Source organism: Aeromonas piscicola (assembly GCF_000820005.1).
Taxonomy (GTDB): domain Bacteria; phylum Pseudomonadota; class Gammaproteobacteria; order Enterobacterales; family Aeromonadaceae; genus Aeromonas; species Aeromonas piscicola.
The window spans coordinates 1-55,632 of the sequence record NZ_CDBL01000073.1 but is presented as its reverse complement, the minus strand read 5'-3'; the positions used below and the strand labels follow the sequence as shown (position 1 = coordinate 55,632).

Below are 55,632 nucleotides of genomic sequence, written 5' to 3'. Positions count from 1 at the left end.
GAGGCGAGCAAGTAAGCAAAGCGGCAAATAAGGCGATCGGGCCAGCGGTTGAGATAGCGACCGGCGCACAGCCCCAGCAAAATGCCGAAAAAGCCTGAGAGCAACCAGGCGCCCGCCAGCAGCAGGAAGGAGGCGGCAAAACGGCTGCCGACCACCTGAGCCACAGGCGCGTTGTAGAGCATGGAGTAACCGAGATCCCCCTGCAGCACCTGGGTAAACCAGTGCCAGTAGCGCAGCCACAACGGCTGATCCAGCCCCCAGCGAGCGGCAATACGGGCATACTGTTCCGGAGGCACATGGAGCAGATCGTTGCCGATATAGGCCTTGATGGGATCAATGGGGGAGTAGCTGAGCAGCACAAAGGTGGCGACAGAGACCAGACACAAGAGCCCTGCCAGACGCAGCAGGGCTTTTAGCAACAGATAACCGGAATGACTCAAGGACGAACTTAACGGCACGTCCACCGCCAATCCTGCAGGTTGTTGAGCAGGGACCAGCTACCGTGAATTTCCGGTGCCCCCTTGCCAAGGTCGATACAGCGGTTGGCCAGATACGTGTGCTGCACATTGAGCAGCCAAGCCCAAGCGGCATCCCCCTGCACCCCGGCGCCGCTCTTGCCATCCCACTCCACCTGCTGCCAGAACGGCACGGCCGTCTGCCAGTTGGGGGCATCCAGCGCCTGCTTGAGGTGGCCATCCACCACAGGGTTGCTGTAGTAGCCCGGGTTGTAGAACTCCACCCCACCCGAACCACTCTGGTAGTGGTGATAGAGCTCCATGGGATCCAGACTCCCCCACCCCATCAGCACCGGATTGGCGTGCATCTCGCGCTCCACCTGCTCCCAGCTGCCGGACTTGAGGCTCACCTCCAGACCGATGGGTTTGAGCATGGCGCGCACCGCTTCCGCCAGATCCCGGCGAGTGCTGTCGCCACTGGTGTACCAGAGAGTAAAGGCGGCGCGCAGGGAGCCCTTGTGGCGAATGCCGTCACTGCCCATCTTCCAGCCCGCCTCGTCGAGCAGGGCGTTGGCATGGGCGGCATCCCCATCCTTGAAGGCGGTGGCTTTGTTTAGCCATGGCAAGCCTTCCACCGCGCTGTAAGCGGGGATGGCGTGCCCTTCCAGCAGCTGATCGGCCAGCAGCTTGCGATCGATGGCGTAGTTGATGGCGCGGCGCACCGCCACATCCGAGGTCACGTCGTTGCCGACGGGATAACCCTTGGCATCCTTGCCGTCCGCAGGGGGGATCGGGAAGACGATGCCGCGGTTCTCCACGCTCGGCCGTACCCACAGCTTGAGCGAGGCAGGCACGGTGGGCGCCAGCGACGGGGGAATGCGCACCAGATCGAGCTGGCTGCTCTGGGCGGCGGCATAGGCGCTCTCTTCATCGATAAAGACAAACACCAGCCGTTTGAAATCATTGTTGCCACCGGCGTAATAGGGGTTCGCTTCCACCACCAGTTGCTGACCGGGCAGGAAGCTCACCAGCCGGTAAGGGCCGGCACCGACAGGCTTTTGAGCGTACGTCTTGGCGTTGTAATCGTGCTTTGACACTATCCCCAAGGATCCCAGCACATTGACGAAGGTGCTCTGGGGGGCGCTCAAGACGATGGCGACCTCGGTGGGCGAGACCACTTTGGCCGAGACAAAGTTGCCCATGTCGATCTTGCCGCCGCCCTTGGCTGCGCTGTTGTAGGTAAATGCCACATCCTCGGCGGTGAGCGGCGCGCCATTGGAGAATTTCAGGCCGGGCTTGAGGGTAATGAGCCACCCCTTGCCATCCTTGTTCGGTGTCACCGCTTGGGTGAGCAGATCCTGCCAGCTGAGGTCCGCGTTTTGCTTGAGCAGCGGGCTGTGCAGCAGCAGGTAACTGCCGTGACTCCAACCAAGCAAGGGGTCAAACCCTTCGGTGGGTTCGGCGCCGATGGCGAGCTTGAGCTCGGCAGGCACAGGTTGGGCGGCCAGTACGGAGTGAGAGAGTCCGCTTGAGAACAGGGCCAGCAAAGTGGCCGCGACGACAGGCACACCCTTGCGGCGGCCATGGCATTGAATGGTCATAAGATTCCTTGTTCGTTTGTACCACTCACCTCGAAGAAAAACGTCAAACGAAGAAGCGAGTGAGGGGCCAAAACGGGCCCCTATTCTAAACTTGATTTCGCGTGAAACCTAGCGGCTATGCCGGTTGGCCACGACGAGCACCAAACAGCCGTCTGCGCCCCAGATCCACGCCGACGGCACCTTGATGCAGCGGCAAGGAGTGCAGCATCTTGAGGGTGCTGCTCACCAGTGAGCGCCCCTGCTCGGCCCCGAGATGGGGATCGAGCGGTGACATCAGGGAGCAGGCCAGCAACTGCCCCGTCTCGGGCAATTCACCCACCATAAAGGTCATGTTGCCGCAGGGGAGCTGCAGGGCGAGCCGATCGCTGCTGCTGCGCACCGGCCAAAGCTGATCCGGCCCCGGCAACACCACCAGGCTCAGCATCCAGGGGGTGAGCACGCAGCCGAGCCACTGCTCTTCAAACAACACGCACTCGGCCACAATAGGCATGGTGGCGTGATAGAAGGGCAGCCCTTGCATCTCTTCGCGGGCGATCCGCTCGTACTGGGCCACCAGCAAAGGCGCAGGATTGCTGGCAAAGCCGATGAACTCCTGTACACGTTCCTGCACGGCATCAAGCTCGCTTAAATGGGACTGCGCCATAAGCCCTCCCGTTCTTGTTTGGCCCACTCGGCATCGGAGAGCGCAATGGCGGGGGCGCCAACACTGGCCAGCAGGGTCAAAATCCGATCCTTCGCCTCCCCCATTGCCGCTGCCACCACTGGGGTGAGGCCTATGCGCGGTTCGAGGGATTCAGGCTCAATGCCAATCAGGGTGAGTCGCTTTGGCGACTCCCCCGTCATGTGCAGCGCCGAGAGCACGTCCGCCAGCCCCAGCTGGTGCGGGGAGATCTTGCGGCCAAACAGGGTCGGGATCTCCTCATCCTTCAGGGTCACTACTGTGCCCGGCGGGTTACCGCTGCGCACCGCATCCGCCAGTATGATGTGGTCACGACTGGCCATGGCTTCCAGCAGCTCCATGCCGGCGGTGCCGCCGTCCAGCAGTTCGATGCCGGGGGCGAAACGGTATTCGCGCCCCAGCGCTTCGACGAGGCGTACCCCCACCGCCTCATCGCTCAACAGCAGGTTGCCCACTCCCAGGATCAGGGTGTTCATCACAGCACCTTCACCTGAGTCACTTCGCCATTCTGGGTATCCACCACGTGGACCGCGCAGGACATGCAGGGGTCGAACGAGTGGATGGTACGCACCACCTCCAGCGGTTTGGCCGGATCCGCCACCGGCGTGCCCACCAGTGCCTGCTCGTAGGGACCGGGCTCGTCATTGAAGTTGCGCGGACCCGAGTTCCAGGTCGACGGCACCACCGCCTGATAGTTGGCGATCTTGCCCTCCTTGATGACGATCCAGTGGGAGAGCATGCCGCGCGGCGCCTCTTCAAAACCCACCCCGCGAAACTCCTTGTCCGCCGGGATCTCGGCCTTGATGTAGGCGGTGAAGTCCCCCTTGCCGATGTTGTCGACAAGCGCCTTCCACTGGTGCGCCAGGGTGTCTTTCAGCACGCAGCAGCGCACCGCGCGGCCAATGATGCGGCCCATGGTGGAGTGCAGCTGTTCGGTCTTGATGGCAGAGCCGGTGAGCGCCTTGTAGATGCCGTTCAGCTGATCGAAGTGAGCCACCGTCTCCGGGTGCTTGGCGGCGAGCTTCACCAGCAAGTCTGCGAGCGGCCCCACCTCCACCACCTTGCCGTAGAAGGTGGGGGATTTGACCCAGGAGTACTTGCCGTCATCCTGCCAGCCGGTGTAGTTGGGCTCGGTTTTCCCTTCCCACGGCTTGAGCGGCTCGTCATCCTTGTACCAGGCGTGCTTGTTGCTCTCGGCGATGCCATCCATCAGCCAGGCATCCTGATGACTCTCTATGGGGCGATAGCCGGCCAGATTGCCATTCTCGATATAACCGCCCGGCATCAGGAAGCTGCCGCCGTCGGCATCGGTAGGAAGCTCGGGCACGCTCAGATAGTGCTTGGCCCCCTGCCCCAGCGCCAGCCACTCGGGATAGTGAGCGGCTATGATGGCGGCATCCACCTTGTAGACCTGCTCGATGAACTCGCCGAGCCGGTCGATGAAGCTCTTCACATAGAGCAGCCGTTCCAGGTTGAGCACGCTTGGCGCATCCAGGTTGATGGGGTTGGCCACCCCGCCCACCGCCAGGTTCTGGATGTGGGGCGTCTTGCCACCCAGGATGGCGACGATGCGGTTGGCATCGCGCTGGCACTCCAGCGCCTGCAGGTAGTGAGCCACGGCGATGAGGTTCACCTCCGGGCTCAGCTTCATCTCCTTGTGACCCCAGTAACCGTTGGCAAAGATGCCGAGCTGGCCGCTGGCCACCAAAGCGCGGATCTTGTCCTGCACCTTGGTCAGCTCTTCGGCGCTGTTGAGGGACCAGGTAGAGACCCCCTTGAGGATGTCCGCCGCCTTTTGCGGATTGGCCTCAAGCGCCGCCGTGATGTCCACCCAGTCCAGCGCCGAGAGCTGGTAGAAGTGGACTATGTGATCGTGGATGTTGTGGGCCGCGATAATGAGGTTGCGGATGTACTGGGCATTGACCGGCACCTTGGCACCGATGGCGTTCTCCACCGCCCGCACCGAGGCGATGGCATGAATGGAGGTACATACCCCGCAGATGCGCTGCACTATCATCCAGGCATCGCGCGGGTCGTTGCCCTTGACGATCTCCTCCATCCCGCGCCACATGGTGCCGGACGACCAGGCCTTGGTGACTATGCCGCCTTCGATTTCGCAGTCGATACGCAGGTGCCCCTCAATGCGGGTGATGGGGTCTATGGTGATACGTTGGCTCATACGTTGGCTTTCCCTCGGGCCTGATAATCTTGGTGAACACGTTCAAGTGATGGCAGTACCGGCAGCAGCCGGATCAGCAGCAAATAGGCACAGACCTCGATGGCGACGAAGCCAAGGGAGATCAGCACTTCCGCCGCGGAGGGGAAGTAGTGGTAGCCATTGCCGGGGTTGAAGGCGAGCAGGGAGTAATCCAGTCGCCAGAGGGCTGCGCCCAGCAGCATGCTGAGGGCCCCCAGGAACAACATGCGCGAATCGCGGCGGCTCTTGTCCCAGTGGAACACCAGCAGCGGGAATATCATCAGCGCAATCTCGCTCCAGAACATGACGGCGTAGCGGTTGAACTCGGAGAGATAGGCCGACTTGTCGTTGATGACGATCTCGGCAAAGCGCAGCGCCACAAACAGGATCAGGAAGATGTCGATCACCTGGGTCAGCTTGTAGAACAGCGACTTCTCGTTGGGCCCCCGTCCCGCCAGCCCCGCCTGCACCAGAGATCCCTCAAACACTACGATGGAGAAACCCATGATGAAGGCGGTCAACAAGGAGAAGACAGGCAGCAGCTCGTAGCTTTGCCAGAGCGGATGGATCTTCTCCCCCGCCACTATCATCAAGGATCCCATGGAGGACTGGTGCATGGTGGGCAGCAGGGCCCCCAGCGCCAGGATGAAGAACATGATCTTGTTGAGCCGGGCCATGGAAGTCTTCCAGCCGAACTTCTCCAACAGCACGGGCGCGAACTCCAGCGCCATCACCCCGATATAGATGGTCATGCAGACCGCCGTCTCGAACAGCACAGAGGAGGTGTTGAAGAAACCCGGAATGTAGAAGTAAGGCAGGTTCCAGTAACGGCCTACGTCTATGGTGATGGAAAGGCCGCCCAGCGAATAGCCGAACAGACTCGCCAGCAGGGCCGGTCGCACCAGGGGGTGATACTCGCCCCGATTGAAGACGTAGACGGCCCAGGCCAGTGCCCAGCCGCCGCAGGCGAAACCGGTACCGATCAGCAGATCAAACGAGATCCACAGCCCCCAGGGATAACCCCCGTTGAGATCGGTGACCGAGCCCAGCCCGAAGATGAGGCGTTTGAGGATCAGCATGCCGCACAGGATGACGAAGGGCGCCAGCACTATGACGGGCCAGCTGACCAGCTTGCCACCGAGCGGATGTGCCTTGTGGTTACTCATGATCCTTGCCTCCCTTGTCAGAACCCGGCTCTTTGCCCTGCCCCGGCGCATGGTCCTCGTCATGAGGGTGCGCTTGATCGTGCTTCTTGGCGTTGCGGCGAATGAGTACCGAGAGGCCGGTCAGCACCACCATGGGCAGCACCATCCCCTTGTAGAGGGTGTGCTGGATATGCTCCGAGCGCGCCCCTGAGGAGAGCTCCGGCAGATCCGGCATGTCGAGCTTGGTGTAAGGCACTCCGGCCAGTACCAGCACCTGGGTGCCACCGCCCTCTTTCTCGCCATAGACGTAGGGCTGGTAGCTCGGCACTTCATGCAGATAAGGGTCGCCCGCAGTGAGGGTCTGGCGCGGATAGGCATACTCGCTGCCCGGGCTCGCCAGCAGACGGCGCTTGGCCTCGGCCATCAGATCCTCGCGGCTGCCGAAGATGACGGCGCCGGTCGGGCACACCTCGACACAACCGGGCAACTTGCCCTGATTGATCCGCTCAAGCCCCTGCTGGTTGCAGAGCTCGCACTTGTGGATGGCCCCTAACGGGTTGTCGTAGTCATATTTGGGCACATCGAACGGGCAGCCCACCATGCAGTAGCGGCAGCCGGTACAGACGCTCGGGTCGTAATGGACTATGCCGGTCTTGGGATCTTTTTTAAGAGCCTGCACCGGACAGACGGAGACGCAGTTGGGATCGACACAGTGCATGCACTGCTTCTTGATGTAGGCATAGCCATCCACCAGCTGATCCTTGTGCTCACCCGTGCCGCTCTTCCACACCTGAATGATGTTGTTGGTGTAGGGCGTCAGCTTGTCGTTGTTGGACCAGGTCTGCTCCCCCGCCGGGTTGGCCGGGTTGCCGTTCAGGCGCTGACACTCCGCCACGCAGGCCTGACAGCCGACGCAGAGGGTGGAGTCGTACAACATGCCAAGCGATCCGGGAATGGGCGGCTTGTTCTTGGCCGCCGCCATGGCGCTGCCGGGCACGGCGGCCCCTGCTGCCAGCGCGCTGGCGGAGGCAAACTTGAGGAAATTGCGTCTGTTCACGGTCACTCCTCCCGTGATGGGTGCTGCCCGGCTTCGTGGCGCTTCTGCTGGCGACCGAGTTCACGCACCGTCATCAGGCTCACCCCGACCAATACCCCGAGGGCACCGCCGATGAGGCCGGTGGCGGTGGGCGACATGTGCCCCCCCTCCTGAATGGCAACATCGGGTTTCTCCACCCGCGGGGTCGGATTCTCGACCTTGGCGAGCTGGAAAATCCCCTTGCTGAAACCGACCCCCTGCTCGTTGCAGCCATAGCATGGGTGGCCTATGCCCACCGGCCAGATGCCGCCGCCCACGTCGCAGAACTCCAGGGTCGAGCAGTTGCCATAGGTCTCAGGCCCCTTGCAGCCAAGATGGTAGAGACACCAGCCCTGACGGTGGCCCTCGTCACCGAACTCCTTGGCAAAACGTCCCGCATCGAAGTGCGGGCGGCGCTCGCAGTTCTCATGGATGAGGCGCTCGTAGGCAAACAACGGACGCTTCTTGCTATCCAGCGCCGGCAACTTGCCGTAGGTGATGTAGTAAGCGACCGTGGTGAGGAAGTTGTGGGGATTGGGCGGGCAACCCGGGATATTGATGATGGGGGTGCCGATGTTGCCGAGGGCCTCTTCCAGGCTGACGGCGCCGGTCGGGTTGCCACCGCTGGCGGGCACGCCGCCCCAGGCAGAGCAGGAACCGATGGCGATGACGGCAGCGGCATCGGCGGCGGCGCGGCGAATGTGGTCGACGATGGGTTCACCGGCCACCATGCAGTAGACGCCACCATCTTTCAATGGAATGGAGCCGTCCACCACCAGCACATACTTGCCCTTGTAGCGCTCGATGGCGTTGCGCTTGTTCTCTTCCGCCTGATGGCCAAAGGCCGCCGAGAGCACCTCGTGGTACTCCAGCGAAATGGTGTTGAGGATCAGGTTTTCTATGGTGGGGTGGGTTGAGCGCAGCAGTGACTCGGTGCAACCCGTGCACTCCTGCGCGCCAATCCAGATCACCGGTGGCCGCTCGGGGCTGGTGAGCGCCATGGCCATCTTGGCCACGGCATTCTGGCTTAATCCCAGGGTTGCGGCCATCCCGGCGCACAATTTCATAAAGTCACGGCGATTAATTCCATGAGCCGATAAAAAATTATCCTCGACCATTCTTCTTATTCCCGTTAGTGAGCACTTGTTTGATAAATGCTTAATAGCGGAAATGCTAAGGACTCCCCTCTCCTCCCGTGTTGATCTCCATCAAGCTGCGGGACATTATCCAGATATATAACTCATCATCATTAATTTAAAAAAACCATATGCAGCATGTAGTTAGCCAACACTGCAATGAACCAACAAAATACCCACAAAGGGTTATTTTTGTGATTTTATGAATTAACAACATAAAAATCATTCGTTAATTCGCGATGTTAAATAATCAGAATGAAAGCGTTGTCATACTATTTTCCAGGCCACTGATGTTATCAGCCATGAGTGATCGCCAGAAAAGAAAGAGGTCGATAAAATATACCTTTATTATTTGTGATCATATATGTAAACAACAAGAATAGACTTGCCAATGATATTTATTATCAGCTGTCGTTCCGTCAATATCGTGCTCATGGCAGCGCTCATTCAACTGCCTTTTATTTGGGCAAAACCGTACCACGGCCAGGAGCCTTTTCCTCGTTTCCACCCTTCGCCTCACACCTAGCCCCCATAGGAGGCTGCACAATCAGTGCCAAGTGTCTCCCTGGTCTGGTTGCAATATAAAAAATCTCTCCAACATCAGACTCTTGAACAACAATTATCACTGAGGTTCAGAGCTGGCCTCGCCCCTGCGCTGGGGCCTACTCCTGATGTAGCGTCGAGAGGATGACTTATGGGCAAGACCATACTGGTGGTGGATGATTCCGTCGGGATCAGGGCGGCCATCACCATGACGCTCAGCAGCGCCGGTTTTGACGTGATAGAAGCAGGGGATGGCGAGGCCGCCCTCATCCAACTGGACAACCAACGCGTACACCTCATTATTTCAGACCTCAACATGCCCGGCATGGATGGCATGACGCTGCTCAGACGGGTCAAGGCGCAGCAGACGACCCGCTACCTCCCCTTCATCATGCTGACCACGGAAGACTCCGACCAGATCAAGCGAGAGGGATTCGAGGCCGGTGCCCGGGTCTGGCTGACCAAGCCGTTCGAGCCGCTCAAGCTGCTCGATGATGTCTACAAGGTGGTACAACCATGATCCGGGAGCGACTGTCATGAGCCTGGAACTCGATACCCGGCACACCCCCCCCACCGCCACCCTGAGCGGCGAACTGAGCATAATGACGCTGGGGGATCTGCAGGACGATCTGTTCGGCCTGCTCAACTTTGCCGACCTGAACCTGGACTTGAACCCGCTGGAGGTGCTCGACGGCTGTGGCGCCCAGCTCATCGCCATCTTGCAGCAGGAAGCAAGCCAGCAGGGCAAGCGGCTGCGGCTGCTGGCGAGCGATGAGTGTGTCGCCCACGAGGTGTTGACCGAGCTGGGGTTGTGGGCAGACGTAGGCTCAGAGAGGGCGGTTCATGGACATCAATAAGGCCCGCGCCCTCTTTTTCGAAGAGGCCTATGAGCAATGCGACAACCTGGAACATGCCCTGCTGGATCGTGAGACCTATCCGGCCCACCCCGACACCTACAACCTGATGTTTCGCACCGCCCACACCATCAAGGGTTCGGCGGGCATGCTGGGGCTGACCATGCTGGTGCGCTTCGCCCACGCCATGGAGAACATGCTGGAGCGGCTGCGCAGCGGCGAGATAGCGCTGGATGAACACCTGATCAACCTGTTGCTGGCCTGCAACGATCAACTGCGCGATCTGTTGCAGGGCGCCGAACACAATCCCGAACTGCAGCAGACCGAGACCCAGCAGATACTGGCCCTGCTCTCCCAGTTGCAGGGTCACCAGACCCTGCCCAGCGAGCCGCTGGCCATGCCCTCGCCGGCCCCCGTCGCCTCGCAGGATCTGCGCCCCTGGCATCTCTCCCTGCGCTTCTATCCGGCCCTGTATCAGGATGGCTTCGACCTGCTTGCCTTCATCCGCTACCTGGCCAATCTGGGACGGATCCACTTCATCCAGCCGGTCTGGCACGAGTGGCCACCGCTGCAACTGCTCGATCCCACCGAGTGTTTTCTCGGCTACGAGATAGGCCTGCTCAGTGCCGAGTCCAGAGAACGGATCCTGGGCACCTTCGATTTTGTCGCCCACGCCAGCCTCATCTGCGTGCTCACGCCGCATCAGGATCTGGCGCTGTTTGCCGAGCAGGGCCAACGGCTGGCGGCATGGCGGGATGAACCGCTCTCGGCCCAACTGCAACGCTGGGTGGCCGCCCAGGCACTGACCGAAGCGGAAGCCGCCCGCATCGCGAGCGGTGACTTGCCGAGTGCCGCCACGACGCCGACACCAACGGAGCCCGAGCCTGCCCCCATCCCCGCCCCCCTGGTTCAGGCCAAGCCGCAGCTGCGCGCCGAAGGGCACTACATCCGGATCGAGGCGGCCAAGCTGGATCGCCTGATCAACCGGGTCGGCGAGCTGGTGATCGCCACCTCGGCCACCACACTGCAGGCCAGGCTCAGGGGGGATGCGGAGCTCATCGAATCAGTCGCCACCGTCAACACCCTTGTGGAGGGGATACGTGACGATGCCCTGACCCTGCGCATGGTGCCCATCAACGAGATCTTCAACCGTTTCCCGCGACTGGTGCACGAACTCTCCCAGCAGACGGGCAAGGAGATCCAGCTGCAGATCCGCAACGCCGACACCGACATCGACAAATCCATGGTCGAGAAACTGACCGATCCCCTGATGCATCTGGTGCGCAATGCCGCCGATCACGGCCTCGAAGATCAGGCACTGCGGCTGGCGGCCGGCAAGCCGGCGCAAGGGGTGATCACCCTGAACGCCTACCATGACGCCGGTGCCGTTGTGGTGGAGGTAAGCGATGACGGCCGGGGCATAGATCGCGACAAGATCCTCGCCAAGGCCCACGCCCAGGGCATGGTGCCGGAGGGCAAGGTGTTCAGTGAACAGGAGATCTTCCAGCTGCTATTCCTGCCGGGATTCTCGACCGCCGCCGATGTCAGCGATCTCTCGGGGCGCGGGGTCGGGCTGGATGTGGTCAAGCGCAATCTGGACTTTCTGCGCGGTGAAACCACCATAGAGAGTCGGCTGGGTACAGGTACCACCTTCCGGCTCAGGCTGCCCCTGACCCTGGCCATTATAGACGGCTTCCGGATTGAGGTGGATCACGCCTCCCTGGTGATCCCCCTCGACATGATGGTCGAGTGCATCGACCTGCCGCCGGATGCCCTGCACAGCCAGAGTCGCCAGATCAACGTGCGCGGGGAGTGGGTTCCCTTCATCGCCCTGCGCGAACTGTTTGCCCTGCCGGCGGCGACCGAACCCGAGTTCGTGGTGATGGTCGATTACGCCGACAACCGCGCCGGTATCGTGGTGGATCGCCTGATAGGGGAAGTACAGGCGGTGATCAAGCCGCTGGGAGACTTGTTCAAATCCCTGCGTTACGTCAGCGGCTCCACCATTCTGGGCAATGGCCAGCCGGCGCTGATCCTCGACGTACCCCAGCTCATTCAGCTGGCGTGGCGGCGGGAGCAACACTTGCTCCATCAGCAGGCCGACGTCCTGTTCACCATCAGGCATTGACCACAGACCACACTGTCACTAACAGGATTCACGGAGTAGAGCCATGGACTGGTTTCACAACTTGCAAGTCAGAACAAAGCTGGTGTTCTCGTTTTCCATTCTCATGCTGTTGCTGGGCGTGCTGACGCTCACCAGCTACTCCTCCACCAAGGAGATGGCAACGCTGGTCGAGAACATGCATGCCAATCAGCTCGTCCCCATCAAGGATCTGGCCAACGCCAATATACAGGCCATATACACGAGTCGGGCCCTCTATCGTTATGTGCTTGAAAGCAATGAAAAAACAAGAAAAGAAAATGAAAACAACATGTTGCGCTATGAAAGCAAGATGAATGAACTGATCGACAAGTACCGCAAAACCTCCCTCACCCAGCCAGAAATAGATCTGTTGGCTCGCTTTGACCAGGCATGGGCAATTTACAAACCCATAGCCGACAGCATCATACGGACTGTGCAATCCGATGCGGGGGACAATCTCAATAACCAGAAAGCCGCCATCATGCTGACCGAACAGGGGCGACCGGCGTTCAATGTTGCTGACGATCTTCTCACCAACCTGGTCAACCTGAATGACAAACTCGCCACCCAGTCATTAGCCGACAGCAAAATCGTTTATGGGGACAATCTGCAGATCATGATCGCCATCGCCTGCAGCGCCTTTCTTATCTGCTTCGTGCTGGCCCTGCTGGTGACCCGCAGCATATTGCGCCAGCTGGGAGGAGATCCTTCCTATACGGTGCAGGTGGTAGCCCGCGTCGCCGACGGCGATCTCTCCACCCCTGTGCTGCTCAGAGCCGACGACACCAGCAGCCTGCTTTACGCTATCAAGAGCATGGCCCACCGCCTCTCCGATACCCTCAACGAGGTGGGTGCCATGTCGGAGGCGATAGGCTCGGCCTCAGAGCAAGTCGCCGCCACCGCCAATGCCCTCTCCCAGACGTCGTCCGAGCTCGCCTCCAGCGTCGAGCAGACCAGCGCCTCGGTCGAGGAGATGACGGCGACAGTGAGCCAGAATGCCGACAACGCCAGGGTGACCGAGAACATCTCCACCAAGGCCGCCAGCAGCGCCACCGACAGTGGCAAGGCGGTTGGCGAGATGGTCCACGCCATGAAGGAGATAGCCTCGCGCATCACAGTCATCAATGACATCGCCAACAAGACGGATCTGCTGGCCATCAATGCCGCCATCGAGGCGGCCAGGGCCGGTGAGCACGGCAAGGGCTTTGCCACCGTCGCCGCCGAGGTGAGAAAGCTGGCCGAGCGGTCACAAACCGCCGCCAAGGAGATAGGCGAGCTGGCGGGTCGCTCCGTCAGCGTGGCCGAGCAGGCGGGTTCGTTGCTGCGCGAGATGCTGCCCGGCATCGATCAGACCGCCACCCTGGTGCAGGAGATAGCCTCCGCCTCCCGCGAGCAGCGGGCCAGCGTCTCCCAGATCAACATAGCCGTGACCCAGATAAGCGATGGCATGCAGGCCTCGGCCGCCTCGGCGGAAGAGCTCAGCTCCACCTCGGAAGAGCTCAGCTCCACCGCCCTGCAACTACAGGAGCTGATGCAGCAATTCACGCTCAGGGGGGGGAACGATCGCCAACCCCATCCCTTGCACAGTGCCACCTACTCCGCCACCAGACGCGTCAAGCCGAAGAAGGGATTTGCCCGTCAGCAGCCCTTCCACCAAGAGGATCTGGAGCGAGAGATAGATGATGGCAAGTTCACCAACTATTAGGAGCAGGCCGATGAGAGATACCTTTGCTCCTGCTGCCACGGCTTCCCATTTTCACTGCGTCACCTTCATGCTGGGGGGGGAGCTGTATGGGGTCGACATTGGTTGCATCCGAGAAATCATCGAGTTCGAGGGGATGACACCGGTCCCCATGATGCCGCACTTCGTGCGGGGCATAATCAACCTGCGGGGGGCAGTGGTACCCGTCATCGATCTCTCCATCCGCTTTGGCAGAGCCCAGACTCCACTGCTGCCCACTACCTGCGTCGCCATTCTCTCCCTGCCCAACAGCACTGGGGAGGAGCAGGAGATCGGCATGCTGCTGGATGCGGTGTGCGAGGTGCTGGAGATCCGAACCGACACCATAGAGCCGGCCCCGACCTTCGGCACCCACATCCGGGGCGACTTCATTCAGGGGGTGGTTACCATAGATCAGCGGTTCGCCATCCTGCTCGACATGCACAAGGCGCTCTCCATCACCGAACTGAGCGCAATGGCCGAGGCCGCCACCGGCCAGCTGTTCTCGCAAGAGCAAGGCGGATGAACATGGCGGCGCCGCTGTTCACGCCAGAACTGGTCCCGACCCTCAGTCAGAGCGAGTTTGATCTGTTTCGGCGCTTCATCCTCAACACGGCGGGCATAGATCTCGCCCCCTGCAAGCGGGCACTGGTGCAATCCAGGCTCGCCAAGCGGCTGCGGGCATTGCAGCTCACCAGCTATCAAGCCTATTGGGAGCGGATAAACCAGCCCCTCGCCCCCCAGGAACGTCAGCTCGCCATCAATCTGCTGTCGACCAACGAGACCTATTTTTTTCGTGAGGCCCAGCACTTCACCTGGCTCAAGCACCATGCCGAGCAGCTGCTCGCCAGCCGCAGCCAGCCGCTTCGCGTATGGTCAGCGGCCTGCTCCACTGGCGAGGAGGCTTACTCCGCCGCCATGGTGCTGGCCGAACAACTCGGCATCAACGAACGCTGGAGCATTCACGGCACCGACATCAATACCCGTGTTATTCCCTTTGCCCGGCGCGCCATTTATGCGGTCGAACGGGCCCAGCATGTGCCGCCCCATCTGTGGCTGCGCTACTTTCAGCGCGGTCATGACGAATACGCGGGCCAGATCCGGGTCAAGCCGACGCTCGCCAGAAAAGTCTCCTTCGCCAACCTCAACCTGCTGTCGTGCGGCGAGTATCAGGAGCGCAATTTCGATGTGATTTTGCTCAGAAATGTCCTCATCTACTTCAACGACACCACCAAGGCCCGCGTCCTTTCCCAGCTTTGCCAGCTGCTGAGACCAGACGGCTATCTGCTGGTCGGTCACTCCGAGATCATTCGCCAACAGGATCTTCCCCTGGTACAGGAAGCCCCTTCCCGCTATCGCCGTCTGCCAGCAAAGGATGCACCATGACAATACGGGTATTGATCGTCGACGACTCGGCCCTGGTGCGGGAAGTGCTGACCCAGATGCTGAGCAAGGCTGCGGACATCGAGGTCATTGGCGCCGCCTTCGACCCCATCTTCGCCATGCAGCAGATGAAGAAGTGCTGGCCCGATGTCATCATCCTCGACATAGAGATGCCGCGCATGGACGGGCTGACCTTCCTCAAGAAGATCATGGCTGAGCACCCGACCCCCGTCATCATCTGCTCCTCCCTGACCGAAGAGGGCGCCAAGATCACCCTGGAGGCCCTCTCGGCGGGGGCCATCTCCATCGTCACCAAGCCCAGCGTGGGTATCAAGAGCTTCCTGCAGCAGTCGGCCAACGACTTCATTCAGGAGATAAGAGGCGCCGTCAGCGCCAAGCTGCGCAATCTGCTGCCCGCGACCAATCAGATAGCGGTCGTCCCGCGCCACAATGCCGATGAGATGCTCTCCCCCCCGGCCGAGCGGATCTCGTTTCGCACCACGGAGAAGATCATCGCGCTGGGTACCTCCACCGGCGGTACCCAGGCGCTGGAGTATCTGCTCTCCCGCCTGCCCGCCAGCTGCCCGGGGCTGGCCATAGTGCAGCACATGCCGGCCCGGTTTACCGCCTCCTTCGCCGAGCGGCTCAACAGCCTCTCCCAGCTGGAGGTAAAGGAAGCCGTCACCGGCGATCGCCTGCTGCCGGGCGTCGCCATCATAGCCCCGGGCGGCAAGCACTTGCTGATCCAGCGCAGCGGCACCCAGTATCTGGCCGAAGTGAAAGAGGGCCCGCCAGTCTCCCGCCACTGCCCGTCGGTGGACGTGCTGTTTCGCTCGGTGGCCGTGAGCGCGGGCAGTAATGCGCTTGGCATCATAATGACCGGCATGGGGGATGACGGTGCCCGGGGCATGAAAGAGCTGCACGACACAGGAGCCCGCACCATAGCGCAGGATGAAAGCAGTTGCGTGGTTTTTGGCATGCCGAAAGAGGCCATAGCCCATGGCGGCGTGGATGAAGTCATGTCACTCACACACATAACCCAGACGCTCAGCCGTCCGGATCAACGAGGCGTGTAATTATGTCGTTGGAAAAATGGCAAGGACGCAGTGCCATGGTGGTGGATGACTCCCGCACCCAGCAGTATGAGGTGACCTGCCTGTTGCAGGAGCTGGGGTTTGGCCAAATTCATGTGGCCCAAGACGGCCAGGATGCACTGGACAAGTTGCAACAACTGGAGCGCCTAGAGGAGCGCATCGATCTGCTGCTGACCGACCTCAACATGCCCGGCATGGACGGGGTGGAGCTCATCAGCAACCTGGAAAAAAATACCCACTACCGGATGTTTGTGGCCGTGATGAGCGGGGTGGAGCGGGATGTGCTGGACGTGATCCACGCCATTGCCGATGCGGGCACTCTGGAGGTGATAGGCGTGCTGTCCAAGCCGCTCAAATCGAGCGATCTGCACAACATGCTGCAGCATTGCGATCCCCTGATCCACAGGGAAAACAAGAAGTGGATGCAGCTCGCCTTCACCGCCGAGGATGTGCAGCAGGCGCTGGATAATCAGCAACTGGTGCCCTTTTTGCAGCCCAAGGTGATCATGACCGACTCTAGCCTCTATGGCTTTGAAGCCCTGGTTCGCTGGCTCCATCCCGAGCACGGCGTTATTCCTCCCATCTGTTTTGTGCATCATCTGGAAGAGGGGCAATTGGCGCTGGACTTCTTTTATCACTTTCTGCATGCCACCTGTGACGCGCTCAATAAATTAGCCTGCATGCCCGCGCCCATCAGCTGCTCGATTAATTTGCCGGTGACCCTGTTACTGACGGATAAATTGGTTGAGAACATGATTGCCATAGTGCAAGAACATCAGCTGCCCTGTAACGCCATCATTATTGAAGTTACCGAAACCACCTTCATGTCCAATCTCTCCATGTCATTGGGCACGCTGGCACGTTTGCGGCTCAGGGGGTTTGGCATCGCAATGGATGATTATGGCACCGGTTACTCCTCCATGAAGCAGCTATCCCGCTGCCCCTTCACCGAGATCAAGATAGATAAAGAATTTGTTCACGACGCCCATAGCAGCCCGAAGAAACTGGCTATATTGACCTCAGCCATTGTCATGAGCCAGAAGCTCGGGCTCAAGACGGTGGCCGAAGGGGTTGAGAGCGAAGAGGACTGGCGGCAACTGGCCCTGCTGGGGTGCGAGCTGGCCCAGGGCTACTACATCAGTCGCCCGCTCCCCGTTGAGCAGATTGAAAAATGGTTCGCCGAATGGCAGGCCAGAGTGAAATAAAGAGTGAAATAACGAGAATTAAAGCAACGATATTGTGGTGCTCACCCGGCCAGGGGTGGGAGGACATAAGAGAGCAGTCGTAATCTCGCTGCAGGGACGCTAATAACAAGCATGAGGCTACCATGAACAACCTACTTCGCCAGATCTCCATCAAGACGCGGCTTATTGTCTCTTTTCTGTTGCTGAATCTCATCCTGATCGGGGTGGGGCTCTACGGCAAACAAAATACCGCCACCGTCAACGACATGCTCAATAGCATGTATCTCAACAACCTGACCCCCATCACCGACATAGCCAATGCCAATATGCAGGCCATCTACCATAACCGTTCGCTGTTTGACTATGTCATAGAGCCCACCCCAGCAGGGATGGACAAGATCGCCAGCGACATGGATCAACATGAGCAAAAGATGAATGCCCTGCTGAATAAATACCGGGCGACCTATCTGACCGAGCCGGAAAAAGCCGCGCTGGCCGAGGTGGACAAAACTTGGCCCATCTATAAAGAGAGTGCGAAAAAGGCGATGGCCGCCAGTTATGCCAACGACAACGACACCGCCGTCAAGCTGATGAAGGGGGAAGCCGCCGCCAGCTTTCAGGTGGTCGACGACCTGCTCAGCAAGCTGGTGGACATCAATCAGGGGCTCGGCAAGCAGGCCTATGATGACAGCGATGTGATCGTCGCCGATATCACCACCGCCACCTACACCATACTCGTCGGCTCCGTCATGCTCTCCCTGGTGCTGGGCTGGCTGCTCAGCAGCAGCATCAATCTGCCGTTGATCGCCATCATGAGCGAGCTGAAGCAGCTGGCGCAAGGGCATCTCACGGCGCAGGACAGTGCGGAAGGCAACGATGAGCTGACCCAGATGCAGCAAGCCATGAGCAGCACCCGCCACAGCTTGCGCGACATTGTCTCGACCATGCAGCGCGCCGCCGAAGGGTTGACCGCCAGCTCCTCCCAGCTGGTCGCTGCCGCCCAGCAGGTCAACACCAGCTCCCAGCAACAATCGCTGGCGACCGCCAACACAGCCGCATCGGTTGAAGAGCTGACCACCTCGGTCTCCCAGCTCTCCTCCTTCGCCAACCAGGCCAACAGCGTGGTGATGCAGTCGGGAGAGATTGCCCATTCGGGCGAAGAGCAGGTCAAGCACGCCTCGCAAGAAGTGCTCAGGGTCACTACAGCCGTCAACGACTCGGCTAAACAGGTGCAGGGGCTGTTTGATGACATCACCCGCATCAGCCAGATCTCGGTGATGATCCAGGGTGTGGCGGATCAGACCAACCTGCTGGCACTCAACGCCGCCATCGAGGCCGCCCGGGCCGGTGACATGGGCCGTGGCTTTGCCGTGGTGGCCGACGAGGTGCGTACCCTGGCGGCGCGGACGACCCAGGCGACGCAAGAGATCAACGAGATGCTCAAGTCGATCCAGCAGGGGGCCACGGGCGCGGTCAAGGGAATGAATGCCTGTGCCGACAGCATGAGCAGAGTGCGAGAAACCACTGACGGCTCCAGCGATACCATGGCCCAGGTGGATCAGAGCTCCCGCAAGGTGGTGGGCCTCATCCAGGAGATCAGCTCCATGCTCCATGAGCAGGCCGCCGCCAGCCAGCTGATCGCCCAGTCGGTCGAGGAGATCACCCAGATGTCGCTGGAGAACGTATCCGCCGCCGAGAGCGTCAACCACGATGCCTCCCAGCTGACCGACATCATCCACCAGCTCAATCAGGGCATAGGTTTCTTCAAGGTGTAGCAGGCCAACAAGGGCTGCCATCCCGGCAGCCCTGCTTTTTCCCCCGCGCCTTCATCCTCTCCGGCCCCAAATCCGCGTCAAAACCCATCAACCCAAGCCGTGCCCTGCCGCCAACTCACTGAAAAACCACATTAACCCATGCATTTCAGAGGGTCATAACCAGTGATAAATATCGCGTGATAGGGAGCAAAACAAAGCGTTGGGAAGCACATTTATACAGAGGAATATCCCGTATTCAGGCCATTCATCCGCTCCCATTCGCCACGTAATTTACCAAACAAAAAACAACTGATAACATAAAAGTACATTTCAAAGCATATAAAACAACATTCGCTGCACGGCTCCGGCGACCCGACACCAGGCACCCGGGCCAGCAGGTCAAGATTGAGACGAACAGCCAACCCAGACCCTCATCGAGCAGACACCCGATCCCATGATGAACACAGTTACGGCCAGCATCGATGTCGATGCGCTCCATCACAATTTTGCCGTCGTGCGGCGTCACGCCCCCCACAGCAAGATCATCGCTGTCCTCAAGGCCAACGCCTATGGTCATGGCCTGCTGCAGGTCGCCAACACCCTGGTCCAGGCGGATGCCTATGCGGTAGCGCGACTCGAAGAGGCGCTGGTGCTGCGTGCAAATGCCATCACCAAACCCATTCTGGTACTGGGTGGCTTCTTCTCGGCCGAGGCGCTCTCTTTGCTGGCGACTCATGATCTGCAGACCACACTGCACACCTGGGAGCAGTTGGCGCTGCTCGAGCAGGCAGAATTGCCGACCCCCATCAGGGTCTGGCTCAAGCTCGATACCGGGATGAACCGGCTGGGTGTGAGGGCGCAAGATCTGCCCGCCTTTGTCGAGCGCCTTGGCCGATGCAAGAACCTGGTGCAGCCTTGTCATTTCATGACCCATTTCAGCCAGTCCGACGAGCAGGATAATCAAGCCACCCAGCAGCAGATCGAGGCGTTCAACCTGCTCACCGCCCACCTGCCGGGCGAGAGGGCCATGGCCAACTCGGCGGGGATCCTGGCCTGGCCGGGTTCACGCAGCGACTGGATAAGACCTGGCATCATGCTCTATGGCGCCTCCCCCTTCGGTGGTCAGCTGGCCACCGATCATGGACTGCGCCCCGTCATGACCCTCAAGAGCCAGCTCATCGCCATCAGAGAGTGCAAGCAGGGAGAATCGGTAGGATATGGCGCCCATTGGGTGGCCCAGCGCGACACCACCCTGGGGGTGGTCGCGGTCGGCTATGGGGACGGTTATCCGCGCATGGCTCCCGAGGGGACGCCCATGCTGGTCAATGGTCGTCGGGTGCCTATCGTCGGCCGGGTCTCCATGGACATGATCACGGTCGATCTCGGGCCACACGCCAGCGATCAGTGCGGGGATGAGGTGACCCTGTGGGGAGAGGGGCTGCCGGTGGAACAGGTGGCGGAGAAGATAGGGACTATCCCCTATGAACTGCTGACCCGCCTCACCTCCCGGGTGTTCGTCGCACTTGCCCAGCCCTGCGCCAATGCACAGCCGCTGGCAAACGCCGATATGCCCTCATATGCAGGCCACGCCAGGCGGGTTACGGCCTAGCACAGGCTCCCCCATCTCAATTCGGGAGAGTTGAAGCATAGCGGCATCTCAAAAACACCCGGCGCAGCCGGACTGCGCTGGGTGTGGGTGATCCCGTGATGGCAACGGCTGACTCACAACGCTGCATGGCCAGCCGCGCCGAACCCGGGCGAGTTGAGCGACGCCGCGCCCGGTATCTTCCCCTGGCTAGTCGATATCAAACCCGACCAGTGTCTGCGTGATCAAGGCATCGGGCATCATGAGTTGCAGCCCTTCCGTCAGCCGGGCCCCCGCCTCATAGAGTGCGGCCAGCGGCATCTCTGGCAGGCTTTCCAAGATGAACCACATCTGCTTTGCCTCGGCACCGAGCCGGGTTCTCACCCCCTGACGCCAGTTCCAGCGACGACACGTTACCCCCTGCTCGTCTCTCCAGACCACTTCTCCCGCCTCGGGATGCTCCTGCGCCAGTACCCCCTCCTTCATGGTGTCAAACAGCTCGGTGCCATCGGCAATGACCAGTTGTGGCGAGCCGTGATAGGCCGCGATGTTTTCACCACCGACCGGGATGGCGAACTCTATGCTGACCGCATTGTAGAGATCTACGATGGGATCTATGCTGGGCAGGCTGCCATCCCGCAGCACCCGTTTACGCAGGGCATCTGCCGAGCAAGGCGTCCGCTGGGGCTTGGCCCCGAACTTTTTGAACACCCGGGCCCAGGCCGAGAGATGCGCCTCGGCCCACACGGCATGGTCGCCGGTCACCCCCTGGCAGGCTCGCGCCAACGCGGCATCGGCAATGGCCGGGTTGACTATCTCGCCCGCCACCACTGTGATGCTCAAGGCCCTGAAACCCGGGGCGAGTGCGGCGATCCCGGGATCAATTGACGGCAGAACTGATTTCATGGAACATCCTTATATTGACCATTTTATTTCATGATAATGACCTATGACCAATAAAGTCAACATACTGACCGGCGCGGGCGCCGATGTGCACACCGTCACCGAAGCCGTGTCTCGCAGGCTCAAGGAACATAGAAAACAGCAAAAAATCTCGCTGGATGAGCTGTCACGTCGCGCTGGCGTGAGCAAGGGGATGCTGGTCGAGATAGAAAAGGGGACGGCGAATCCCAGCATTGCCATCTTGTGCAAGATAGCGGCAGCACTTGGCCTCTCAGTGGCGGACATAGTAGACGTGGCCAGCACGCCGGCCGTGCATCTGATTGAATCTCAGGCGATCCCTACCCTGTGGACAGGCCAGCAGGGGGGATCCGCCCGCCTGCTGGCCGGCACCAGCGGGCCCGACATGATCGAGCTGTGGCGCTGGGAAATGCACCCGGGTGAGCGGTTCAGCTCACAGGGCCATCCGGCAGGGACATGTGAGCTGTTTCACGTCGAGCTTGGCTCATTGACGCTCATGGTGGATGAAACCGTCCTGATCATTGGCCAGGGCTGCTCGGCGGTTGCACGCACCGACGTGCCGCATGCCTATTCAAACGAGAGTGACAGCCTGTTGCGATTCACCATGACGGTCGCGAAGCTGCATGCATGATCTGCGCAGGCGCTGCTGGCATAGGCCGCCTCGCGCAGCCAGTGTCGGACGCAATAGCGGCATGGTTTGCGATAGCGGCGGTGAGAAGGCGCGCCGCAGGGCAGTACACTCGCACTCGGCGAAGGCTCCGCCCCCGGCAGGCAGTGAAAGGTGATCTGCCTGAACACAAAAAACCGACCTGATGGTCGGTTTTTTAAGGCGGCATTCGGCCGGGATGCGCTCACCGTCAGCGGGTTCTCGCCCAACGGATTACCTCGGCGGCCCAGCATGGCGAGACTGCCCGCTTGCCTAGCCTGGATAGGGGTCGCACCAGCAAGCACCGAACAAACAAAAGGGCCTGTCTTTCGACAGGCCCTTTTGTTTTATTTGGCGGTGAGGGAGGGATTCGAACCCTCGATACGTTGCCGTATACACACTTTCCAGGCGTGCTCCTTCAGCCACTCGGACACCTCACCAATTTGTTTTAGTCATGGGCTCGTACTTGCTTGCCGATATCGTCGGCTGGCAGCCACTGGGCACATCACCAAATTTTGGTCTGTTGTTTAACGTGTTCAGCCAACACAGTGTTCACGGCGCTGTTGCGCTGGAACGGGGCGTAATTTAGGGGAAAGCCCCGCCTGCGTCAACGGCTTTTTTTGCCTGACGAATCGTTCGCACATTTAACGCACAAATCAGTGCACGCATTCCGGCGCGACCTGGATCTCGGGCAGGTTGAGGAAGCCAAGGCGCTCGCATTCGGACACCACTTCATGGGTCGCGGCCGTGGTGCTTTCGACGAACAGCAGGAACTGTTCCACGGAGAGACCCGCCTTGGTGAACACAGTGTGGCCCACTATGAGGCGCGGCAGGTTGTCATCGATAATGTCGAGGAACACCTTGAGCGACGGGTATTGCATGTTGAGGCGACCCAGTTCGGCCATCAGCGGCAGCAGCGAGGAGGGACGCACTTCCAGCTCGGATGAAAACAGCAGCCCTTCCTCTTCGACAAAGATCCGGCTCTCCTGAATGCCGTCGACGGACTGCAGGGAGACAATGTGGATGCCATGACACTGATCGCAGACATAGTGCTCGATACGAGCCTGCTGCAACCAACGCATTATCATTTCAGAGCTGGGGATATTCATCATTTCCACGACACGATAAGGATCAAGGGGCGCAGTCTAAACCAATTTTCCGGCAACCAAAAGTGCAGTGGCCGGATAAGCAGGGAGCCAGCTTCTTTTTGGCAAACACTATGCATATACTCAGCCATTCTCGCCCCACCTTCACCCCACAGAAGGCCTGATGACCATCCAAGAAAAGTACCGCCTGCATCTGAAATCCCTGTCGGATGAACTGCTGGCCCTGCAAAAGCCCATTCGCATTCTGGATGCCATCAAGTGGCCCCGTCACCTCCAGGCCGATTTTCTGGCCAACGGGGGACGAACGCTGCCCGCCATCGATCAGCACTTCTACGATGCCCTGCCCCTCGGCTTCGATCCTCGCAACAAGTATCTTGAACTCAAGGAGTTGCGGGACAGGATCCGGCGCCGGCTGGGCCCTCAGGATGAGCTGGGACGGATCCTGCAAGAGACGGTCGATCAGTACATGGTGGTGATCGAGATGCTGCGCCAGCGCGGGCAGCCCGATTTCTTGCGCTACAGCCAGTTGCTGTACGGCTCGGCAAGCGATCACCTGCGCGGCGATCGCAAGACCCTCAAGGAGCTGGGAGCCCGCTTGTGCGATATTTTCTCCTTGCCCGGTGCCCGTCATCTGGTGCGCCCCTACCCCAAGGAGTTTGAAGGGGAAGCGGCGGTCGCCAAGCTGCAGAGCAAGCTGTCGAGCTATTTCAGCGACGGCACGGTACAGGTCAAGCTAAGCGATGGCATCGTCTCGGACGCAGCCGCCGGCGGCGATTACATCAAGCTCAACTCCCACGCCCGCTTCTCCGAGCTGGATCTGCAGGTGCTGGAGGTGCACGAGGGCTGGGTGCACGTGGGCACCACCCTCAACGGCCGCCAGCAGCCCTACGCCACCTGGCTCAGCGCCGGCTCACCGCGCATCACCGCCTGTCAGGAGGGGCTGGCAGTACTGATCGAGACGCTCACCTTCAGCTCCTTTCCGGATCGGGCCAAGCGCATCTCGGATCGGGTGATGGCCATCGACATGGCGGAGCGCGGCGCCGACTTTGTCGAGGTGTTCCAGCATTTTGTGGCGCAGGGCACCAGCGAGCATGACGCCTACAAGATCACCCAGCGGGTATTTCGTGGCGGCATGGTGGACGGCGGTGCCTGCTTTACCAAGGATCTCTCCTACGTGCGCGGCTACGTGGAGACGGTCAACTTCATCCGCAGCGCCGTGCTGGAAGGGGTCCCCGAGATCCTGCCCATGCTGTTCGTCGGCAAGGTGACCCTGGACGACATTCCCGTGCTCTATCAGCACTATCTGGAAGGGCTGATCGATGCCCCCCGCTACCTGCCTCCCATGTTTCGCGATCTCACCGGGCTCTACGTCTGGTTCGGCTTCGCCTCCGGCATGTCGCTGGTGGACATAGGTCGGGTTCAGCAACATTTTCGCCAGCTGTTCCATCGCCTGCCGGTGGCCGATCCCATCATTGCCCCCGTGGATATCGAGATCGACTGAGTCGCAAACAAGAAGGGCGCCAGATTGGCGCCCTTCTCTCTTATCGCGGCCGGATCACTTGTAGGCCCGTCCTTCAAGATAGTGCTTGCGGCACAGTGACACATAGCGATCGTTGCCACCTATCTCCACCTGCTCACCGTCTCGCATCACCTGACCGGCTGCACTCACCCGGGAGTTCATGTGCGCCTTGTTGCCGCACCAGCAGATGCTTTTCAGCTCTTCGAACTTATCGGCGAGACAGAGCAGATGGTAGGAGCCAGGGAACAGCTCACCGCGAAAGTCGGTCTTGAGGCCGTAGGCCATCACGGGAATATCCTGCTCATCGACGATGCGCGCCAGCTGGTAGACCTGCTCGCGGGTCAGAAACTGGGCCTCGTCGACGATGAACACATCGATGCGCTTCTCGGCATGGCGCGCCTTCACCATCTCGAACAGATCGCAGCCGTCACTGAACACATCCACCTTCAACTCCAATCCCACCCGGGCACTGATCACCCCCGCACCGAAGCGGTCATCGATGGCCGGTGTCATGGCCAGGGGCTGCATGCCTCGCTCCAGATAATTGAAGTGGGCCTGGATGAGCTGGGTGGATTTGCCTGAATTCATGGTGGCAAATTTGTAGTGCAGTGAAGCCATGGTGTTGTTCCGAAACTGAATTTATGGGGCGCATGCTAACCAAAGCCCCTGCCAAAACCAAGGGGCCCGTGGGCCCCTTGTTCTATTTATGCGATAGCCAGCTCTCGATGGAGCCGAGCCTTACGCAGATGGTAACCGGAGAAGATCACAAACCAGAGCCCACTGACCGTGAAGCCTGCCAGCACTGAATGCATCAACCCCATGACCAGGTAACCGAGCGCGGCACCGAAGGCGATGGCCAGCGCATAGGGCAGCTGGGTCATCACGTGATCGATGTGATGGCACCCTGCGCCCGTGGCCGACAGGATACTGGTGCTCGAGATGGGCGAGCTGTGGTCACCGAACACAGAGCCTGCCAACACGGCGGCCAGCATGGGCAGCATCAGGCTGATGTCGCTGGCTGCCGCCATGTCACCGGCCAGCGGCAGCATGATGCCAAAGGTGCCCCAGCTGGTGCCTGTGGCAAACGCCATGGCGCAGGAGAGGATGAACACCACCGCCGGCAACACTTCGATCGGCAGGTTGCCGTTGGCCATGGAGGCCAGGTACTTGCCGGTCTCCACGTCGCGCACCACGGCGCCTATGGTCCAAGCGAACAGCAATATGTTGATGGCCGGCAGCATGGCCATGATTCCTTGCGGGGCGGCCTTCATCCAGTTCTTGGCGCCGAGCTTGAGGCGCATGGCCAGACCGATGGAGACCACCAGGCTGCACAGGGCGCCATAGACCAGGGAAGAGCCGACGTTGGTGTTCTCAAACGAGCCGAGCACACTGAACGGCAGCCCCTTCTCGCTCAGCACAGCGGCACCGGAGTGGATCATGAAATAGACGGTGGCGGCGGTCAGGGTCAGGATCGGCAACACCATGTCGATCATGCCACCATTGCTCTCTTCCGGGCTCTCCATGTCCAGGCCTATGGGGCGACCCTTGGACTCGTCCCACAGCTTGCCTTCCAGCGCCCATTGCTCATGCTGACGCATGGAGCCGATGTCGAGCTGGAATGCGATCACCACCAGCACCATGATCAGGGTGAACACGGCGTAGAGGTTCATCGGGATCATCTCGACGAAGGCGGAGATGGGGCTCTGATCGGTCAGACCGTGCGCCGCCATGATGCCCCCCACCAGGGCAATGATGTAGGCACCCCAGGAGGAGATAGGCATCAGCACGCAGACGGGCGCCGCGGTGGAGTCCAGCAGATAGGCCAGCTTGGCACGGGAGATCTGGAAGCGGTCGGTGACCGGGCGGCAGATGGCCCCCACCGACAGACTGTGGAAGAAGTCATCGATGAAGAAGGCAAACACCATCATGCCGGTGAGCGCCTTGGCCCCCTTGCGGGTCTTGGCACGACGTTCGGCCCACTCGGCGAAGGCGCGGGTCGCACCGGAGACACTCATCAGGCTGATGAGGCCGCCCAGCAGCAGCATGAACAGCAGCATGTTGACGTTGTCACGATTGAGTGCTCCCTCGACCCAGAAGATCTTGAGCACGGTATTCAACATGTAATGCAGGGAATCGAGCGGGGAAAACTGGTTGAGCAGCAGGCTGCCGGCAACGATACCTACCCCCAGCGACACCAGGACGCGGCGGGTGATGATCGCCAGAGCGACGGCCAGTAAAGGGGGGATGACAGACCAACCGGAGTCGGCGTAATGAATGATGTCCATGATCTCTTTGCACCTAAAGACAGCAGGTGGAGATCTACCGAGAGGATAAAGAAACAAAACCCATGGGGAGGTTATACTCCTCAGCCCCTTCAGGTAGCGCTCCATAGTGGATGACTATGGCAGTCCTGCACCTGTTCGATGCAGAACCAGCAGCCCGGTATGATGGCCTGGCCACTTCGGCGCTGACTCCTTTCCTCATGCATCACAGGCATCACCCTCCGCACAAGTAGTCATAGGCAGCGCGCCTCTACTTAAAGGTATTCGAGGCACATTTTATCGTGCTGGCACGTTATAGCAAGTTTTTTGATTAAATCCCCACACGGGGCATTTTAAAATGGCAAAATGGTAGTCAAATGGTGCAAATATATCGATTTTGTCGCTATTTTCATCTACCCAGAACTCAGTCGAGTATGATGTCGGCCAATATTGCTGAATCCAGCCTGAATTCAAAATAGTTCACTTAATTTGCACTCTGAATTTATTAATTCGCTTATCTTGACTTAATAGCAAGCTGCCGTATAAATTACCCAAAATTACTCTTTTTATTTAATTCATTCCTTTGCTCGCGTGGTGGACACTATGAACGAATTTTTGAAAGTACTGCTGAATATCCGTAGCTTGCGCGCAGCTTGCCGTGAGCTGACTCTGGAGCAATTGGAAGAAGGGCTGGAAAAGCTCTCCGCTATTGTTGCCGAACGTCAGCAAGATGAATCCGCCGATCGTCAGGCCCGTGAAGAGCATCAGCGCAAGATTAACGAATATGCCGAAATGCTGAAAGCCGCCGGCATTGATCCGGCCGAACTGGTGGGCACTGTTGCCACTGAACCGGCCAAAGCTGCCAAAGGCAAGCGCGCCCCTCGCCCGGCCAAATATCGCTATCTGGATAACGGCATTGAAAAAACCTGGACCGGTCAGGGTCGCATGCCATCCGTGATTGCCAAGGCCGTTGCCGACGGTAAATCCGTCGAAGAATTTGCCATCTGATCAGGCAAACGACCTCCAATAAAAAACCTCGCAGTGCGAGGTTTTTTATTGCCTGATATCCGCTCATCAACCCCGTTCTGCCGCCTTGACCCAGAGCACTTCCGGCGTCGCGGTACAGGCCAGCAGGTAGCGGGCTATGGTGAAGAACCAGTCACTCAGCCGGTTCATATAAGGCAGTATGGCCGGATTGATCTGCTCCGCACGGCTCAGGCTCAGCAGCAGGCGCTCACAGCGACGGGTAAGCGTGCGTACCACATGGGCTTGCGCCGCCGCCCGGGAACCACTGGGCAAAATGAAATTGCGCAGCACGGGCAAATTGGCGCTGTAGCCATCTATTTGCCGCTCCAGGCGCAACGTCCATGCATTATTCACCTGCCAGATGGCCTCCTGCTGACCATCGCTGGAAAATGCCAGTTCACCGCCCAAATCGAACAACTCTTGTTGCAATAATAACAAGTCGGATAATAAGCCGGTTTCAGCAGCAGGAACCTCGGCAATGAGTAGACCTATATGAGAATTTAATTCATCGATATAGCCATAGGCTTCCACCCGCGTATCGTCCTTGGCCAATTGCACGCCATCGGCCAGCCGGGTCATGCCTTTATCACCCTGCCTCGTATATATTCTCATACCGACATCCTGTTAATAATGGGAACAATCATGGATTCGAGCCCGTTGAGTTTGATCTCATAGGCAAGGGCCAGGGTCTGGCCCAACGCGCCAGCAGGAAAGCCGGTGCGCGCCATCCACACCAGATAGGGCTCTGGAATATCTATGATGCGCCGCCCCTGATATTTGCCGTAAGGCATCTTGTGGGCCAGGGTCAGCAACACCCGCTCGTCAGACAGCCACTCCATATTAATCGATGTCCAGATATTTATGGGTCTGGATGGAGAGCCGCCAATTACGGGCGATACAGGTGGCCATCGCCAGCTGGGTGGCTCTGGGCTTCTGGCTGATGGGTTGCAGCGCAATCACCACGTCAGGGCGCAAGGTGGCAGTCGCCAGCAGGGCATCCAGCTCCTCGATATGACGCTCGGTCGCCACCGGATGCTTGATCTCGTTGGCACGCTCGAGGGCCGAGACCAGCACGGGCAGCCCCCCCTTCATGCCAATCTTGGGCGAAACGGTAACCCAGGTATTGGCATGGGTCTGGATCTCGCTGGTACCGCTGGTTTCGATCTGCACCTGATACCCGGCTGCCAGCAAGGCACAAGAGAGCGCCTGCAAGTCATACAGACAAGGCTCGCCCCCGGTGATCACCACATGACGGGCCTGATAACCGAGCTGCTGGAAACTGGCCAGGATCTGCTCAGTGTTCATCTTGCTCCAACCATCGGATTCATTGGAACAGTCGAGCACTGCCTGAACCCCCACTTCACGAGCGGGATCGACAATCCAGGTATGACGGGTATCGCACCAGGGGCAGCCCACGGGGCAGCCTTGCAGGCGAACGAAGATGGCGGGCAGGCCGGTGAAGATGCCCTCCCCCTGGATGGTCTGGAAAATCTCGTTGATTGGGTAGTGCATCTCGGTCACGGCTTGTTGCAAAAGTCGCGGATTATACCCCAAGCGAGGGCAAGACGCAGGCTCACAGTCCGCTTTTCTCGCCCAGCCCGGTTTTCTCGTACAACCGGGCCATGATGCCCGCCTTGTCGGCCAGATACAGATTCAGCCCCCGGCTACGCAGTTCGCAGGCGGGACAAGTGCCACAACCATCGCCGGCGATGCCGTTGTAGCAGGTCAGCGTCTGCTTGCGCACCGTCTCCAGGTGACCATAGTGATCCGCCAGCGCCCAGGTCTCGGCCTTGTCGAGCCACATCAGCGGGGTATCGAAGCGGATGCCGCGACCCAGCCCCAGGGAGACCGCCTGATTGAGCGTCTTGACGAACTCGTCGCGACAATCCGGGTAGCCGGAGAAGTCGGTCTCGCACACCCCGGTGATCACCGACTCGGCGCCCACCTGGTAGGCATAGATGGAGGCCAGGGTCAGAAACAGTATGTTACGGCCCGGCACGAAGGTATTTGGCAGACCATTGTCTTGCAGCTCGCAGCTGACCGGAATGTCGTCACGGGTCAGGGCCGAGACCGCCAGTTCATTGAGCAGGGTCACGTCCATCACCTTGTGGGCGGCAATGCCAAGCGCGCCGGCCAGTCGGCGAGCCGTCTCTATCTCCTCCCGATGGCGCTGGCCATAATCAAAGGTAATGGCATGCACCTCGTCATAATGGGCCAGAGCCTGCACCAGACAGGTGGTGCTGTCCTGTCCACCACTGAACACCACGACGGCTTTTTTCACGTTTATCACTCCTTCAGGCAGTTCAAGTACGGCGACCTTGTGCAAAGTCATGCCACTGCCGGTTTAAATGGGTAAAGAGGTTCATCAGCGGGGCGAAGCGCGCGGGCTCACCCTCCCACTGGGATAACAGATGATAACCCGCTTCCAGGGTCGACAACGCCTCGGGAAACGGCTTCTTGCGAATGGAGTACTGGCCCGGGATGGCGCCGAGCTTGATCCTGGGCAGCCGCAGCAGGGCCGGATTGCTGTGCAAGATGCGATACGCCTTGCGCCAGGTGCCATCGAGCAGCAAAAAGCAGACCTGACGGTGATCCCCTGCCTGATGCCGTTGATCGCGCACCTGATCCAGCGCCAGCGCATGCTCGTCAGGCCAGAGCAGATAGCAGTGCACCTCGGGATCCGCCAGCAAGGCATTGAGCCAATGCGCCTCGGCAAAATCCTCCCCCACATGAATGCTGGCGTGGGTGAGGGCGGCGGCGAGCAGAGCGGCTGTGCCCTTGGGGTGCCCCGCTTCACTCGGATGCTGCAAAATATGGAGGGGAGCGAGATGCGGCACCTGCCGAATATAATCACACAGACAGGCTTTGAGGGCTCTGGTGCAACGTGTACAGTATCGGCTGTTCTTGTCGTTGGGCTGTTTCATGTTGTCAGAAAAATCAGGATTGCTCTGGGTCATCACGCTTTCACTCGCCAGCTTGTTGCTTTTCTTCACAGTACCGAATCATTTGCTCTCCTTCGATCGCCCCCTGATCGCCCAAGGCGAAGGGTGGCGCATCATAACAGGCAATCTGGCCCACACCAATTTATGGCACCTGCTGCTCAACCTGAGCGGCCTGTGCGTGCTCTACAGCCTGTTTCGTGAATACCTGACGGGTTGCCGCCTGCCGGTGTTGCTGCTGTTGCTGGGGGGCGCCGTCGGTCTTGGCATCTGGTGGTTATGCCCGCAGACCCAGTGGTACATGGGGCTGTCGGGCGCCTTGCACGGCCTGTTCGTGTGGGGAGCCTTGCAGGACATCCGCTATCGCCGCTATTCGGGCTGGCTGATGCTGCTGGGGGTGCTCATCAAGCTTGGAGTGGACTTCTACAGCGCGGGCGAGAGCCCGGTTTCTGTACTGATAGGCGCCCGGGTTCACATCGAATCACATCTGATTGGCTCGGTGGCGGGCCTGCTGCTCGGCCTGTTGCCGGTCAGTGTCGGCAGCCAGCCCATCAAGAAGTGATGGAGCCCAACGCTCGCTTGGTTGCCTTGACCAAAAAACAGGCCGGGGTCACCCGGCCTTCAAACCTTAACGCCCGGCCAGTTCCGCATTGATGCCTGATAACATGGCGGCAGGATCGTCCGCCTGGGTGATGGGGCGACCTATGACCAGATAGTCGGCGCCGGCTTGCATCGCAGCCAGCGGTGTCATCACTCGGCGTTGATCCCCGGCCGCGGACCCAGTGGGGCGAATACCCGGGGTCACCAGCTTGAAGTCGGCGCCGAGCTGAGCCTTGAGCTGACTCGCCTCATTGGCGGAGCAAACCACCCCATCCAGCCCTGCGGCCTTGGTCAATGTCGCCAGCCGGATCACCTGCTCGGCCGGGCTCACGTCCAGGCCAAGCGGCGCCATGTCGGATTGCTCCATGCTGGTCAGCACGGTAACCCCGATCAGCAGCGGCGCCTTGTCGCCATAGGGCAGCAAGGCCTCTCTGGCGGCCCGCATCATGCGTTCACCACCGCAGGCGTGGACGTTCACCATCCAGACGCCCAGCTCGGCACTGGCCGCCACCGCTTTGGCCACGGTATTGGGAATGTCGTGAAACTTCAGATCCAGAAACACATCGAATCCCTTGGCTACCAGCTGGCGCACAAACTGGGGGCCAAACAGGGTAAACATCTCCTTGCCTACCTTGAGGCGGCACTGGGCCGGAGAGATACGTTCAATGAACGCGAAGGCATCGGCCTCGTGCTGATAATCCAGCGCTACCAGTACTTTGGGATCTAGCATCTCACTTCCTATTGATTGTTGTTCACCATCTGGGCGCGGCTTCACCATCCAGGCCCAGGTTCAACCTGATGACACCGCGGTGGCACTTGCAGCCCCCGGCATCTCACTTGCAATTGATTTGGCTCTTACTCGCCGTCCAGGCCGCGGATCGGCTTGATGGATCCCCACTGACGGCAGGATGGGCACTGCCAGAACAGCGAGTGGGTGGCAAAACCACACTGCCGACACTTGTGGGTGGATTTTATCTTGATCTGTTCGCCAACCAGTTGCTGCAGCAACTCCAGGCTCTCCTTGGCGGGCCCCTCCTCTGCACTGGCCAGCTGAAAGCCCACCAATTGGTAGAAGCCCTTCATGGAGGGGTGACGGCGCAACTGACGCAGCACCAGTGCGCGGGCCTGACTCAGGCCATCGCGTTCCTCCACCAGTTTGGCAAGGGCCAGGGTCACGCTGACCCCGGCGTGATCCTCCACCGCCTGCTCCAGCAAGGGGATGAGTTCGAGAGAGCGGCCCTGGCGCTGGTAGCATTCGGTGAGCCAGGGGATGGCTTCGGAGGCAAAATCGATGTCCTGCTCGAACACCCGCAGCAGCTCCTTGCCGGCCTGCTCATACTCCCCCGCCTCCATCGCCAGTTCGGCCAGCCGCAGGCTGGCACGGGCGCAGGCAGGATTGACCCCCAGCGCCCGCTTGAGCTTGGCAAGTCCCGCAGGCTTGTCGCCGTTGCGCAAGGCACTGTCTGCCTGCTCGCAATAGAAATGCGAGATGGGATCGGCCAGCTTCTTGCCCTGATATTTTTGCAACCGCACCGTGACTTCGATGGCCTTGTCCCAGTCACGCAACTGCTGATGGATGATCAACAACTGGGCCAGCGCCGTCTCCTCATAGTCGCCGTCTTCGCACAGCTCGTTCCAGAGCGTCTCGGCTCTGTCCAGCAAGCCCGCGGCCAGGAAGTCGCGCGCGAGTTCCTGCAGCGCGAGCTGGCGCTGTTCACGGGTCAGCTCACGGGTCACCAGGTTCTGGTGGATCTTGATGGCACGGTCGACTTCGCCGCGCTGGCGAAACAGGTTGCCAAGGGAGAGATGGGTTTCGATGGTTTCGCTGTCCACTTCCAGCAGCTGGATGAAGAGATCCACCGCCTTGTCCGACTCGTCAGACAGCAAATAGTTGAGGCCCGCCACGTACTGGCGGGAAAATTGGTTACTCTGTTTCTGGGTGTCCTGGCGAACACTCCTGCGCCCCATGTACCAGCCATAACCAGCGGCAATCGGCAACAGCAGGAAAAGCAGTTCAAGCATCGAGGGACATTATTCCTTGACTGCCGACCGAGCCAGCTCCAACTCGCGGGATTGACGACGCATGGTGCGGTTGAGGGTGCGGTTTTGCATCTTGAGGCGCAGAAACAGCAAGCCGAATACCAGCCAGCCGAGCAGGAAACCACCGCCAAAGAAGAAACCCAGCAGCATGGAGAGCGAGAACTCCCCTTGGGCAATCAGATAGTTGAACTGCACCAGCTGACCATTTTGCGAACCGATGGCCAGAGTCAGAATAAACACCAGCACCAGCGGAATGAGGGCCAAGATACGCTTCATAGGAGCTCCCTGTCAGTATCTAATGAAAGGCTGATTATCCTTAAAATCACGGGCAGACTCTAGAGCGAATGGGAAAAGACTTGGAGAAACCGGATGATTGGCACAATAGCGGCCATAAAAACAAAAAAGGCATACCCAAGTATGCCGTTTTCTGCATTATTCAATAATGTTCACGCGCTCGCGTAACTCTTTGCCAGGCTTGAAGTGAGGGACATATTTCCCGGTCAGTTCAACCTTGTCCCCTGTCTTTGGATTACGACCCACTCGGGGGGCACGATAGTGCAGTGAAAAACTTCCAAATCCACGGATTTCAATCCGATCGCCGTTTTGCAAAGTCGATGCCATCTGCTCAAGGATCTCCTTGATGGCAGCTTCGACATCTTTGGCCGGCATATGCATGCGGCTCGCAGCCAATTGTTCGATGAGATCTGATTTGGTCATAACGTTAAATCTCCTTCCCCGATCACATGCAATATTCATTACGCCAATATAAAAAAGGGCGGCGTGAAGCCGCCCTTTTCTTGCATCAAGGATTATTCACCCTTGGCAGCTTTGAACGCTTCAGCCATAGCATTGCTGAACACAACTTCTTCTTGTTGGTTCAGGCTATCGATAGCAACACGCTCGTCAGCCTCGTCCTTAGCACGGACAGACAGGCTTACGGTGCGGTTCTTACGATCAACGCCCATGAACTTGGCTTCAACTTCATCACCAACAGACAGTACCAGAGTCGCGTCTTCAACACGGTCACGAGCAGCATCGGAGGCACGCAGGTAGCCCTCTACGCCATCAGCCAGTTCGATCACGGCACCCTTGGCATCAACCTCGGTAACCTTACCCTTCACAATAGCACCTTTCTTGTTATCAGACAGGTACTTATTGAACGGGTCTTCTTCGATCTGCTTGACACCCAGGGAGATGCGCTCACGCTCCGGGTCCACTTGCAGAACAACGGCTTCGATCTCGTCGCCTTTCTTGAATTCACGAACTGCTTCTTCGCCCTGATTGTTCCAGGAGATGTCAGACAGGTGAACCAGGCCGTCGATGCCGCCGTCCAGACCGATGAAGATACCAAAGTCAGTGATAGACTTGATTTTACCGGAAACACGGTCGCCCTTGGCGTGAGTTTCGGCAAACAGCTGCCACGGGTTGGATTTGCACTGCTTCAGACCCAGGGAGATACGACGACGCTCTTCGTCGATATCCAGAACCATCACGTCAACCACGTCGCCAACGTTAACAACTTTGGACGGGTGGATATTCTTGTTGGTCCAATCCATCTCGGATACGTGTACCAGGCCTTCAACGCCTTCTTCGATTTCAACGAAGCAGCCGTAGTCGGTCAGGTTGGTCACGCGGCCAGACAGACGGGTGGTCTCCGGGTAACGCTTGGCGATAGCAACCCAGGGATCTTCGCCCAGCTGCTTCAGACCCAGAGATACACGGGTACGCTCGCGGTCGAACTTCAGAACCTTGACTGCGATCTCGTCGCCAACGTTGACGATTTCGGAAGGATGCTTAACGCGCTTCCACGCCATGTCGGTGATGTGCAGCAGGCCGTCAACACCGCCCAGATCTACGAATGCACCGTAGTCGGTCAGGTTCTTGACGATACCCTTAACTTCTTGACCTTCTTGCAGGTTAGCCAGCAGGCTCTCGCGCTCGGAGGTGTTCTCGGTTTCGATCACGGCACGACGGGAAACAACAACGTTGTTGCGCTTCTGGTCCAGCTTGATGACTTTGAACTCGAGTTCTTTGTTTTCCAGGTGAGCGGTGTCACGGATCGGACGCACGTCAACCAGAGAACCCGGCAGGAAGGCACGGATGCCATTCAGTTCAACGGTGAAACCACCCTTGACCTTGCCGTTGATGATACCGATAACGGTAGCTTGCTCTTCGTAAGCTTTTTCAAGCTGCAGCCAGGCTTCGTGGCGCTTGGCTTTTTCACGGGACAGCTTGGTTTCGCCGAAACCATCTTCGATAGAGTCCAGAGCTACGTCAACAGTGTCACCCACACTGATTTCCAGCTCGCCCAGGGCGTTCTTGAATTCTTCAGCCGGGATGGCGGACTCAGATTTCAGACCGGCGTCAACCAGTACGAAACCGTTCTCGATAGCAACGACAGTACCCTTGACGATGGAACCTTGACGGGTTTCAACGGAGTTCAGGGACTCTTCAAAGAGTTGAGCAAAAGATTCGATCATTGTTTATGTCACAAATGAAACATCCACTTGCAATCCGGCACAAGCGGGGCTGTTTTAAATAATCTGCGCCATCCTTGGTGCAGACGACCGGATGTCAGCTCGCGCTGGCATCACCAAGTTGTTGCTCTGCATAGGCGAGTACCGTTGCCAGCACTTCATCTATGGTCATGGCGGTAGAATCCACCACGAGAGCATCTTCTGCCGGTTTAAGGGGCGCTACGGCGCGATTTCTGTCGCGATCGTCACGTTCCCGAATCTCGGTTAAAAGACGCTCAAAGTTAACATCAAAGCCCTTATCTTGCAACTGCTTATAGCGGCGCTGGGCGCGTTCTTCCGCACTGGCGTCGAGGAAAATCTTCACCTCGGCCTCCTGGAAAACCACGGTTCCCATGTCACGTCCGTCGGCGATCAGACCCGGTGCCTGACGAAATGCGCGCTGACGGCGCAGCAGGGCTTCGCGTACCCGCGGGAAGGCGGCAATTTTGCTCGCGGCATTGCCCACCTCTTCGGTACGAATGGTACGGGAGACATCCTCCCCTTCCAGCACCACCTTGACCTGCTCGCTGTCCACTTGGAATTGCACATCCAGATTGGCAGCCAGTGGGACCAGTGCGGCTTCAGAATCTAGTTCCACATCATGGTGCAAGGCAGCCAGGGCCAACACCCGGTAGATGGCGCCGGAATCGAGCAGGTGCCAACCCAGTTTCTCAGCCAGCAACTGGCACAGAGTACCTTTACCGGCACCACTCGGGCCATCGATTGTCATCACGGGGGCCATCTGAGGCATAACTTCTCTCCTGCACACTTGTTGCACACATCCCGGAAGGGATGGGGTAATGGGCGCCGATTATACCCAAATGTGCCGAGTCTGGCAGTCATCAGGGCGCACATTTGCGCAGAAGCCGTCGCGATCGCATGGTTTGCATACAGCGACTCAAGTCATTAAACAGTACAAGGTTTTGTTCTTATGGTTGTTATGGACAAGGCGCGCTAAACTGGCCGCCCTTTTTAAGCAGCTGTAGTAAGGAGCAACCTATGAGCAGCGTTACCCTCGTGGCCAAATCCAAGTTGCCGACCCCCTGGGGCACCTTCACGCTGGTAGGTTTTCAAGAAACCGGTACTGGCAAGGATCATGCTGCGCTGGTGATGGGCGATATCACGGGTGATGAGCCTGTGCTGGGTCGCATTCACTCTGAGTGCCTGACCGGAGACGCCCTGTTCAGCCTGCGCTGCGACTGCGGTTTCCAATTGCAGGCCGCCATGGAAAACATCGCCAAGGCCGGTCGTGGCGTCTTGCTGTACGTACGCCAGGAAGGGCGCGGCATAGGCCTGCTCAACAAGATCCGGGCCTACCACCTGCAGGATCAGGGCGCCGATACCGTTGAAGCAAATGTGGCGCTGGGCTTTGCCGCCGACATGCGCGACTACACCATCTGCGCCGACATGCTCAAGGCGTTGCATGTCACCAGTTTGCGTCTGATGACCAACAACCCGCGCAAAATGAAGGCGATGGAAAGCTTTGGCATTCCGGTGACGGAGCGGGTTCCCCTGCAGGAAGGGCGCAATCCCCACAACGAGTTTTATCTCGCGACCAAGGCGAGCAAGCTGGATCACCTGTTCAAGAAATGATCCTGGATCGCCACTCGCCGGCATAAAAAACGCCTCCCATCGGGAGGCGTTTTTGTTGGCAGACACTGTGGCTGGCCACGCTAACGGATGGGCAGCTCGATATCGGCAAACATGGCATCCACATCGTCACTGGAGCGCAGTGCGATGGCGCGTTCCACCACATCCCGAGTCAGGTGCGGGGCGAAACGGGTCATGAAGTCATACATGTAGGTGCGCAGGAAGGAGCCTTTGCGAAACCCTATCTTGGTGGTGCTGTGGGCGAACAGGTGGCTGGCATCGAGCGCCACCAGATCGGTATCAACCTGCTGATCCAGCGCCATGGTCGCCATCACCCCTATCCCGACACCCAATCGAACATAGGTCTTGATCACGTCGGCATCGGTGGCGGTGAAGACGATGTTGGGTTCAAACCCGGCCCGGTTGAAGGCGGTATCCAGCTCGGAGCGGCCGGTGAAGCCGAACACATAGGTCACCAGCGGAAAGCGGGCAATATCGGCAATGGAGAGCTTGCCAACCTGGGTCAGAGGGTGGCCCTTGGGCACGATCACGCTGCGATTCCAGTGGTAGCAAGGCAGCATGATGAGATCTTCGTACAGGTGCAGCGCCTCGGTGGCGATGGCAAAGTCGGCCTGGCCCTTGACCACGGCTTCGCTGATCTGGGTCGGGGTGCCCTGGTGCATGTGCAGGGAGACCTTGGGAAAGCGCTTGATGAACCCCTTGATCACATCTGGCAACGCATAGCGGGCCTGGGTATGGGTGGTCGCGATATGAAGCGTGCCCTGCTCGGGGTGAGTATGCTGACTCGCCACCGCCTTGATGCTCTCTACCTTGCCCAGGATCTCGTTGGCTATCTTGATCACATCCCGTCCTGCCGGTGTGATCTGGGTCAGATGCTTGCCACTGCGCTCGAAAATCTGGATCCCCAGCTCATCTTCCAGCATGCGCACCTGCTTGCTGATCCCTGGCTGAGAGGTATAGAGACTCTCTGCCGTTGCCGACACATTCAATCTGTGGTTGGCAACCTCAACGATATAACGCAACTGTTGGAGTTTCATGATGTTAGGCTCTAAAGGCTACTTGAACTAATACTAACAAACTTTTGCCTGATAGCCTTTCCTTCTTGGCCATTTATGGCCGGGCTTGCGCCAGCAAAAAATCCCGCAAGGCGCGGTTCGCCATGGAGAGCGGATCCCCCCGTCGCCACGCCACGCAGAGATCGAGGAAAATGGGCGGAGCAAACGGCACTCCGGTCAAGGCCGTCTCCTCGTCCAGCACCATCCGCAGGAAGGTGGTCACCGCAAAACCCTGCTTCACCACCGCCTTGAGCAGCGGGATAAGGTTGCTCTCGAAGGCGATATTGGGCTCACAGCCCAGCCCCTGCGCCAATGCCTCCATGTGCTCGCGGTGGTAGAAACCGCGCCGGAACATGGCCAGCTCCTGGCCGAAAAACTGGGTCAGGGAGACGGCCGGGGCCTGCCGCAACGGGTGCTCCTCCCCCACCACCATCAGCATCTCTTCACGCAGCAGTTGGGCCCCTTCCAGCGCCGGCGGCAGATCGCTGGTGATCAGGATGGCGAGATCCAGGGTGCCATCCACCATGCGGCTCAGCAGCTCACGCGAGCCAGCCTCCTCCACCCGGATCTTGAGGCCGGGATAGCGATGCTTGAAGGCCATCAGGATCGGAGGAAAGTAGTATGAGCCCATCATGTAGGGAATGCCGATACGCACCTCGCCACGCTCCAGCCCTTTCAGTTCGGCCATCTCGGCTTCAGCCTGATGCATCTGCAACAACAGCCGTTCGGCATGGCGGCAGAGTACCTCCCCCTCCGGGGTGAGCCGCACTGTGCGATCCTGCCGGTCAAACAGCCGCAACTCGAGCTGCTGCTCCAGCTTGGCGATGGCCATGCTGATGGCGGGCTGGGCCACATGCAGGCCATTGGCCGCCCTGGTGAAGGAACCGGCATCTCGTACCGCCAGCAAATAGGTGAGCTGTTTCAAATCCATATCAATTAATCTTATTAGTTGTATAACTTAAATATATTATATTTATGCTCTGCGGCGCACTACTCTGCACAAAAGCCGTCAGGACAATCGCATATGATCGAAGTAGGCAGCCGCGAATGGATACGCGCCACCCTGGCCCTGAGCCTGGGTTCCTTCCTGGTGTTTCTCAACCTCTACCAGACCCATCCCCTGCTGCCACTGCTGGCGGATGTCTTCTCCGTCAGCTCACTGGCGGCAGGCTGGACACTGGCCGGCTGCACCGCAGGTCTGGCCGCCTCGCTGCTGCTCTGCGCCCGTCTCGCGGACAGGTTCGGCCGGCGCCGGATCATGCTGTGGAGCCTGGCCGGTGCCATCCTGCTCTCTCTACTCATCAGCCTGGTGCACCAGTTTGAATCGCTGTTGCTGCTGAGGATACTGCAAGGGGTGTTGCTGGCCGGATTGCCTGCCACTGCCATCGCCTATATGGGAGAAGAGTTCAGCAAGCGCGCCCTGCTCTCCGCCGTCGGAGTCTATATCGCCGCCAACTCGCTCGGCGGAATCGCAGGCCGGGTCGTCGGCGGTCTGCTGGCCGGTTGGTTTGGCGACTGGCAGCACACCTTTCTCGGCATCGGCCTGATAAGCCTGGCCCTGCTGCCCCTCGTCATCTGGTTATTGCCTGCCCAGACCCGTTTCGTGCCCGTCATCGCCGAGCCGGGACAGTTCCGGCAGGCCATCAGCAGCCACCTCGGCAACCCGCTGCTGGTCGGTGCCTACCTCATCGGCGGGCTCAACTTCATGGTGTTTTTGAACCAATACAGCTACCTCACCTTCCTGCTGGCCAAGGCCCCTTTCTCCCTGCCCACCCAGTGGCTCGGCATGCTCTTCCTGACCTATCTGTCGGGCACGATCGCCTCCTCCCTGAGTGGTCGCTGCGCTCACCGCTGGGGGGCACAGCGCCTGCTGCTGGCGGGGATCTCGCTGATGGCGCTGGGCAGTGCACTGCTGTTGCACGGCTCGCTGGCAGCCATATTGACGGGGCTGCTCATCTCTAGCTTCGGGTTCTTTCTCGCCCACGCCTGTGCCAGTGCCTGGGTCGGCCAGCACGTGGAACACAACCGGGCGCTCGCCTCGTCACTCTATCTGGTGGGGTATTATCTGGGTGCCAGCCTGGGAGGCCTCTACCTGCACCCCTTCTGGGAGCGGGGTGGCTTGGGGGGATTGGTGCTCGGCATCGAGCTGGTGCTGGTGATCACCGCGGGCTTGAGCCTCTGGCTCGGTCACTTGAAGGGACGTACCACCCGCCCCCTCTCCTGTCATACACCGTCGTAATCACTGGTAGCGGCTCCCACACTGACACTGCATCATCATTAAGGGGCACCCGCTCTCGCATCAATCAGATGTTGTCGTAATAATCGGTGGGCACAGGCACCACGGCGCCAGTGTGCAGCTCTTCCTCGATCACATCGGCCAAAGAGCGCAGGTGAAACTTGATCTGGCCCGATGTCAGCATCAAACCCACGTCAGGGTTGCGGAGATCATCCATGTTGCCAGTCTTGAACGGCACATCGGAATGCGCAGCCACCAGCGAGGGCAGTGACGGCACCACCAGCTCTATGTGCTCCAGCCCCGCCTGATGACTGCGCCCCAGTTTGGGCGCCGCCAGTTCGATGCAGGGCACGCTGACGTCGCCGCAGTGCACGGGATGATGCAACTGGTAGGTGGCAATGGGGCGCCCCCCTATCATGCCTTCCACCAGTAGGGCACCGTGCGCCGCCAGGGTCTGTTTCAGGGCCTGATATTCGACCAGCGTGTCCGCGCGGTAACAGAGGTGGTCAACGTTGATGGGGTCGACATGGACGTCCCGTTGCGCCAGTTCAGTCAGCATCTGGCAAACAAATGGGGCCATGGGCCCCAGTGTGGTATCGAGTGGGTGGGACATAATCACCATTTCTTCTTGGGTTGGAACAGGACGTCCAGCTCGTCCGCCTCTTTATCCTTGATGTTCTGCAGCTCCTTCTCGCTGTGCTGCTGCAGATGGGCATCCAGTCCGGCAAGCCCCTGACGCATGTCTTCTTCACGGGCCATCAGATAGGGATCCTTGTCAGACACCCCGGCCAATGCAGAGAGCCCCTTGGTATAGAGCTGACGACAGGTGCCATATTGCCCCTGGATCTGGGCATCCATGGCCCGCTTGACCAGATTGGAAATGTTGATCTTGAGCTGCATCAGCTCGAGGCGACGCTCCTCCTGGGCAAAACCGTGGGGATCTATCTTGCCTTTGTTGTGCTCGACCCGCAGCACGGCCCGCATCTTCTTGACCAGTTGCAGCATCTGAATGGCCTGGCGGTCGGATTCGGGCGTCTTGAAGTGCCCCTCATCCTGATTGCTGTAATTCTCCTGCACATTCTTGATCTGGGTCTGCACGTCGGCGATGCGCTGCTTGATCTGGCCATTGGGCATCACCAGGGCAATCGCCCGGTACGCATCCAGAATGCGGTGTTGCAGCAACAGCACTATGTTCTTGGAGAAGGGCACCAAGTTGACATTCAGCAGCACCTCTTCGGTTTCATCCGCCACTGCCTTATGACGAGCGATGGCATGGCGCTTGTCGGCCTCTGCCTTCTGCTTATATTGCTGCATCACGTTATAGGCGATCACCAGAAACAGGAGTGCGCCAATAGACAGCAATACCAAGGTTAAAATCATAGGATGTTCAAACTCCTGTCCCAATCCAATTGCGTGATCCTACAACAGCTTACCCACTTAAGGTAGTCCGCACCGCCGCGCTTACCCACGATTTATTGCGCTCTGGGGCCACAAATCGACAGCGGAGATCAGGATCACGCAGCAATGGCAACACTGCCATTACCTCATAGTATCGCCCATCGGGCCCATTACTTGAGGTTGAACCCTTTCGATTGCAGGAATTCCTGCATGAAGGGGCGCGCCTCCTTGCCGAGGATACCCCGGATCTGGCTGCTCCAGGTCTGCTGCTTGTTATTGCTGCTGCGGGCCTGATAGTAGGCCTCTATCTGCTGATCGTATTGTGCCAGCAAGGGGCGATCCAGCTCGGCCTGATAGCGGTTTTCGTGCACCACCAGCGCCCGGGGCAAGCGGGGTTTCTGCTCGGGAGCCTGCGCCGGATGGCCCAGACAGAGCCCAAACAAGGGGATCACCTGACGGGGCAGCCCCAACGCCTCACTCACGGCGACCGGATTATTGCGAATGCCGCCGATGTAGACGCCGCCCAATCCCAACGATTGGGCGGCCAGCAGGGCATTCTGGGCCATCAAGGCGCCATCGATGGCACCGATCAGCAGTTGCTCGACAAAACCTGTCTGGGCATCCGGCACGATTTGGGCGTGGCGATGATAATCGGCGCAGAACATCAGAAACTCGGCCGCCTCGGCCACATAAGCCTGATGCCCCGCCAGCTCGGCGAGCCGGGCGCGCAGGGCCATGTCGGTCACCCGTATGATGCTGTTGGCCTGCAGGAAACTGGAACTGGAGGCAGACTGGGCCGCGCTCAGGATCTGGTCGAGCTGGCTCGCCGTGATGGGTTCCGGGGTAAATTGACGAATGGATCTATGGGCGAGAATAAGGTCGATGGTCGGGTTCATGATGCCTCCAGGAAGAAGCCCACACTCTACCCAAAAAAACAGAGGGGCCCAAGGCCCCTCGCAACTAACGATGACAGAGGCACATCCTTGGCCCTATCCCGCCAGCGGATAGTCGCCCGCCTTGCAGCGAACCAGAAAGGCGCGGGCCTCCACCTGCTCCACCGTCATCGGCTTGCTGAACAAAAAACCCTGAAACACGTGACAACCCTGGGCTCGCAGCGCGGCGAGCTCGTGCTCATCCTCCACCCCTTCGGCCATAATGCCGAGCCCCAGGCTGGTTGCCATGGCGACGGTGGCGCGGATCACCGGCAGGTTCAGCCCCACCACGAACGAGCGATCCAGCTTGATGGTGTCGATCGGCAGTCGGTTCAGGTAGGCCAGAGACGAATAGCCGGTACCAAAATCATCGATGGCGATCTTGATGCCCTGCTCGCTCAGGGCATCGAGGATCTCGATGCAGCCTTTCATGTCCAGCATAAGGACAGTCTCGGTCAGCTCCAGGGTCAGCAGGCCGGCATCCACGCCATACGCTTTGAGCTGCTGGGCCACCAGTTCCGGCAAGGAGGAGGAGAGCTGAAACCCGGACAGATTGACCGAAACCGGCACCCGCACCCGCCACTGCTGCTGCCAATGCGCCATCTGCGCCAGTGCCGTCGAGAGCACCCAGCTGCCGATCTCCCGGATCAGACCCATCTCCTCGGCCAGCGGAATGAACTCCACCGGCGAGACATGACCGAGCACAGGGTTGTGCCAGCGCAGCAGGGCCTCGTAACCGAGCAACCTGCCCTTTGCCACATCCACCTGGGGCTGGTAGCAGAGGCTCAGCTCCTGCCGACCTATGGCCTTGGCCAAAAACTGCTTCAGGGTCAGTTTGCGGTGCAGGGTCTGCTGCATGCTGGGGGTGAAACGCTGCCAGCGCAGGCGTCCCATCTGCTTGGCCTGATACATGGCCATGTCGGCGCGGGTGATCAGGTTGTCGCCGTCATCCGCATCGTCCGGGTAGATGGCGATACCTATGCTGCCGCCTATGGTCACCTCGGGCACCCCGCTCAACTGCAGCGGCTTGGTCATCTGGGAGAGCATGAGATCGGCCACTTCCTGCGCCCGATCGCTGGAGTGCGTCAGCGGCACCAGGGCCGTGAACTCATCTCCGCCGAGGCGCGCCAGCTCCACATCCCGCGGGCAAACTTGCTTGAGCCGACCGGCCACCCGCTCCAGCAGCCGATCGCCGGCCTTGTGGCCATAGTTGTCGTTGACCAGCTTGAAGTTGTCCAGATCCATGAACACCAGCGCGAAACGCCCACCCAGACCGCAATATGCCTCGAGGGACTTCATCAAGCCATAACGGTTGAGCAACCCGGTCAGCGAGTCGTGCCAGGCCAGATGGCGGTGTTCCAGCTCCTCCAGCTTGCGATCCGTGATGTCGCGCATGGTGAGCAGGATCTGCGCCCCCTGCTGGATATGACGGAACTGATACTGGAACCAGCGCATTCCCTTGAGCGTCCGGCACTCCCCCTCGGCCACGACTTCGTCGAGTCGGGAAAGCTTCTGGTAGAAGGCTTCGTCGTTGCCGGAAAACACCTGGGAGAGCTGGCTGACCTGGTCACCGAAACACATGTCGAAATGGTGATTGCCACTCTCCAGCCCTCCCTGATTGTCAAACAGGCAGGCCAGGGTGTCGCCGGTGGCGAGGGAGGACTCCTGATAGAGGGTATCGGCGTCGATCACCGCCTCCGTCATCATCATCAAGCGGCCGGCCAGCTGAATACCGGACAACCGCAAATAGATCTGCTTCTTGACGCCCCTGGGCGAGAGGGTCCACCACTCGCTGTAGCTGCGCCCCTGCTGAAAATCACCGAGATAGCGCTGCAGCAACAAGTCGATGGCATCGGCCATGTCGGCCGAGAAATCACGCGATTGCAGCTCGGCAAGCGAGCTGGCTTCCCACACCCCCAATGCGGTGCGGTTGGCCCAGTAGATATGATGGTGCCGGATGTCATAAACCCAGATCGGGGTATGCAGCACATCCATCCCGTTTAATAACCGTTCGTCTAGCGTATTCATCTAATATGGTGATTCATCATGTGTGATCACAGGGAAACCCTGCAACAAGACGCCCTCTCGGGACGCCCGATGCTGGTACAAAATCGGATCCAGCCCATAATCTGGAAATAAGCATGCGCACAAGGGCTGACTTCATATGAAAACGCTACATGTGAAACCCATGGTCAGGAAAAACGGACTCACTTTGATAGTGTTGGGCATCTTAGTAACCATTACTATGATTTTTATACTTTTTTTATTCCGTGAACAACCACTAATCCCCTTCGTCTCCGGTCTGTTGGCGGGTCTGATGATGATATTTATCGGCTCATTGAAGCTGGTTGAACCCCATTTCAGCCTCTCGCTCTGTCACGATTGTTTGCAATATCACCATAAATACGGCGGTTGGATCCTGAAATGGAGAAATATTCAACGTATTGACCAACCACGCATTCATCTGGGCTGGGATCTGGTCGCCCTGCCCTACATAGGTTTGAAGATAAAAGATTACGACGATTTTTTGACATTGATCACACCCAGATTGGCCGTGCGCCTGCTGACCGAGCAGCGGGCCGTACTGTTGCAAGCCCTGCGCAGTGAACGGCAAGATTGTGCCAACGGCGGCTGCGGTGATGCCTTTCAGGGAGAGGGATTGCTGGAAGAGAGCCACTTTCGTTCCCCGTCTGGTCAGCGCTACGAGGGGGTGATCGCCATGCTGGCCAATCGCATGACCCGCTTGCGCGACCTGCTCGGTTACGATCTGCTGGTGCCGGACAACAGCCTGGACCGGGATCCGGCCGAATTTGTCCGTCTGTTGCTTCAATACCAGCGGGAGTCGAATCTAATCCAGATCAATTAAACGCCGGATTGCACTTGCCAAGGCGGTCGGCTCTTTTTAAGGTCACTGCCTTGTTACACCCAGAACACCGCTTATGAAGTACATCGAAGAGTTCTATCTGTTCGTCAAGGTGGTGCAAGAGGGAGGCTTCTCCCACGCGGCTGCCGCACTGGGCATGCCTACCGGCACCATCAGTCGACGTATTTCTCAGCTGGAAGAGCAGCTCGGCTGTTCCTTGCTACACAGATCCACCCGCAAACTTCGCCTCACCGACGACGGGCTCAGATATTACGAGCGTCTATGCACCCCGCTGGCCGAGATTGAACAGGCCACGGGTGAAATCCAGGGCCGGGAAGCCGACATCAACGGGGTGATCCGCCTCGCCGCACCCATCGCGCTCTCCAACACCATACTGGTCGACATGCTGGCGGATTTTGGCCTGCACTACCCGGCGGTGCGGTTCGACATCACCCAGACCAACGATCATCAGCACCTGCTCGACAACGATCGGGATCTGGTGTTCTTCAACGGTGAACTGCCGCAATCCATGACCAATGCCCAGTGTCTCGGTCACATCGAATACGGCCTGTTCGCCTCCAGACTCTATCTGGAGAAGATGGGCACACCGGCTCACCCGGCCCAGCTGGAGGAGCACTCCCTGATCTACTGCTGGCCCCATCAACACTGGCAACTGACCGGACGGGACGAACAGACAGTGCAGATCAAGCGCGCCGCCAAGCTCACAGTCAACCAGACCCAGGCGGCGGTCAGGGCCGCCAGACGGCATCTGGGGATAGTCAACGCACCGCGCCACTACGTACACCCCTTCCTGCAGGATGAGCAACTGGTCGCCGTGCTGCCTGACTGGAAAACCGGCAATCGCCCCTTCTATATGTTGCGCTGCCAGCCTGAGTTCGCTCCGCTGCGTGTTAAGATGTTCGCTGAATTTGTTGAAAAATACTCAGCGCGCTACCGGAACCACCAATGGGACAACCAATTTTCACCGGCAACCAGTCTGTCCCATTGCATCTGACCGTCAGCGGGCCACACTTATAGCAATCCTCGTTAACCAGGCCAGCCTAACACTATGAATGTATTGATATGTGATGACTCAGGATTCGCTCGTAAACAGCTGGCCCGCGCCCTTCCTTCCGACTGGGATGTGACACTGCATTACGCCGCAAACGGGCTCGAAGGGGTGGAACAGGTGCTGATGGGGCATGGCGATCTGATCTTTCTGGATCTGACCATGCCGGAGATGGACGGCTACGGGGTGCTGGAGACCCTGCAACAGGAAGGGCTGCGCAACAAGGTATTCGTCGTCTCTGGCGACATCCAGCCCGAGGCGCATCAAAGGGTCATGAGCCTGGGCGCCCTCGATTTCATCAAGAAACCCGCCGCCCCCGAGACCCTGAACGCCCTGCTCAGGCAACACGGTTTATGGCAACCCAATGGCGTCGCCCCGGCGTCCGCCTTGCTTGAAGGCCTGACGGCAGGTGAGCCTGATGCCGATATTGGCGTCAAGATCACCCCCGAGATCCGCGACGTTTATCAGGAGCTCGCCAACGTCTCCATGGGCCAGGCCGCCGACCTGCTGGCCCGTCTGCTCAACGCCTTCGTGGTGCTGCCCATCCCCAACGTCAACGTGCTGGAAGTCTCCGAGCTGCACATGGCACTCTCGGCCGCCGCCGATTCGGATACCCTCTCCGCCGTCTGCCAGGGCTTCATCGGGGCGGGGATCGCCGGCGAAGCACTGATCCTGTTTCACGACTCCAGCTTCAAGGATCTGGCCCGGCTGATGAAGCATCAGGGCGCGCTGGATCGCAATGCCGAACTGGAGCTCTTGATGGATACCGCCAACGTGCTGATCGGTGCCTTCCTGCGCGGTTACGCCAGCCAGCTCGATACACCTTTCAGCCAAGGTCACCCTGTGGTGCTCGGCCAGCACAGGCCCATCAAGGATCTCATCAACACCAACAAGAGCCGCTGGCGCCGCACCCTGGCCATCGAGATCAACTACCGGATCCAGGATTACGCGGTGCAGTGTGACCTGCTGCTGCTGTTTACCGAAGATTCCATCGCCACCATGAACAACAAAATCATGCACATGCTCTAGGGAGTGACCATGGAAATTCGTGAATTTCATTGGCTGATGAACATAGTCCAGAACTTGGACGTGGGGCTGGTGGTGCTCGACAAAGAGTACAGAGTACAGGTGTGGAACGGCTTCATGGAGAGCCACAGCGGCAGGTTGGCCGGTGAGGTGCGCGATGGCGTGCTGTTTGATCTCTTCCCCGACGTGGACAGGGCCTGGTTCGAACGCAAGGCCAATATGGTGTTCAAGCTCAACAATCGCGCCTTCAGCACCTGGGAGCAGAAACCCTATCTGCTGCGCTTCTCCAACTATCGCCCCATCACGGGTTCGGCCCCCCACATGTTCCAGAATCTGACCCTGGTGCCGCTGGCCGATTTTGGTGGTCAGGTGACCCATATCGCCGTGATGATCTACGATGCCACCGATGAGGCCATGTTGATGACAGGCCAGCGACAGGCGTGACGAACAACATCATTCAGCAATGAAACAGGGCGCCGCAGCGCCCTGTGTTGTTTCGGTAGTGAGCAATCCGTATCAATGCGCTCCGAGGTACTCGGTAAAGGCGTCGATCACCTCTTCGATGTCATCATCGTGGATCTGCAGATGAGTCACCAGCCGCAACTCACCATAACCGGAGAAGAGGATCCCCCGCTCCTTCATGAAGGCCAGCAAGGGTGCACTCTCGCCACTCGTCAGTTGCAGGAACACCATGTTGGTCTGCACTTGGGCCAGATCCAGCCTGATGCCGGGCAGCGCCGCCAGACCCTCGGCCAGCCGTCTGGCACGGCGATGATCGTCTGCGAGACGCACCACATGCTGCTGCAGGGCAAACAGGCCGGCCTGGGCCAGGATCCCTGCCTGACGCATGCCGCCCCCCACCATCTTGCGTAGCCTTCTGGCACGGGCGATGAAGGCATGGGAACCCACCAGCAGCGAGCCCACCGGTGCCCCCAGCCCCTTGGAGAGGCAGATGGAGACACTGTCAAACGGCGCGACCAGCTCGCGCACCGTATGGCCACTCGCCACCACGGCGTTGAACAGACGCGCGCCGTCCAGGTGCAACTGCAAGCCATGCTCGTCGACAAACTCGCGCATCTCGCGCAGATAAGACAGGGGAAGCACCTTGCCGTTATGGGTGTTTTCGAGGCAGACGAGACGGGTCTGGGCAAAATGGGCATCGTCAGGGGCGATGGCCGCCCGCACATCCGCCAGCGCCAGCGAGCCATCGGCCTGCATGGGCACGGGTTGCAGGGCTACCGACCCCAGCACGGCAGAACCCTGCGCCTCGTAGCGGTAGATATGGGCTGCCGAGCCCAGCACGGCCCCTTCCCCACGCTGGCAATGGCTCATCACCGCCAGCAAGTTGGACATGGTGCCGGATGGCACGAACAGCGCGGCCTCCTTGCCAAGCAGGTCGGCGCCATAGGCTTCCAGCGCATTGACGCCCGGATCTTCCCCATAGACATCGTCCCCGACCTCGGCATGGAGCATGCACTGACGCATGGCATCCGTGGGCTGGGTGACCGTATCACTTCGTAAATCGATATAGCGCATGACATCCCTCCTGGTGCAGGAGGACGACGTTAGCCAGCCCGGGCGGGCTTGGCAAGCAGGGAGTTTCTGGAATGTGAGCCCGGTGACCGCCTACCAGGGCAGCGGCTGCCCCTGCAGATCCACAAAGGCGCCGGATTGCGCCATCGACAAACCGGCGATCAGATCCAGCAAACGGGGGGCGACCCATGCCGGATCCTGCAGGCTGGCGGGGGCCAGCTCATGGAGAAAGGGCTGGTTCATGGGGGTATCCATGGAGCCCGGGTGTACTGTGATCACCCCGGCGCCGGGGAAGCGGTCCCGCCATTCGAGCGCCAGCGTCCTGGCCCCCATGTTGAGGGCCGCCTTGCTCATCCGGTAGCTGTAGCGGCTGCCCGTCGCATTGGCGGTCAGGCTGCCGGCCAGATCGGAGAGAGAACAGAGCCACAAGCTGGCATCCGGGGTCATGCGGCGGCTCAGGCAGGCGCCGAGGGCCAGATGTGGCCAGGCATTGGCCAGCAGGCTGTCGCACAGCCACTTGGGATTGACCTCCTCCACCCGCCGCTCCGGCATGAAGTTGATGTCGTGCAGCAGACCTATGGTGTTGATCACCACGCTCGGCAGCGTGGTTGTGTCATAGAGGGTGAACAGCGCATCAAAGGAGAGTGGGTCTACCTCCTGCAACGGGAAGTAGCAGGCCGGATCCAGCCCTTTTGGCAGTTGCCTGCCCGCCAGCACCAGCTCCTCGCCCCGGGCCGACAGCTCCCTGGCCAGCGCCGTGCCCAATCCACCACTGCCCAAGATCAGATAGCCCATCGCCCTCTCCCCGGATCTGCCGTCTGTTTAGAGGTTATCAGAAAATAACCGCCTGCCGCCAAGAGTTGGCCGGCTATGCCCATCCGGGTTTATGCCTCATTGAGGTGCTTGCCAAATTCGCGCGCCAGCGCCAGATCCAGAAAGCCGTCGGCCTTCTTGTGGCTGCGCAAGAACTGATAGTAGGCAAGCAGGGTGACCAGTTGCCTTTCATCAGGCAGGAATTGCTCGGGAACCAGCTCCTGCAGCAGGGTGCCTGCGGCGGCCAGCGCCTCCCGATCCACCACTTCTGCCTGTCGGTAAAGATAGCCACAACCGGTGGCAAGCCACTCCAGCGAGCAGTTGGCCCCCATGGCGATCTGGTTTGCCTTGCCAAGGCCGGGCTCGGCCCCCTTCAGATATTTGCGGATCAGGGCTTCACTCAAGCCGACTTTACGCGCAAACGCGCTGATGCTGCCCGCCCCGATCAGACTCCGCAACCGCTCGGCAAATCCTTCCATACGTATCCCGTCAGAACCAAAGTTCGAGTGAACAAAAGCCGCATTATTGCCTTGCCAGGCAGAAGAGACCAAGATGCAGGCAGCATTAATTTCCCAAGGAGTCACTCATGTCTGTATCTCGCGTCGTCCTGCACGATCAGGGCCCGACCTTCTCCCGCCTCATCATGGGCTACTGGCGTCTGATGGAGTGGCAACTCTCCCCGGCCGCACTGCTCGACCTGATGAAGTACCACCTGGACCTGGGAGTGACCACCCTGGATCACGCCGACATCTACGGCGGTTACCAGTGCGAGGAGGCGTTCGGCAAGGCCCTGCGTCTCGAGCCCTCACTGCGCGAGCGGATGGAAATCGTCAGCAAGTGCGGCATCGCCCTCACCGCCAAGCCGGAACATACCCTCAACCACTACAACACCGGCAAGGCACACATCATCGCCAGCGCCGAGGCCTCCTTGCAAAAGCTCGGCACCGACTATCTGGATCTGCTGCTGATCCACCGCCCCGATCCCCTGATGGATGCCGACGAAGTAGCCGATGCCTTCATCACCCTCAGGCAGGCAGGCAAGATCAAGCACGCCGGCGTCTCCAACTTCACCCCTCGCCAGTTCGAGCTGCTGCAGTCGCGCCTGCCCTTCCCGCTGGTCACCAACCAGCTGGAGATCTCGCCGCTGAACCAGAGCACCACCCTGGATGGCACCCTGGATCAATGCCAGCAACTGCGCATCAAGCCCATGGCCTGGTCCTGCCTCGGCGGCGGACGCCTGTTCAACGGCCAGGAGTATGCGCCGCTGCGCGCCGAGCTAGAGCAGATCCGCCATGAAGTGGGCGCTCAGCACATAGAGCAGCTGGTCTACGCCTGGGTGATGATGCTGCCAAGCCAGCCGTTGCCACTGATAGGCTCAGGCAAGCGGGAACGGATTGCCGCTGCCGTGGCCGCCGAGTCCATAGTGCTCAACCGCCAGCAGTGGTTCCGCATTCGCAAGGCGGCGCTCGGGTATGACGTGCCCTGACCCTGCGTGACGCGGCATGGCGCCGCACCAACAAAAACGGCATGGGAGATACCCATGCCGTTTTGCATTATCGAGGCAACTCAGCGATGACGCTGGGGGCGACCACGTGGTGCATCTGTCTTCGGTTTGGCTTGGTTGACTGTGATGGTGCGGCCACCGATTTCGGTGCCATGCAAACCGGCGATGGCCTTCTCGGCATCGCCATTGACAGGCATTTCAATAAAGCCAAACCCCTTGGACTGACCGGTATCGCGATCGATGATGATATCGACCTTTTCTACCTGCCCAAATTGGCTGAACACGGTTGTCAGTTCGTCGGCCGTCATCCGGTACGACAGATTACCTACGTAAATCTTCATGCCATCCACTCTCGATTCAAGGTGCCTTCTCTATCCAATCACCAACACGGAAGTAAGGGCACAACCTCCATGCCGGACCTGCCAGGGCATCATGCCGAGGCACTCCCCGTTCTGTTCACTCAAGTCATTGATCTCTTGGGCGAACAGAACAGGCAAGATCAATTCGAGTCACTGGCAGTATCTGAGCTTTGAGGTGGATTGTCGAGAAAATAGTCAGCTCAAATGGGGAGCAGCGCCTTGAGTATCTCCTTGAGTGCACGGCGACCGTGCCAGGCCCGTTTAAAGCCAAAGCGATAAATGCCGGGCGCGACCTCGTGGGTCCCCTCACGGCCAAGCCCCATCAGTTTGGTCGCCGCCGCGAGCTGCTCGCCATCGAGCCGGAGATCCAGGCTGAACTCCAGCCACTGGCCATCGTGGCCCACCTTGCGATCCCGCTCTATGCCAACCAGGGCCGCTCTTGGCAGTGCCAGCGCCCTGTCATCGCTGCCATTGAGCAGATAGAGACGCTCATCGTCCCAGGCGAGCTCGGCCAGTCGCCAGCGCTGCCAGTTGCGAGGCAGCACCATCATCAGCAGCACTATGCCGCCAAACACTACGCCCACCCAGGGCAGCAGCCCCATCGTCGGATAACCCAGGCCGACGGCGGCCAGCACTGTCACCAGACTCGCCAGCAGCAAGACCCCCATCACAGGATAAAAACGTCGGGCAGGAGGCATCAGGCAACAGAGCCCCACCTTCTCCACCAGCTCACTCACCTTCATCTCGTTCTCCTCATGTTCTCGTGTTCTCGTGCGCTCACCCGGCTGTGTCGCGCATTGTGCGGGAGCCGGACGCCAAGATGCAACCCGACCGGCAAGTCGGGTGACGACCTCGCCAGACTCTTGATATGATTGGGGTTATCTGAGCCCACCTCTTAGCGTGATTGTCGGGAGTCTCATGCTTGCTACCACCCTGCTCTTCATGGCCAGTGCCCTGCATACCGGGGCTCGCCCAATCGATCCCGAAGCCATTGGCAGCTATTCGGCCGGCTGCCTCAAAAATGGCATGGCCCTGCCGCTGACAGGGCCCGGCTATCAGGTGATCCGCAGCAAGCGGCTGCGTTACTACGGTCATCCCGACCTCATCCACTATCTGCAGGGGCTGGCCAACCAGACCCGCATGGCTGGCATGCCGGATCTCTATATCGCCGATCTGGCGATGGCCCGCGGCGGCCCCTTTACCTCGGGCCATCGTAGTCACCAGACGGGCCTGGATGCCGACATCTGGTTTCGCATGGCCAACCGCCCCATCAGCAAGTGGGAGCAGGATGCCCCCAAGGAGTGGGCGCTGATCGACGAGCCCAGCTATCGGATATTGCCGGGCCGCTTCGGTCCAGAGCAACTGAACCTGTTGCGACTGGCTGCCAACAAGCCCGAGGTGGCCCGCATCTTTATCAACCCCGTCATCAAGGGCGAGGTGTGCAAACGGGCCGCCGATGAGCTCTGGGTTGCCAAACTGCGCCCCTGGGTCGGCCACTTCAGCCACTTTCATGTGCGGTTGCGCTGCCCCGTCGGCAGTCCGGATTGCCAGCCCCAGGCCCCGATCCCGCCCGGCAATGGCTGCGGCGCCGAGCTGGCCTCCTGGCTCAAGGACAAGCCACAGTTACCCAAGGTCTCCGGTATCAACAAGATGCCCATCCTGCCCGCCCGTTGTGGCAACTGACCCCAAGCTGGTATGGTGGGCCCATATCCGCTAGAAATTTCAATGGAGAACAACAAGATGGCCACTTCACTCTGGCGCAGCACCACGCAGAGCCTGTTGACACTGACCTTGCTGCTGGGATTGACCGGCTGCGGCATGAACAATATTCCGACCCTGGATGAGCAGGTCAAGGCGAGCTGGGGCCAGGTCGAGAATCAGTATCAGCGCCGCGCCGATCTCATTCCCAATCTGGTAGCCACCGTCAAGGGCTACGCCAGCCACGAGCAGGAGACCCTCAAAGCGGTCACCGATGCCCGGGCCCGGGTTGGCAGCGTGCAGGTGAGCGATCCGGCCCAGCTCAAGGAGTTTGAAGCGGCCCAGAATCAACTCTCCAGTGCCCTCTCCCGGCTGATGGTGGTGGTGGAGCGCTATCCGGATCTCAAGGCAGATCAGCAGTTCCTCACCCTGCAGGCGCAGCTGGAAGGCACCGAGAACCGCATCTCGGTAGCACGCCGCGACTACATAGAGGCGGTGCGCCAGTTCAATACCGAGATCCGCACCTTCCCCGGCGTCATCTGGTCCAAGCTGCTCTATTCGGATCTCGAAGCCAAACCGAGTTTCAGTGCCAAACCCGGGGCTGAAGAGGCGCCCAAGGTCAGCTTCCAATGAGCAAATTTGCCCGCTGGTTGCTGCCCTGTCTGTTGCTCTGGACCGCAGTACTGCAAGCCGCCCCCGACTTTCCGGCCCTCAGCGGCCGGGTCGTGGACGAGGCGAACCTGATGTCCCGCAAGCAGGCCCACCAGCTGACCCAGCAACTGGCCGCGTTTGAAAAACGCAGCGGCATCCAGCTGGTAGTGGTCTCCATCGACACGCTGGATGGCGAGACCATAGAGGAGTACGGCTACCAGCTCGGTCGTCATTGGGGCATAGGCCAGAAGGGAAAGAACAACGGTGTGCTGCTGCTGATCGCCCAAGATGAGCGCAAGGTGCGCATCGAGGTAGGTTATGGGCTGGAGGGTGCCCTGCCCGATGCCATTGCCGCCAACATCATCCAGATCCGGATCCTGCCCGCCTTCAAACGTGGCGACATGGTTGCGGGCGTAGTGGCCGGCAGCCAGAGCATCATGCAGGCACTGGCGGGTGAATATCAGCCAGTGGACACCGCCAAGAAAGAGGACAAGCTGGGCGGTCCCTGGCTGTTCATTCTGATGGTGATTGTGATGATAGTGCTGCATAACCTGCGCGGAGGCGGTGGGGGCGGTGGCGGTGGTCGACGCCGCGCGGCTTTTCTGGCCGGTGGTTTTGGCGCCAGTAGCTTCGGCGGCAGAGGAGGTGGCGGCGGTGGCTTCAGCGGTGGCGGCGGCAGTTTTGGTGGCGGTGGTGCCTCCGGTGGTTGGTAACAGGAATAAAGAGACAGACCATGATTTCTAAACAGTTCTTTCATAC

The 55,632-nt window shown here is 59.5% G+C and carries 58 protein-coding genes, 1 tRNA gene and 1 riboswitch (1 of these 60 only partly in view); of the genes, 24 read left to right on the top strand and 35 right to left on the bottom strand.

Going from position 1 to position 55,632, the window contains the following annotated elements; all coding sequences use genetic code 11:
• The 8 genes from BN1128_RS18325 to hybO form a co-directional block, all read right to left on the bottom strand.
• A protein-coding gene (locus tag BN1128_RS18325) for an ABC transporter permease (protein WP_042871399.1) crosses the window boundary here: on the bottom strand, window positions 1-464 show its 5' end (the start). Its footprint begins 547 nt before the window's first position; only the first 464 of its 1,011 coding nucleotides appear in the window; the start codon lies at window positions 462-464; the stop codon falls past the left edge of the window.
• Entirely contained in the window at window positions 449-2,056 is a 1,608-nt protein-coding gene (locus BN1128_RS18320; RefSeq protein ID WP_042871397.1) for an ABC transporter substrate-binding protein, read from the bottom strand. The genes BN1128_RS18325 and BN1128_RS18320 overlap by 16 nt, the downstream gene beginning before the upstream one ends.
• A gap of 115 nt (window positions 2,057-2,171) precedes the next feature.
• Window positions 2,172-2,699: a hydrogenase-2 assembly chaperone gene (gene hybE / locus BN1128_RS18315; RefSeq protein WP_042871396.1), complete on the bottom strand. Its 528-nt coding sequence runs from the start codon at window positions 2,697-2,699 to the stop codon at window positions 2,172-2,174.
• Window positions 2,681-3,211, bottom strand: coding sequence for a HyaD/HybD family hydrogenase maturation endopeptidase (locus tag BN1128_RS18310; RefSeq protein ID WP_042871394.1), 531 nt, complete (start codon window positions 3,209-3,211; stop codon window positions 2,681-2,683). Before BN1128_RS18310 ends, hybE begins: the two co-directional genes overlap by 19 nt.
• Window positions 3,211-4,914 (bottom strand): hydrogenase 2 large subunit, encoded by a 1,704-nt coding sequence (gene hybC / locus BN1128_RS18305; RefSeq protein WP_042871393.1) that lies wholly within the window; start codon window positions 4,912-4,914, stop codon window positions 3,211-3,213. Before hybC ends, BN1128_RS18310 begins: the two co-directional genes overlap by 1 nt.
• Complete coding sequence (gene hybB / locus BN1128_RS18300) at window positions 4,911-6,098, bottom strand: Ni/Fe-hydrogenase cytochrome b subunit (RefSeq protein ID WP_042871392.1); 1,188 nt, start codon at window positions 6,096-6,098, stop codon at window positions 4,911-4,913. The genes hybC and hybB overlap by 4 nt, the downstream gene beginning before the upstream one ends.
• On the bottom strand, window positions 6,091-7,134 hold the full coding sequence (gene hybA / locus BN1128_RS18295) for a hydrogenase 2 operon protein HybA (RefSeq protein ID WP_042871390.1): 1,044 nt from the start codon (window positions 7,132-7,134) through the stop codon (window positions 6,091-6,093). The genes hybB and hybA overlap by 8 nt, the downstream gene beginning before the upstream one ends.
• 2 nt (window positions 7,135-7,136) lie before the next feature.
• On the bottom strand, window positions 7,137-8,270 hold the full coding sequence (hybO, locus tag BN1128_RS18290) for a hydrogenase 2 small subunit (RefSeq protein ID WP_042871387.1): 1,134 nt from the start codon (window positions 8,268-8,270) through the stop codon (window positions 7,137-7,139).
• 712 nt (window positions 8,271-8,982) lie between these two features.
• Here hybO and BN1128_RS18285 point away from each other — a divergent pair.
• From BN1128_RS18285 to alr, 10 genes are all read left to right on the top strand, one after another.
• Entirely contained in the window at window positions 8,983-9,351 is a 369-nt protein-coding gene (locus BN1128_RS18285; protein ID WP_042871385.1) for a response regulator, read from the top strand.
• A 16-nt stretch (window positions 9,352-9,367) separates the two neighbouring features.
• Window positions 9,368-9,688 (top strand): STAS domain-containing protein, encoded by a 321-nt coding sequence (locus tag BN1128_RS18280; RefSeq protein WP_042871384.1) that lies wholly within the window; start codon window positions 9,368-9,370, stop codon window positions 9,686-9,688.
• A complete protein-coding gene (locus BN1128_RS18275) occupies window positions 9,675-11,813 on the top strand; it encodes a chemotaxis protein CheA (protein ID WP_042871382.1) in 2,139 nt (712 codons plus the stop codon). The genes BN1128_RS18280 and BN1128_RS18275 overlap by 14 nt, the downstream gene beginning before the upstream one ends.
• A gap of 43 nt (window positions 11,814-11,856) precedes the next feature.
• The gene (locus BN1128_RS18270) at window positions 11,857-13,536 is read left to right on the top strand and encodes a methyl-accepting chemotaxis protein (RefSeq protein WP_042871380.1); all 1,680 of its coding nucleotides are present in this window, start codon (window positions 11,857-11,859) and stop codon (window positions 13,534-13,536) included.
• A 10-nt stretch (window positions 13,537-13,546) separates the two neighbouring features.
• Window positions 13,547-14,077, top strand: a complete 531-nt coding sequence (locus BN1128_RS18265; protein WP_042871378.1) for a chemotaxis protein CheW — start codon at window positions 13,547-13,549, stop codon at window positions 14,075-14,077.
• Window positions 14,074-14,937: a CheR family methyltransferase gene (locus tag BN1128_RS18260; RefSeq protein WP_244464626.1), complete on the top strand. Its 864-nt coding sequence runs from the start codon at window positions 14,074-14,076 to the stop codon at window positions 14,935-14,937. Before BN1128_RS18265 ends, BN1128_RS18260 begins: the two co-directional genes overlap by 4 nt.
• Window positions 14,934-16,010: a protein-glutamate methylesterase/protein-glutamine glutaminase gene (locus BN1128_RS18255; protein WP_042871375.1), complete on the top strand. Its 1,077-nt coding sequence runs from the start codon at window positions 14,934-14,936 to the stop codon at window positions 16,008-16,010. Before BN1128_RS18260 ends, BN1128_RS18255 begins: the two co-directional genes overlap by 4 nt.
• Window positions 16,011-16,012: 2 nt before the next feature.
• The gene (locus BN1128_RS18250) at window positions 16,013-17,233 is read left to right on the top strand and encodes an EAL domain-containing response regulator (RefSeq protein WP_042871373.1); all 1,221 of its coding nucleotides are present in this window, start codon (window positions 16,013-16,015) and stop codon (window positions 17,231-17,233) included.
• Between the two features lie 122 nt (window positions 17,234-17,355).
• Window positions 17,356-18,987 carry a methyl-accepting chemotaxis protein gene (locus BN1128_RS18245; RefSeq protein ID WP_042871371.1) on the top strand — a complete coding sequence of 544 codons (1,632 nt, stop codon included), beginning with the start codon at window positions 17,356-17,358 and terminating at the stop codon, window positions 18,985-18,987.
• 433 nt (window positions 18,988-19,420) lie between these two features.
• A complete protein-coding gene (gene alr, locus BN1128_RS18240) occupies window positions 19,421-20,575 on the top strand; it encodes an alanine racemase (protein WP_209428588.1) in 1,155 nt (384 codons plus the stop codon).
• 186 nt (window positions 20,576-20,761) lie between these two features.
• Here the strand turns inward: alr and BN1128_RS18235 are convergent, their stop codons facing one another.
• Window positions 20,762-21,457 carry a B3/B4 domain-containing protein gene (locus BN1128_RS18235; RefSeq protein ID WP_042871368.1) on the bottom strand — a complete coding sequence of 232 codons (696 nt, stop codon included), beginning with the start codon at window positions 21,455-21,457 and terminating at the stop codon, window positions 20,762-20,764.
• A gap of 43 nt (window positions 21,458-21,500) precedes the next feature.
• Here BN1128_RS18235 and BN1128_RS18230 point away from each other — a divergent pair, with 43 nt between their 5' ends.
• Window positions 21,501-22,103 carry a helix-turn-helix transcriptional regulator gene (locus BN1128_RS18230; RefSeq protein WP_042871366.1) on the top strand — a complete coding sequence of 201 codons (603 nt, stop codon included), beginning with the start codon at window positions 21,501-21,503 and terminating at the stop codon, window positions 22,101-22,103.
• Between the two features lie 367 nt (window positions 22,104-22,470).
• Here the strand turns inward: BN1128_RS18230 and BN1128_RS18225 are convergent.
• Both BN1128_RS18225 and BN1128_RS18220 read right to left on the bottom strand, forming a co-directional pair.
• A tRNA-Ser gene (locus BN1128_RS18225) sits at window positions 22,471-22,558 on the bottom strand.
• Between the two features lie 216 nt (window positions 22,559-22,774).
• Window positions 22,775-23,230 carry a type III secretion system chaperone family protein gene (locus BN1128_RS18220; RefSeq protein ID WP_080741086.1) on the bottom strand — a complete coding sequence of 152 codons (456 nt, stop codon included), beginning with the start codon at window positions 23,228-23,230 and terminating at the stop codon, window positions 22,775-22,777.
• A gap of 157 nt (window positions 23,231-23,387) precedes the next feature.
• On the opposite strand from BN1128_RS18220, the gene BN1128_RS18215 reads away from it, so the two are divergent.
• Window positions 23,388-24,725: a flavohemoglobin expression-modulating QEGLA motif protein gene (locus tag BN1128_RS18215; protein WP_042871363.1), complete on the top strand. Its 1,338-nt coding sequence runs from the start codon at window positions 23,388-23,390 to the stop codon at window positions 24,723-24,725.
• A gap of 54 nt (window positions 24,726-24,779) precedes the next feature.
• Here BN1128_RS18215 and BN1128_RS18210 read toward each other — a convergent pair whose 3' ends face one another.
• The gene (locus tag BN1128_RS18210; protein ID WP_042871361.1) at window positions 24,780-25,361 is read right to left on the bottom strand and encodes a thymidine kinase; all 582 of its coding nucleotides are present in this window, start codon (window positions 25,359-25,361) and stop codon (window positions 24,780-24,782) included.
• Between the two features lie 86 nt (window positions 25,362-25,447).
• The gene (locus BN1128_RS18205) at window positions 25,448-27,028 is read right to left on the bottom strand and encodes a Na+/H+ antiporter NhaC family protein (protein ID WP_042871359.1); all 1,581 of its coding nucleotides are present in this window, start codon (window positions 27,026-27,028) and stop codon (window positions 25,448-25,450) included.
• Between the two features lie 86 nt (window positions 27,029-27,114).
• A riboswitch (Lysine riboswitch) is annotated at window positions 27,115-27,286 on the bottom strand.
• Window positions 27,287-27,607: 321 nt separating this feature from the next.
• Between BN1128_RS18205 and BN1128_RS18200 the strand changes: the two genes are divergently transcribed.
• Entirely contained in the window at window positions 27,608-28,012 is a 405-nt protein-coding gene (locus BN1128_RS18200; protein WP_042871358.1) for an H-NS family histone-like protein, read from the top strand.
• 66 nt (window positions 28,013-28,078) lie between these two features.
• On the opposite strand, the gene BN1128_RS18195 is transcribed toward BN1128_RS18200, so the two are convergent.
• The 5 genes from BN1128_RS18195 to BN1128_RS18175 all read right to left on the bottom strand — a co-directional run bounded on the left by BN1128_RS18195 (window position 28,079) and on the right by BN1128_RS18175 (window position 31,023).
• A complete protein-coding gene (locus BN1128_RS18195) occupies window positions 28,079-28,642 on the bottom strand; it encodes a cob(I)yrinic acid a,c-diamide adenosyltransferase (protein WP_042871356.1) in 564 nt (187 codons plus the stop codon).
• Complete coding sequence (locus BN1128_RS18190; protein WP_042871355.1) at window positions 28,639-28,869, bottom strand: DUF3820 family protein; 231 nt, start codon at window positions 28,867-28,869, stop codon at window positions 28,639-28,641. The genes BN1128_RS18195 and BN1128_RS18190 overlap by 4 nt, the downstream gene beginning before the upstream one ends.
• A 1-nt stretch (window position 28,870) precedes the next feature.
• A complete protein-coding gene (queE, locus tag BN1128_RS18185) occupies window positions 28,871-29,542 on the bottom strand; it encodes a 7-carboxy-7-deazaguanine synthase QueE (RefSeq protein WP_042871353.1) in 672 nt (223 codons plus the stop codon).
• A 61-nt stretch (window positions 29,543-29,603) separates the two neighbouring features.
• Window positions 29,604-30,311, bottom strand: a complete 708-nt coding sequence (gene queC, locus BN1128_RS18180) for a 7-cyano-7-deazaguanine synthase QueC (protein ID WP_042871351.1) — start codon at window positions 30,309-30,311, stop codon at window positions 29,604-29,606.
• 22 nt (window positions 30,312-30,333) lie between these two features.
• Window positions 30,334-31,023, bottom strand: coding sequence for a tRNA-uridine aminocarboxypropyltransferase (locus tag BN1128_RS18175; RefSeq protein WP_156140491.1), 690 nt, complete (start codon window positions 31,021-31,023; stop codon window positions 30,334-30,336).
• Here BN1128_RS18175 and rrtA point away from each other — a divergent pair.
• Window positions 30,953-31,531, top strand: a complete 579-nt coding sequence (gene rrtA, locus BN1128_RS18170) for a rhombosortase (protein ID WP_209428586.1) — start codon at window positions 30,953-30,955, stop codon at window positions 31,529-31,531. The genes BN1128_RS18175 and rrtA overlap by 71 nt on opposite strands.
• Before the next feature lie 66 nt (window positions 31,532-31,597).
• Here the strand turns inward: rrtA and pyrF are convergent, their stop codons facing one another.
• The 6 genes from pyrF to cmk all read right to left on the bottom strand — a co-directional run bounded on the left by pyrF (window position 31,598) and on the right by cmk (window position 36,876).
• A complete protein-coding gene (gene pyrF, locus BN1128_RS18165; protein ID WP_042871347.1) occupies window positions 31,598-32,299 on the bottom strand; it encodes an orotidine-5'-phosphate decarboxylase in 702 nt (233 codons plus the stop codon).
• Between the two features lie 125 nt (window positions 32,300-32,424).
• Window positions 32,425-33,591 carry a lipopolysaccharide assembly protein LapB gene (gene lapB / locus BN1128_RS18160; RefSeq protein WP_042871346.1) on the bottom strand — a complete coding sequence of 389 codons (1,167 nt, stop codon included), beginning with the start codon at window positions 33,589-33,591 and terminating at the stop codon, window positions 32,425-32,427.
• Window positions 33,592-33,600: 9 nt separating this feature from the next.
• A complete protein-coding gene (locus BN1128_RS18155; RefSeq protein WP_042034338.1) occupies window positions 33,601-33,885 on the bottom strand; it encodes a LapA family protein in 285 nt (94 codons plus the stop codon).
• 156 nt (window positions 33,886-34,041) lie between these two features.
• Window positions 34,042-34,326, bottom strand: a complete 285-nt coding sequence (ihfB, locus tag BN1128_RS18150; protein ID WP_005299934.1) for an integration host factor subunit beta — start codon at window positions 34,324-34,326, stop codon at window positions 34,042-34,044.
• Window positions 34,327-34,418: 92 nt separating this feature from the next.
• A complete protein-coding gene (gene rpsA / locus BN1128_RS18145) occupies window positions 34,419-36,089 on the bottom strand; it encodes a 30S ribosomal protein S1 (RefSeq protein ID WP_042034339.1) in 1,671 nt (556 codons plus the stop codon).
• Window positions 36,090-36,183: 94 nt separating this feature from the next.
• Window positions 36,184-36,876, bottom strand: a complete 693-nt coding sequence (gene cmk / locus BN1128_RS18140; RefSeq protein WP_042871343.1) for a (d)CMP kinase — start codon at window positions 36,874-36,876, stop codon at window positions 36,184-36,186.
• Window positions 36,877-37,124: 248 nt separating this feature from the next.
• Here cmk and ribA point away from each other — a divergent pair, with 248 nt between their 5' ends.
• Window positions 37,125-37,718 carry a GTP cyclohydrolase II gene (gene ribA, locus BN1128_RS18135; RefSeq protein WP_042871342.1) on the top strand — a complete coding sequence of 198 codons (594 nt, stop codon included), beginning with the start codon at window positions 37,125-37,127 and terminating at the stop codon, window positions 37,716-37,718.
• 80 nt (window positions 37,719-37,798) lie between these two features.
• On the opposite strand, the gene cysB is transcribed toward ribA, so the two are convergent.
• Together cysB and BN1128_RS18125 are read right to left on the bottom strand one after the other, a co-directional pair.
• Complete coding sequence (gene cysB, locus BN1128_RS18130) at window positions 37,799-38,773, bottom strand: HTH-type transcriptional regulator CysB (protein ID WP_042871340.1); 975 nt, start codon at window positions 38,771-38,773, stop codon at window positions 37,799-37,801.
• Window positions 38,774-38,846: 73 nt separating this feature from the next.
• Window positions 38,847-39,722: a LysR family transcriptional regulator gene (locus BN1128_RS18125; protein WP_042871338.1), complete on the bottom strand. Its 876-nt coding sequence runs from the start codon at window positions 39,720-39,722 to the stop codon at window positions 38,847-38,849.
• A 93-nt stretch (window positions 39,723-39,815) separates the two neighbouring features.
• Between BN1128_RS18125 and BN1128_RS18120 the strand changes: the two genes are divergently transcribed.
• The gene (locus BN1128_RS18120) at window positions 39,816-41,030 is read left to right on the top strand and encodes an MFS transporter (RefSeq protein ID WP_042871336.1); all 1,215 of its coding nucleotides are present in this window, start codon (window positions 39,816-39,818) and stop codon (window positions 41,028-41,030) included.
• Window positions 41,031-41,094: 64 nt separating this feature from the next.
• Here the strand turns inward: BN1128_RS18120 and BN1128_RS18115 are convergent, their stop codons facing one another.
• The 4 genes from BN1128_RS18115 to BN1128_RS18100 form a co-directional block, all read right to left on the bottom strand.
• Window positions 41,095-41,649: a VOC family protein gene (locus BN1128_RS18115; RefSeq protein ID WP_042871333.1), complete on the bottom strand. Its 555-nt coding sequence runs from the start codon at window positions 41,647-41,649 to the stop codon at window positions 41,095-41,097.
• Window positions 41,643-42,407, bottom strand: a complete 765-nt coding sequence (locus BN1128_RS18110; RefSeq protein WP_042871331.1) for a hypothetical protein — start codon at window positions 42,405-42,407, stop codon at window positions 41,643-41,645. Before BN1128_RS18110 ends, BN1128_RS18115 begins: the two co-directional genes overlap by 7 nt.
• A 188-nt stretch (window positions 42,408-42,595) precedes the next feature.
• Window positions 42,596-43,321, bottom strand: a complete 726-nt coding sequence (gene nfsA / locus BN1128_RS18105) for an oxygen-insensitive NADPH nitroreductase (protein WP_042871330.1) — start codon at window positions 43,319-43,321, stop codon at window positions 42,596-42,598.
• Between the two features lie 93 nt (window positions 43,322-43,414).
• On the bottom strand, window positions 43,415-45,352 hold the full coding sequence (locus BN1128_RS18100; protein ID WP_042871328.1) for a putative bifunctional diguanylate cyclase/phosphodiesterase: 1,938 nt from the start codon (window positions 45,350-45,352) through the stop codon (window positions 43,415-43,417).
• Window positions 45,353-45,521: 169 nt separating this feature from the next.
• On the opposite strand from BN1128_RS18100, the gene BN1128_RS18095 reads away from it, so the two are divergent.
• From BN1128_RS18095 to BN1128_RS18080, 4 genes are all read left to right on the top strand, one after another.
• Window positions 45,522-46,223 (top strand): DUF2982 domain-containing protein, encoded by a 702-nt coding sequence (locus BN1128_RS18095; protein ID WP_042871327.1) that lies wholly within the window; start codon window positions 45,522-45,524, stop codon window positions 46,221-46,223.
• Between the two features lie 73 nt (window positions 46,224-46,296).
• The gene (locus tag BN1128_RS18090; protein WP_042871323.1) at window positions 46,297-47,235 is read left to right on the top strand and encodes a LysR family transcriptional regulator; all 939 of its coding nucleotides are present in this window, start codon (window positions 46,297-46,299) and stop codon (window positions 47,233-47,235) included.
• Window positions 47,236-47,289: 54 nt separating this feature from the next.
• Complete coding sequence (locus tag BN1128_RS18085) at window positions 47,290-48,318, top strand: response regulator (protein ID WP_042871320.1); 1,029 nt, start codon at window positions 47,290-47,292, stop codon at window positions 48,316-48,318.
• Window positions 48,319-48,327: 9 nt separating this feature from the next.
• Complete coding sequence (locus BN1128_RS18080; RefSeq protein WP_042871318.1) at window positions 48,328-48,759, top strand: PAS domain-containing protein; 432 nt, start codon at window positions 48,328-48,330, stop codon at window positions 48,757-48,759.
• Between the two features lie 72 nt (window positions 48,760-48,831).
• Here the strand turns inward: BN1128_RS18080 and ltaE are convergent, their stop codons facing one another.
• The 3 genes from ltaE to BN1128_RS18065 form a co-directional block, all read right to left on the bottom strand.
• Complete coding sequence (ltaE, locus tag BN1128_RS18075) at window positions 48,832-49,851, bottom strand: low-specificity L-threonine aldolase (RefSeq protein ID WP_042871316.1); 1,020 nt, start codon at window positions 49,849-49,851, stop codon at window positions 48,832-48,834.
• A 90-nt stretch (window positions 49,852-49,941) separates the two neighbouring features.
• Window positions 49,942-50,643: a Rossmann-fold NAD(P)-binding domain-containing protein gene (locus BN1128_RS18070; RefSeq protein ID WP_042871315.1), complete on the bottom strand. Its 702-nt coding sequence runs from the start codon at window positions 50,641-50,643 to the stop codon at window positions 49,942-49,944.
• An 89-nt stretch (window positions 50,644-50,732) separates the two neighbouring features.
• Complete coding sequence (locus BN1128_RS18065; protein WP_042871313.1) at window positions 50,733-51,140, bottom strand: helix-turn-helix transcriptional regulator; 408 nt, start codon at window positions 51,138-51,140, stop codon at window positions 50,733-50,735.
• A gap of 107 nt (window positions 51,141-51,247) precedes the next feature.
• Here BN1128_RS18065 and BN1128_RS18060 point away from each other — a divergent pair, with 107 nt between their 5' ends.
• Window positions 51,248-52,147, top strand: a complete 900-nt coding sequence (locus BN1128_RS18060) for an aldo/keto reductase (protein ID WP_042871311.1) — start codon at window positions 51,248-51,250, stop codon at window positions 52,145-52,147.
• An 80-nt stretch (window positions 52,148-52,227) separates the two neighbouring features.
• On the opposite strand, the gene BN1128_RS18055 is transcribed toward BN1128_RS18060, so the two are convergent.
• Together BN1128_RS18055 and BN1128_RS18050 are read right to left on the bottom strand one after the other, a co-directional pair.
• Entirely contained in the window at window positions 52,228-52,506 is a 279-nt protein-coding gene (locus BN1128_RS18055) for an RNA recognition motif domain-containing protein (RefSeq protein ID WP_080741091.1), read from the bottom strand.
• A 218-nt stretch (window positions 52,507-52,724) separates the two neighbouring features.
• The gene (locus tag BN1128_RS18050; protein ID WP_042871309.1) at window positions 52,725-53,267 is read right to left on the bottom strand and encodes a hypothetical protein; all 543 of its coding nucleotides are present in this window, start codon (window positions 53,265-53,267) and stop codon (window positions 52,725-52,727) included.
• Window positions 53,268-53,442: 175 nt separating this feature from the next.
• Between BN1128_RS18050 and mepA the strand changes: the two genes are divergently transcribed.
• From mepA to BN1128_RS18035, 3 genes are read left to right on the top strand one after another with little or no spacing between them, the layout of a single operon-like run.
• Window positions 53,443-54,207 carry a penicillin-insensitive murein endopeptidase gene (gene mepA / locus BN1128_RS18045; RefSeq protein ID WP_082030473.1) on the top strand — a complete coding sequence of 255 codons (765 nt, stop codon included), beginning with the start codon at window positions 53,443-53,445 and terminating at the stop codon, window positions 54,205-54,207.
• A 42-nt stretch (window positions 54,208-54,249) separates the two neighbouring features.
• Entirely contained in the window at window positions 54,250-54,855 is a 606-nt protein-coding gene (locus BN1128_RS18040; RefSeq protein WP_005314946.1) for a LemA family protein, read from the top strand.
• Window positions 54,852-55,586 (top strand): TPM domain-containing protein, encoded by a 735-nt coding sequence (locus BN1128_RS18035; RefSeq protein ID WP_042871307.1) that lies wholly within the window; start codon window positions 54,852-54,854, stop codon window positions 55,584-55,586. The genes BN1128_RS18040 and BN1128_RS18035 overlap by 4 nt, the downstream gene beginning before the upstream one ends.
• The last annotated feature ends 46 nt before the right edge of the window (window positions 55,587-55,632 follow it).

Coding starts and splice junctions, on each gene's coding strand:
- BN1128_RS18250 (WP_042871373.1), top strand. CDS start 16,013: ATGTCGTTGGAAAAATGGCAAGGACGCAGTGCCATGGTGGTGGATGAC.
- BN1128_RS18195 (WP_042871356.1), bottom strand. CDS start 28,642: ATGAGAATATATACGAGGCAGGGTGATAAAGGCATGACCCGGCTGGCC.
- alr (WP_209428588.1), top strand. CDS start 19,421: ATGATGAACACAGTTACGGCCAGCATCGATGTCGATGCGCTCCATCAC.
- BN1128_RS18060 (WP_042871311.1), top strand. CDS start 51,248: ATGTCTGTATCTCGCGTCGTCCTGCACGATCAGGGCCCGACCTTCTCC.
- queE (WP_042871353.1), bottom strand. CDS start 29,542: ATGCACTACCCAATCAACGAGATTTTCCAGACCATCCAGGGGGAGGGC.
- BN1128_RS18200 (WP_042871358.1), top strand. CDS start 27,608: ATGAACGAATTTTTGAAAGTACTGCTGAATATCCGTAGCTTGCGCGCA.
- BN1128_RS18055 (WP_080741091.1), bottom strand. CDS start 52,506: ATGAAGATTTACGTAGGTAATCTGTCGTACCGGATGACGGCCGACGAA.
- hybC (WP_042871393.1), bottom strand. CDS start 4,914: ATGAGCCAACGTATCACCATAGACCCCATCACCCGCATTGAGGGGCAC.
- BN1128_RS18070 (WP_042871315.1), bottom strand. CDS start 50,643: ATGGGCTATCTGATCTTGGGCAGTGGTGGATTGGGCACGGCGCTGGCC.
- BN1128_RS18320 (WP_042871397.1), bottom strand. CDS start 2,056: ATGACCATTCAATGCCATGGCCGCCGCAAGGGTGTGCCTGTCGTCGCG.
- mepA (WP_082030473.1), top strand. CDS start 53,443: ATGCTTGCTACCACCCTGCTCTTCATGGCCAGTGCCCTGCATACCGGG.
- BN1128_RS18280 (WP_042871384.1), top strand. CDS start 9,368: ATGAGCCTGGAACTCGATACCCGGCACACCCCCCCCACCGCCACCCTG.
- BN1128_RS18100 (WP_042871328.1), bottom strand. CDS start 45,352: ATGGATGTGCTGCATACCCCGATCTGGGTTTATGACATCCGGCACCAT.
- BN1128_RS18120 (WP_042871336.1), top strand. CDS start 39,816: ATGATCGAAGTAGGCAGCCGCGAATGGATACGCGCCACCCTGGCCCTG.
- BN1128_RS18275 (WP_042871382.1), top strand. CDS start 9,675: ATGGACATCAATAAGGCCCGCGCCCTCTTTTTCGAAGAGGCCTATGAG.
- hybB (WP_042871392.1), bottom strand. CDS start 6,098: ATGAGTAACCACAAGGCACATCCGCTCGGTGGCAAGCTGGTCAGCTGG.
- BN1128_RS18090 (WP_042871323.1), top strand. CDS start 46,297: ATGAAGTACATCGAAGAGTTCTATCTGTTCGTCAAGGTGGTGCAAGAG.
- BN1128_RS18270 (WP_042871380.1), top strand. CDS start 11,857: ATGGACTGGTTTCACAACTTGCAAGTCAGAACAAAGCTGGTGTTCTCG.
- BN1128_RS18115 (WP_042871333.1), bottom strand. CDS start 41,649: ATGGTGATTATGTCCCACCCACTCGATACCACACTGGGGCCCATGGCC.
- BN1128_RS18210 (WP_042871361.1), bottom strand. CDS start 25,361: ATGGCTTCACTGCACTACAAATTTGCCACCATGAATTCAGGCAAATCC.
- BN1128_RS18220 (WP_080741086.1), bottom strand. CDS start 23,230: ATGATGAATATCCCCAGCTCTGAAATGATAATGCGTTGGTTGCAGCAG.
- BN1128_RS18265 (WP_042871378.1), top strand. CDS start 13,547: ATGAGAGATACCTTTGCTCCTGCTGCCACGGCTTCCCATTTTCACTGC.
- BN1128_RS18310 (WP_042871394.1), bottom strand. CDS start 3,211: ATGAACACCCTGATCCTGGGAGTGGGCAACCTGCTGTTGAGCGATGAG.
- BN1128_RS18085 (WP_042871320.1), top strand. CDS start 47,290: ATGAATGTATTGATATGTGATGACTCAGGATTCGCTCGTAAACAGCTG.
- pyrF (WP_042871347.1), bottom strand. CDS start 32,299: ATGCTAGATCCCAAAGTACTGGTAGCGCTGGATTATCAGCACGAGGCC.
- BN1128_RS18155 (WP_042034338.1), bottom strand. CDS start 33,885: ATGAAGCGTATCTTGGCCCTCATTCCGCTGGTGCTGGTGTTTATTCTG.
- BN1128_RS18215 (WP_042871363.1), top strand. CDS start 23,388: ATGACCATCCAAGAAAAGTACCGCCTGCATCTGAAATCCCTGTCGGAT.
- BN1128_RS18095 (WP_042871327.1), top strand. CDS start 45,522: ATGAAAACGCTACATGTGAAACCCATGGTCAGGAAAAACGGACTCACT.
- ihfB (WP_005299934.1), bottom strand. CDS start 34,326: ATGACCAAATCAGATCTCATCGAACAATTGGCTGCGAGCCGCATGCAT.
- ltaE (WP_042871316.1), bottom strand. CDS start 49,851: ATGCGCTATATCGATTTACGAAGTGATACGGTCACCCAGCCCACGGAT.
- rpsA (WP_042034339.1), bottom strand. CDS start 36,089: ATGATCGAATCTTTTGCTCAACTCTTTGAAGAGTCCCTGAACTCCGTT.
- lapB (WP_042871346.1), bottom strand. CDS start 33,591: ATGCTTGAACTGCTTTTCCTGCTGTTGCCGATTGCCGCTGGTTATGGC.
- BN1128_RS18050 (WP_042871309.1), bottom strand. CDS start 53,267: ATGAAGGTGAGTGAGCTGGTGGAGAAGGTGGGGCTCTGTTGCCTGATG.
- hybO (WP_042871387.1), bottom strand. CDS start 8,270: ATGGTCGAGGATAATTTTTTATCGGCTCATGGAATTAATCGCCGTGAC.
- BN1128_RS18285 (WP_042871385.1), top strand. CDS start 8,983: ATGGGCAAGACCATACTGGTGGTGGATGATTCCGTCGGGATCAGGGCG.
- cmk (WP_042871343.1), bottom strand. CDS start 36,876: ATGCCTCAGATGGCCCCCGTGATGACAATCGATGGCCCGAGTGGTGCC.
- nfsA (WP_042871330.1), bottom strand. CDS start 43,321: ATGAACCCGACCATCGACCTTATTCTCGCCCATAGATCCATTCGTCAA.
- BN1128_RS18040 (WP_005314946.1), top strand. CDS start 54,250: ATGGAGAACAACAAGATGGCCACTTCACTCTGGCGCAGCACCACGCAG.
- BN1128_RS18065 (WP_042871313.1), bottom strand. CDS start 51,140: ATGGAAGGATTTGCCGAGCGGTTGCGGAGTCTGATCGGGGCGGGCAGC.
- BN1128_RS18080 (WP_042871318.1), top strand. CDS start 48,328: ATGGAAATTCGTGAATTTCATTGGCTGATGAACATAGTCCAGAACTTG.
- hybE (WP_042871396.1), bottom strand. CDS start 2,699: ATGGCGCAGTCCCATTTAAGCGAGCTTGATGCCGTGCAGGAACGTGTA.
- BN1128_RS18035 (WP_042871307.1), top strand. CDS start 54,852: ATGAGCAAATTTGCCCGCTGGTTGCTGCCCTGTCTGTTGCTCTGGACC.
- BN1128_RS18190 (WP_042871355.1), bottom strand. CDS start 28,869: ATGGAGTGGCTGTCTGACGAGCGGGTGTTGCTGACCCTGGCCCACAAG.
- BN1128_RS18260 (WP_244464626.1), top strand. CDS start 14,074: ATGAACATGGCGGCGCCGCTGTTCACGCCAGAACTGGTCCCGACCCTC.
- BN1128_RS18205 (WP_042871359.1), bottom strand. CDS start 27,028: ATGGACATCATTCATTACGCCGACTCCGGTTGGTCTGTCATCCCCCCT.
- ribA (WP_042871342.1), top strand. CDS start 37,125: ATGAGCAGCGTTACCCTCGTGGCCAAATCCAAGTTGCCGACCCCCTGG.
- BN1128_RS18110 (WP_042871331.1), bottom strand. CDS start 42,407: ATGATTTTAACCTTGGTATTGCTGTCTATTGGCGCACTCCTGTTTCTG.
- rrtA (WP_209428586.1), top strand. CDS start 30,953: ATGTTGTCAGAAAAATCAGGATTGCTCTGGGTCATCACGCTTTCACTC.
- BN1128_RS18125 (WP_042871338.1), bottom strand. CDS start 39,722: ATGGATTTGAAACAGCTCACCTATTTGCTGGCGGTACGAGATGCCGGT.
- BN1128_RS18255 (WP_042871375.1), top strand. CDS start 14,934: ATGACAATACGGGTATTGATCGTCGACGACTCGGCCCTGGTGCGGGAA.
- BN1128_RS18235 (WP_042871368.1), bottom strand. CDS start 21,457: ATGAAATCAGTTCTGCCGTCAATTGATCCCGGGATCGCCGCACTCGCC.
- BN1128_RS18245 (WP_042871371.1), top strand. CDS start 17,356: ATGAACAACCTACTTCGCCAGATCTCCATCAAGACGCGGCTTATTGTC.
- BN1128_RS18230 (WP_042871366.1), top strand. CDS start 21,501: ATGACCAATAAAGTCAACATACTGACCGGCGCGGGCGCCGATGTGCAC.
- cysB (WP_042871340.1), bottom strand. CDS start 38,773: ATGAAACTCCAACAGTTGCGTTATATCGTTGAGGTTGCCAACCACAGA.